Annotated in this window: 49 protein-coding genes and 1 tRNA gene (1 of these 50 running past the window's edge); 21 read left to right on the top strand and 29 right to left on the bottom strand. The window is 65.3% G+C overall.

All coding sequences use genetic code 11. The features are described from left to right. Positions 1 to 575 precede the first annotated feature (575 nt). Positions 576 to 2,543 (top strand): M23 family metallopeptidase, encoded by a 1,968-nt coding sequence (locus LRX75_RS16820; RefSeq protein ID WP_231815839.1) that lies wholly within the window; start codon positions 576 to 578, stop codon positions 2,541 to 2,543. Positions 2,544 to 2,590: 47 nt separating this feature from the next. On the opposite strand, the gene LRX75_RS16815 is transcribed toward LRX75_RS16820, so the two are convergent. From LRX75_RS16815 to LRX75_RS16770, 10 genes are all read right to left on the bottom strand, one after another. After that, the gene (locus LRX75_RS16815; RefSeq protein WP_231815838.1) at positions 2,591 to 3,658 is read right to left on the bottom strand and encodes a methylenetetrahydrofolate reductase; all 1,068 of its coding nucleotides are present in this window, start codon (positions 3,656 to 3,658) and stop codon (positions 2,591 to 2,593) included. Continuing rightward, positions 3,655 to 4,272, bottom strand: a complete 618-nt coding sequence (locus tag LRX75_RS16810; RefSeq protein ID WP_231815837.1) for a methylenetetrahydrofolate reductase C-terminal domain-containing protein — start codon at positions 4,270 to 4,272, stop codon at positions 3,655 to 3,657. Before LRX75_RS16810 ends, LRX75_RS16815 begins: the two co-directional genes overlap by 4 nt. Positions 4,273 to 4,421: 149 nt before the next feature. Continuing rightward, positions 4,422 to 5,201, bottom strand: coding sequence for a formyl transferase (locus tag LRX75_RS16805; protein ID WP_231815836.1), 780 nt, complete (start codon positions 5,199 to 5,201; stop codon positions 4,422 to 4,424). 170 nt (positions 5,202 to 5,371) lie between these two features. After that, complete coding sequence (gene clpB / locus LRX75_RS16800) at positions 5,372 to 7,978, bottom strand: ATP-dependent chaperone ClpB (RefSeq protein WP_231815835.1); 2,607 nt, start codon at positions 7,976 to 7,978, stop codon at positions 5,372 to 5,374. A 168-nt stretch (positions 7,979 to 8,146) separates the two neighbouring features. Next, complete coding sequence (locus LRX75_RS16795; protein ID WP_231815834.1) at positions 8,147 to 9,679, bottom strand: NUDIX hydrolase; 1,533 nt, start codon at positions 9,677 to 9,679, stop codon at positions 8,147 to 8,149. A 607-nt stretch (positions 9,680 to 10,286) separates the two neighbouring features. Next, a complete protein-coding gene (locus LRX75_RS16790; RefSeq protein WP_231815833.1) occupies positions 10,287 to 11,231 on the bottom strand; it encodes a DUF4167 domain-containing protein in 945 nt (314 codons plus the stop codon). Positions 11,232 to 11,639: 408 nt separating this feature from the next. After that, entirely contained in the window at positions 11,640 to 12,515 is an 876-nt protein-coding gene (gene prmC / locus LRX75_RS16785) for a peptide chain release factor N(5)-glutamine methyltransferase (protein WP_231815832.1), read from the bottom strand. A 3-nt stretch (positions 12,516 to 12,518) separates the two neighbouring features. Next, positions 12,519 to 13,601 carry a peptide chain release factor 1 gene (gene prfA, locus LRX75_RS16780; RefSeq protein ID WP_231815831.1) on the bottom strand — a complete coding sequence of 361 codons (1,083 nt, stop codon included), beginning with the start codon at positions 13,599 to 13,601 and terminating at the stop codon, positions 12,519 to 12,521. Between the two features lie 110 nt (positions 13,602 to 13,711). Then, positions 13,712 to 15,976: a phosphoenolpyruvate--protein phosphotransferase gene (ptsP, locus tag LRX75_RS16775; RefSeq protein WP_231815830.1), complete on the bottom strand. Its 2,265-nt coding sequence runs from the start codon at positions 15,974 to 15,976 to the stop codon at positions 13,712 to 13,714. 71 nt (positions 15,977 to 16,047) lie between these two features. Continuing rightward, positions 16,048 to 17,301 carry an aspartate kinase gene (locus tag LRX75_RS16770; protein WP_113150825.1) on the bottom strand — a complete coding sequence of 418 codons (1,254 nt, stop codon included), beginning with the start codon at positions 17,299 to 17,301 and terminating at the stop codon, positions 16,048 to 16,050. A 209-nt stretch (positions 17,302 to 17,510) separates the two neighbouring features. Between LRX75_RS16770 and ubiG the strand changes: the two genes are divergently transcribed. Then, on the top strand, positions 17,511 to 18,260 hold the full coding sequence (gene ubiG, locus LRX75_RS16765; protein WP_231815829.1) for a bifunctional 2-polyprenyl-6-hydroxyphenol methylase/3-demethylubiquinol 3-O-methyltransferase UbiG: 750 nt from the start codon (positions 17,511 to 17,513) through the stop codon (positions 18,258 to 18,260). A gap of 20 nt (positions 18,261 to 18,280) precedes the next feature. Here the strand turns inward: ubiG and LRX75_RS16760 are convergent, their stop codons facing one another. The 4 genes from LRX75_RS16760 to LRX75_RS16745 form a co-directional block, all read right to left on the bottom strand. Next, positions 18,281 to 18,709, bottom strand: coding sequence for a DUF1178 family protein (locus LRX75_RS16760; RefSeq protein ID WP_231815828.1), 429 nt, complete (start codon positions 18,707 to 18,709; stop codon positions 18,281 to 18,283). Then, entirely contained in the window at positions 18,706 to 19,569 is an 864-nt protein-coding gene (locus tag LRX75_RS16755; RefSeq protein WP_231815827.1) for a carbon-nitrogen hydrolase family protein, read from the bottom strand. The genes LRX75_RS16760 and LRX75_RS16755 overlap by 4 nt, the downstream gene beginning before the upstream one ends. Before the next feature lie 13 nt (positions 19,570 to 19,582). Next, entirely contained in the window at positions 19,583 to 19,840 is a 258-nt protein-coding gene (gene grxC / locus LRX75_RS16750) for a glutaredoxin 3 (RefSeq protein ID WP_231815826.1), read from the bottom strand. Positions 19,841 to 19,953: 113 nt separating this feature from the next. Further along, positions 19,954 to 20,820, bottom strand: a complete 867-nt coding sequence (locus LRX75_RS16745; RefSeq protein WP_231815825.1) for a ComF family protein — start codon at positions 20,818 to 20,820, stop codon at positions 19,954 to 19,956. A gap of 103 nt (positions 20,821 to 20,923) precedes the next feature. On the opposite strand from LRX75_RS16745, the gene LRX75_RS16740 reads away from it, so the two are divergent. Continuing rightward, positions 20,924 to 21,829 carry a class I SAM-dependent methyltransferase gene (locus LRX75_RS16740; RefSeq protein WP_231815824.1) on the top strand — a complete coding sequence of 302 codons (906 nt, stop codon included), beginning with the start codon at positions 20,924 to 20,926 and terminating at the stop codon, positions 21,827 to 21,829. 2 nt (positions 21,830 to 21,831) lie between these two features. Here LRX75_RS16740 and LRX75_RS16735 read toward each other — a convergent pair whose 3' ends face one another. The 6 genes from LRX75_RS16735 to LRX75_RS16710 all read right to left on the bottom strand — a co-directional run bounded on the left by LRX75_RS16735 (position 21,832) and on the right by LRX75_RS16710 (position 26,173). Continuing rightward, positions 21,832 to 21,999, bottom strand: coding sequence for a Flp family type IVb pilin (locus LRX75_RS16735; protein WP_231815823.1), 168 nt, complete (start codon positions 21,997 to 21,999; stop codon positions 21,832 to 21,834). A 28-nt stretch (positions 22,000 to 22,027) separates the two neighbouring features. Further along, positions 22,028 to 22,348 carry a hypothetical protein gene (locus LRX75_RS16730; protein WP_092935373.1) on the bottom strand — a complete coding sequence of 107 codons (321 nt, stop codon included), beginning with the start codon at positions 22,346 to 22,348 and terminating at the stop codon, positions 22,028 to 22,030. Between the two features lie 247 nt (positions 22,349 to 22,595). After that, positions 22,596 to 23,012 (bottom strand): 8-oxo-dGTP diphosphatase MutT, encoded by a 417-nt coding sequence (gene mutT / locus LRX75_RS16725; RefSeq protein ID WP_231815822.1) that lies wholly within the window; start codon positions 23,010 to 23,012, stop codon positions 22,596 to 22,598. 2 nt (positions 23,013 to 23,014) lie between these two features. Further along, positions 23,015 to 23,791, bottom strand: a complete 777-nt coding sequence (locus LRX75_RS16720) for a GNAT family N-acetyltransferase (RefSeq protein WP_231815821.1) — start codon at positions 23,789 to 23,791, stop codon at positions 23,015 to 23,017. A 42-nt stretch (positions 23,792 to 23,833) separates the two neighbouring features. Continuing rightward, positions 23,834 to 25,075, bottom strand: coding sequence for a bifunctional glutamate N-acetyltransferase/amino-acid acetyltransferase ArgJ (gene argJ / locus LRX75_RS16715; protein WP_231815820.1), 1,242 nt, complete (start codon positions 25,073 to 25,075; stop codon positions 23,834 to 23,836). 204 nt (positions 25,076 to 25,279) lie between these two features. Further along, a complete protein-coding gene (locus LRX75_RS16710) occupies positions 25,280 to 26,173 on the bottom strand; it encodes a peptidylprolyl isomerase (RefSeq protein WP_231815819.1) in 894 nt (297 codons plus the stop codon). A 270-nt stretch (positions 26,174 to 26,443) separates the two neighbouring features. Here LRX75_RS16710 and secA point away from each other — a divergent pair, with 270 nt between their 5' ends. The 5 genes from secA to LRX75_RS16685 all read left to right on the top strand — a co-directional run bounded on the left by secA (position 26,444) and on the right by LRX75_RS16685 (position 33,614). Continuing rightward, a complete protein-coding gene (gene secA / locus LRX75_RS16705; protein ID WP_231815818.1) occupies positions 26,444 to 29,164 on the top strand; it encodes a preprotein translocase subunit SecA in 2,721 nt (906 codons plus the stop codon). Positions 29,165 to 29,193: 29 nt separating this feature from the next. After that, positions 29,194 to 30,018: an AidB family quorum-quenching N-acyl homoserine lactonase gene (gene aidB / locus LRX75_RS16700; RefSeq protein ID WP_231815817.1), complete on the top strand. Its 825-nt coding sequence runs from the start codon at positions 29,194 to 29,196 to the stop codon at positions 30,016 to 30,018. Between the two features lie 95 nt (positions 30,019 to 30,113). Beyond that, entirely contained in the window at positions 30,114 to 30,755 is a 642-nt protein-coding gene (locus tag LRX75_RS16695) for a LysE family translocator (RefSeq protein ID WP_231815816.1), read from the top strand. 100 nt (positions 30,756 to 30,855) lie between these two features. Then, the gene (locus LRX75_RS16690; protein ID WP_231815815.1) at positions 30,856 to 32,337 is read left to right on the top strand and encodes a lipopolysaccharide biosynthesis protein; all 1,482 of its coding nucleotides are present in this window, start codon (positions 30,856 to 30,858) and stop codon (positions 32,335 to 32,337) included. Next, complete coding sequence (locus LRX75_RS16685) at positions 32,334 to 33,614, top strand: GNAT family N-acetyltransferase (RefSeq protein ID WP_231815814.1); 1,281 nt, start codon at positions 32,334 to 32,336, stop codon at positions 33,612 to 33,614. The genes LRX75_RS16690 and LRX75_RS16685 overlap by 4 nt, the downstream gene beginning before the upstream one ends. Before the next feature lie 31 nt (positions 33,615 to 33,645). Here LRX75_RS16685 and LRX75_RS16680 read toward each other — a convergent pair whose 3' ends face one another. The 4 genes from LRX75_RS16680 to LRX75_RS16665 form a co-directional block, all read right to left on the bottom strand. Further along, positions 33,646 to 35,331 (bottom strand): AMP-binding protein, encoded by a 1,686-nt coding sequence (locus LRX75_RS16680; RefSeq protein ID WP_231815813.1) that lies wholly within the window; start codon positions 35,329 to 35,331, stop codon positions 33,646 to 33,648. Positions 35,332 to 35,462: 131 nt separating this feature from the next. Then, a complete protein-coding gene (locus LRX75_RS16675; protein WP_231815812.1) occupies positions 35,463 to 35,696 on the bottom strand; it encodes a hypothetical protein in 234 nt (77 codons plus the stop codon). 483 nt (positions 35,697 to 36,179) lie between these two features. Continuing rightward, positions 36,180 to 36,332, bottom strand: a complete 153-nt coding sequence (locus LRX75_RS16670) for a hypothetical protein (RefSeq protein WP_162742996.1) — start codon at positions 36,330 to 36,332, stop codon at positions 36,180 to 36,182. Positions 36,333 to 36,556: 224 nt separating this feature from the next. Continuing rightward, a complete protein-coding gene (locus LRX75_RS16665; protein ID WP_113150808.1) occupies positions 36,557 to 36,745 on the bottom strand; it encodes a hypothetical protein in 189 nt (62 codons plus the stop codon). A 246-nt stretch (positions 36,746 to 36,991) separates the two neighbouring features. Between LRX75_RS16665 and LRX75_RS16660 the strand changes: the two genes are divergently transcribed. After that, a complete protein-coding gene (locus LRX75_RS16660) occupies positions 36,992 to 37,321 on the top strand; it encodes a hypothetical protein (RefSeq protein ID WP_113150807.1) in 330 nt (109 codons plus the stop codon). Between the two features lie 338 nt (positions 37,322 to 37,659). On the opposite strand, the gene LRX75_RS16655 is transcribed toward LRX75_RS16660, so the two are convergent. Continuing rightward, a tRNA-Leu gene (locus tag LRX75_RS16655) sits at positions 37,660 to 37,744 on the bottom strand. A gap of 268 nt (positions 37,745 to 38,012) precedes the next feature. On the opposite strand from LRX75_RS16655, the gene LRX75_RS16650 reads away from it, so the two are divergent. Both LRX75_RS16650 and LRX75_RS16645 read left to right on the top strand, forming a co-directional pair. Then, positions 38,013 to 38,624 (top strand): YqaA family protein, encoded by a 612-nt coding sequence (locus LRX75_RS16650; protein WP_231815811.1) that lies wholly within the window; start codon positions 38,013 to 38,015, stop codon positions 38,622 to 38,624. Between the two features lie 101 nt (positions 38,625 to 38,725). Continuing rightward, positions 38,726 to 39,232 (top strand): disulfide bond formation protein B, encoded by a 507-nt coding sequence (locus tag LRX75_RS16645; RefSeq protein WP_338110332.1) that lies wholly within the window; start codon positions 38,726 to 38,728, stop codon positions 39,230 to 39,232. Between the two features lie 71 nt (positions 39,233 to 39,303). Here the strand turns inward: LRX75_RS16645 and LRX75_RS16640 are convergent, their stop codons facing one another. Both LRX75_RS16640 and LRX75_RS16635 read right to left on the bottom strand, forming a co-directional pair. After that, positions 39,304 to 39,861 carry an HNH endonuclease gene (locus tag LRX75_RS16640; RefSeq protein ID WP_062474798.1) on the bottom strand — a complete coding sequence of 186 codons (558 nt, stop codon included), beginning with the start codon at positions 39,859 to 39,861 and terminating at the stop codon, positions 39,304 to 39,306. Positions 39,862 to 39,996: 135 nt separating this feature from the next. Beyond that, positions 39,997 to 40,641: a DNA-3-methyladenine glycosylase family protein gene (locus tag LRX75_RS16635; protein ID WP_231815810.1), complete on the bottom strand. Its 645-nt coding sequence runs from the start codon at positions 40,639 to 40,641 to the stop codon at positions 39,997 to 39,999. Positions 40,642 to 40,697: 56 nt separating this feature from the next. Between LRX75_RS16635 and gluQRS the strand changes: the two genes are divergently transcribed. Then, complete coding sequence (gene gluQRS / locus LRX75_RS16630) at positions 40,698 to 41,618, top strand: tRNA glutamyl-Q(34) synthetase GluQRS (protein ID WP_231815809.1); 921 nt, start codon at positions 40,698 to 40,700, stop codon at positions 41,616 to 41,618. Here gluQRS and LRX75_RS16625 read toward each other — a convergent pair. Then, positions 41,586 to 42,545, bottom strand: coding sequence for a YihY/virulence factor BrkB family protein (locus tag LRX75_RS16625; RefSeq protein ID WP_113150803.1), 960 nt, complete (start codon positions 42,543 to 42,545; stop codon positions 41,586 to 41,588). The two genes, gluQRS and LRX75_RS16625, sit on opposite strands and share 33 nt — an antisense overlap. Before the next feature lie 232 nt (positions 42,546 to 42,777). On the opposite strand from LRX75_RS16625, the gene LRX75_RS16620 reads away from it, so the two are divergent. The 8 genes from LRX75_RS16620 (at position 42,778) to LRX75_RS16585 (ending at position 49,984) form a co-directional block, all read left to right on the top strand. Further along, positions 42,778 to 43,626 (top strand): SDR family oxidoreductase, encoded by an 849-nt coding sequence (locus LRX75_RS16620; RefSeq protein ID WP_231815808.1) that lies wholly within the window; start codon positions 42,778 to 42,780, stop codon positions 43,624 to 43,626. A gap of 52 nt (positions 43,627 to 43,678) precedes the next feature. After that, the gene (locus tag LRX75_RS16615) at positions 43,679 to 43,876 is read left to right on the top strand and encodes a twin transmembrane helix small protein (RefSeq protein WP_092935449.1); all 198 of its coding nucleotides are present in this window, start codon (positions 43,679 to 43,681) and stop codon (positions 43,874 to 43,876) included. A gap of 1 nt (position 43,877) precedes the next feature. Then, the gene (locus LRX75_RS16610) at positions 43,878 to 44,456 is read left to right on the top strand and encodes a cob(I)yrinic acid a,c-diamide adenosyltransferase (protein ID WP_113150801.1); all 579 of its coding nucleotides are present in this window, start codon (positions 43,878 to 43,880) and stop codon (positions 44,454 to 44,456) included. Positions 44,457 to 44,501: 45 nt separating this feature from the next. Beyond that, complete coding sequence (locus tag LRX75_RS16605; protein WP_231815807.1) at positions 44,502 to 45,284, top strand: rhomboid family intramembrane serine protease; 783 nt, start codon at positions 44,502 to 44,504, stop codon at positions 45,282 to 45,284. Positions 45,285 to 45,635: 351 nt separating this feature from the next. After that, positions 45,636 to 46,385: an electron transfer flavoprotein subunit beta/FixA family protein gene (locus LRX75_RS16600; RefSeq protein WP_113150844.1), complete on the top strand. Its 750-nt coding sequence runs from the start codon at positions 45,636 to 45,638 to the stop codon at positions 46,383 to 46,385. Positions 46,386 to 46,545: 160 nt separating this feature from the next. Next, positions 46,546 to 47,475, top strand: a complete 930-nt coding sequence (locus tag LRX75_RS16595) for an electron transfer flavoprotein subunit alpha/FixB family protein (RefSeq protein WP_231815806.1) — start codon at positions 46,546 to 46,548, stop codon at positions 47,473 to 47,475. 173 nt (positions 47,476 to 47,648) lie between these two features. Next, complete coding sequence (locus LRX75_RS16590; protein ID WP_113150798.1) at positions 47,649 to 48,521, top strand: 3-hydroxybutyryl-CoA dehydrogenase; 873 nt, start codon at positions 47,649 to 47,651, stop codon at positions 48,519 to 48,521. 194 nt (positions 48,522 to 48,715) lie between these two features. After that, the gene (locus LRX75_RS16585) at positions 48,716 to 49,984 is read left to right on the top strand and encodes a sulfatase-like hydrolase/transferase (protein ID WP_231815805.1); all 1,269 of its coding nucleotides are present in this window, start codon (positions 48,716 to 48,718) and stop codon (positions 49,982 to 49,984) included. On the opposite strand, the gene tlpA is transcribed toward LRX75_RS16585, so the two are convergent. Next, positions 49,964 to 50,644, bottom strand: coding sequence for a thiol:disulfide interchange protein TlpA (gene tlpA / locus LRX75_RS16580; protein WP_231815804.1), 681 nt, complete (start codon positions 50,642 to 50,644; stop codon positions 49,964 to 49,966). The two genes, LRX75_RS16585 and tlpA, sit on opposite strands and share 21 nt — an antisense overlap. A 45-nt stretch (positions 50,645 to 50,689) precedes the next feature. Between tlpA and argH the strand changes: the two genes are divergently transcribed. Next, positions 50,690 to 51,740, top strand: the 5' portion of a protein-coding gene (argH, locus tag LRX75_RS16575) for an argininosuccinate lyase (protein WP_231815803.1). Its footprint extends 353 nt past the window's final position; the window shows 1,051 of its 1,404 coding nt (coding positions 1-1,051); its start codon is at positions 50,690 to 50,692; its stop codon lies off the right edge, out of view.

Here is a 51,740-nt window from a genome sequence, read left to right as displayed (position 1 = left end):
GAAGTCTATTCCATGAACCGTCAAAAGCCCGAAAGCTCTCTCAGATCCGCGCAACATCCGCCGCCCACGTTTCTCTTTCTCATCTTCAATTGTCAAAAAACCGACACAACCCATCAGGTCCGTCACAGCGCGAAATGATCAAAGCTTGAAGCCAAAATCACCGCAAAATCTTCCCCACAAGAGCCTCAAGCTATTTTGCCTGAGACCGCCAAGTCGCTACAAAGTCAAGAAACTTCAGAGCGAGTTCGTCGGTCGCCAGCAGCGCCGCCGCCCTCGTTGGTGTGCGGTTTATAGATCCGAGGGAGAGCGTTCGTCAACAGGGTTTTTGAAAAAAATGACAGTTTTCTGACAAAGCCTTGCACCACAGGGGCTGGAGCCCCCTCCCCTCCCCGCGCGCTGCAGGAAACCTGCCTCCGCGCATCCGCCGCCCTCAGTTTTACACAATCGCGGTGTCTCAGAGAGCACCGCGCACCGTGTCGGATTTGACTCGACCGCGCGAAAGATGCACATCTTCGCACAATATCCGCAGCCTATAAGAAGAACCGGCGCGCGCAACAGGGACCCGATCAGCTGGCATGATCACGGACAAATCCATGATACGGTCGCTGGGCAACGAGCCGCCCATCCTGGCGGATGGCCGCCGGGCACCCGATCGCCGCGAGATTTCGCTCCGCTGGCTCTCCGGAACATTCCTCACCGGCATCACATCCAGTCTCCTGATGGGTGTCGCCCTCTTTGCCGCGCTCGATGGCCGACAGCAGCTCGCGATCCCGGCGGAAGCCTATGCGGCGGTGGACCCCGCCTTGCGCGCCGGCCAGCCGGCAACGACCGCCAAGCGCGGTGGTCGCATCGTTTCGCCGGTGATCGTCGCCAAGCCCTCCGACCGGACGATCCTCGAAGTGTCCACGATGATCCACGACGGCGAAAAGGAAGTGGTGCGTCGCCAGCCTTTCGCGCATGTTAAGATGACGCTGGCCGCCAATCATCAGGCCTCGGAATCCTACCCCTCCTTCGATCCCCTCGCGATCTTCTCCAATGACGATGCCACCTCCGCCCCTCCCCCTGTGCGCACCGGCACCATCTACGGCTCCGACGTCGAGTCCGAGGTCGCGCTGAAGACGGTCGATTTCCCCCTCAAGGGATCGACACTGAAATTCGGGCCGTCCATGTCGCTCGACGAGGTGGAAGAGAACGTCCGCTCCAACGGCGCGGCCCTGACGGAAGGCAACACCCAGCTCGCATCGCTCTTCTATGTCGATCCGCGACGCTTCGCCTCCGATGCCTCCGAGCTCGACCTGATCCAGGGCCTCACCGCCCGGGTGGTCGAGGAGAACATGACGGTCACGCCGTTCGAGACGATCAACGACAGCAGTGCGGAATTTGCCGACGACGTCATTCCGGTCCGGCGTGACACGGATATGGCGAGCGTTCTGAGCGGCGCCGGATATTCCAAGGCGCAATCGGCCGATATCGCCGCCGTGTTCAAGACGGCGCTGAATTCGGATATCTTCCGGGAAGGCGATGTCGTGCGGATCGGCATCATCCAGAGAGGCGAGAACGAAGAAGCGCGGGTGATGCGGGCGAGCGTCTACGCCAAGGGCGGTGCGCATGTGCTGACCATGGCGCTGGACGACCACGGCACCTTCGTGCGTGGCGAGGAACCGCCGCAGCTTTCCGCCGTCTACACCGCTTTCGACGACAATGGCACGCCGACCATCTCGGCCGGGCGTGATCTGCCCCGAGTCTATGACGGGGTCTATCGGGCGGCGCTTTCCTACGGCATGAACCAGGGCATGGTCGCGCAGCTGATCAAGCTGCTCGCGAGCAATGTCGATTTCCAGGCGCAGCTGAAGCCGACCGATAGCCTGGAGGCCTTCTTCTCCGTTGCGGATGAAAGCGGTCGGGCGACGGATACGTCGGAACTGCTTTACGTCAACGCGAAGTTCGGCGACGCGCAGACCCGGTTCTATCGTTTTCAGGATCCGGATGACAATTCCGTCGATTACTACAACGAGATGGGCAAGAGCATCCGTCAGTTCCTCCTGCGCAATCCGGTGCCCAACGGCACGTTCCGCTCGGGCTTCGGCATGCGGCGCCATCCGATCCTCGGCTTCTCGCGCATGCACACAGGCGTGGACTGGGCCGCGCCGCGCGGCACGCCGATCATCGCGGCGGGCAATGGCGTCGTGGAGAAGGCCGGGTGGGATAGCGGCGGCTATGGCAACCAGACGCTCATTCGTCATGCCAACGGTTACGTCTCGTCCTATAACCACCAGAGCGCGATCGCCAAGAACGTCAAGCCCGGCGCACGCGTCGCGCAGGGTCAGGTCATCGGCTGGATCGGGACGACGGGCCTGTCGACGGGCCCGCACCTGCACTACGAACTGATCGTCAACGGCAACCGCGTCGATCCGCTGCGCATCCGCCTTCCCGGCGGCAAGTCGCTGGACGGGCCGGCGCTCGCCCAGTTCGAGGAAGAGCGGCAGCGCATCGACGAGCTGCTGGCCAAGGACAATGGCAGCGAAGTCGCCGCCACGCAGTAACAACGCGCGGCGATGATGCCGCGCTCTTCGATCCCGTCGGGACGCGTTCAGTGCGGCCGCTTCGCCGCCGTCTCCGCAAGGCTCTCCTGATCCTGCATCTCGCCGTCGCGGGCCGCATCGAGGCGCTCGGCAACGCCGGCATCCGCCGGGTCCTGCTCGCGCCGCCACGGTCTGCGGCCCTTCAGCACGCCGGAGTCATGAACGATTTCCGCGACATATTCTTCCTGCCGATAGGCCATCACGTGGATACCGGAGACGCCTTTGATCTCCTTCACCTCGTTGATGATATCGATGCAGATCTGCTTGCCTTCCTTCTTCTGGTCGGCAGCACCTTCCAGCCGGGCGATGATGGCATCGGGAATATGGACGCCCGGCACGTTGGAGCGGATCCAGCGGGCCGTGCGGGCCGACGCCATCGGGCCGACGCCGACGAGAATATGGCAGTGCTCGTGCAGGCCGAGATCGCGCACCTTGTCCATGTAGGCGCGGAACATGGGCACGTCGAAACAATACTGGCTCTGCACGAACTGGGCCCCTGCCTCGATCTTCTTGGCAAGCCGGTACGGACGGAAATCATAGGGCGGCGCGAAGGGATTGATGGCGGCGCCGAGAAAGACGCGCGGCGGAGCCGTTAGCTTGCGACCGGAGAGAAACTTGGCGTGATCCCGCATGATCCGCACCGTTTCGAGCAGCGACATGCAGTCGAGATCGAAGACGGGTTTCGCCCCCGGCTGGTCGCCGGCCTGCACGCCGTCGCCGGTCAGGCACAGAATGTTCGCCACGCCCATGGCGGCCGCACCCAGCACATCGCCCTGAATGGCGATCCGGTTCCGGTCGCGGCAGGAGATCTGCATGATCGGCGCATAACCCATGCGCGTCAGAAGCGCGCAGATGCCGACAGACGACATATGGCAATTGGCGCCCGACGCATCGACCGCGTTGATGCCATCCACCCAGCCCTCGAACACGGCGGCCCGGGCATAGACCTCTTCCGGATCGGCACTGTCGGGCGGGTTCAATTCGGCCGTCACAGCGAACTCGCCGCGGCGAAGCACCTGCTCCAGCCGTCCGCGCGAGGAATGTCCGGGCAGGAGGTCACTTGGGAGGCCGCTCATGTCGGACGTCCCGAGGCGACAGTCTCGCTATCCCGCGCCTGCGCCGCGGCGGCCGTCACCCGCAGCCAGGAGGAGGTCTCGCGCAACGACTGATTCACCGGCGGCTGCACGGCCAGGATCGCGTCGCCGTTTTCCATCTGGCGAGAACCTTCCCAGGCCTTGACCCAGACGCAGGGCATATCGGGTTCCACTTCGCAATGTCCGTTGGCGCGCACGCCGCCGCAGGGGCCGTTGCGCAATTGTTTCGGGCAGTTCATGGGGCAGGACATGCCGGTGGACGACAAAATGCATTGGCCGCACATGCGACAGTCGAAGAGCAGACCCTTCACCCCGCGCTCGACCGCGGTCACCGGCGCCTCGGCTCTAGCGTAGCCGATCGCCCGCCAGAGCGGATGCAGCGCCAGAAACACCGACGCGAAGCGGTGATAGACCCATTCCAGCAGTCGCGAATGCCGCACCGACCAGAGGCGGATCGCAAAACTGCGCTGCCCCCGTCGGTTAGGCGAGACGCTGGCGGGCGTATAGGCGCCGGTCGCGGCCTTGCGGCCGGCCTGCGCATTGCCCTTGTCGGGTTTGGGCGCAGGCGCGAGATCGGAGGCCGAAGGTTTCGTCATCTATATCCGCCTTGTGTCGGTCCCGCCGTGCCCATTGTCATCTACATTGCCGTGCCCATCATCCGGCAGAAGCTTGCGCGTCTTTTCGACCCGTCGCGCATCCTTGCACGACACGCCGGCATGGCGAAAGCGACGTGTGCCGATACGGCTTACCAGATGCCGCGCGACAGCCCGGTCCAGATCCATGTCCAGACGGGCGGGTGATACCATTGCTGCGACGGGCCCGCGACCGCCATCGGCCGAAGCGTGCCGGCCAGCGCATCCTCGACGGCCCGAACCGCGATATCGGTTGCTGCTGCCGTCTGCAGCAGCGGATAGGTGTGCATCGTATCGGCTGTGTCGGGCGTCATGCGCGTCTGATAGAGAATATCGCCGGTATCGACGCCGGCATCGACCAGATGCACCGTCGCACCGAAATTCTCCTCATCCCGGTTCACCCGCGCCCAGTAACCGCCCATCAGGCCGCGATATCGCGGATTGATGCCCGCATGGAAATTGATGACGGGGCAGGATATCGCCGACAGTGTCGTAGCCGACAGCATGCGGCACGACACGAGAAACACGACATCCGGCGAGAGCTCGGTCAAGGTGTGAAGCGCTTCCGGCGTATTGATCGACGGAATCGGCACCGTTCTGGCATCGGCATTCGGCGCATCCGAAACGCCATAGGCCGCGAGAATTTCCCGCGCACGACGTTTGGTGAAACGCTTGCCGAATTTGGAGGCGATCATGGTCGCGAGCTGCCCGAGCGCCATCGGCCATCCGAGCTTGCGGGCGCGCCGCCTGACGAAGATGCCCTTGGATTCCGCCGGCTCCATGAGAACCACGACCTCGGAAAAGTGATGGGCGAGCGCGTTGATCAGGATCTGCGGGTTGCGTCCGCCGGCCGTGACCACGACCACCCGACCCGCTCGCTTCATCTCCGCCATATCACGCCTCTGTTCGCCTCGCCGCATTTGTCACCCATCCGGCTTACCGGGCGATTAATACCAGGTGTCGGCATGAGAAACCTGTCAGCGACGCCTGGGTATAAGTCCCTGACACGAAAAAGCCTCCCCGGTTTCCCGGGGAGGCTGATATCTCGGATCGCGAGGGGCGATCAGGCCGCAACGCGGTCTTCGCCCGTACCGCGCAGTTTGAAGTTCAGCCGGTCGGACCCTTCCAGCACCGTGATCACGGAGCCGTCCGGAATGTCCCCGGACAGAATCTTCTCGGCGAGCGGATCCTGCACATAGCGCTGGATCGTCCGCTTCAGCGGGCGTGCGCCATAGACCGGATCGTAGCCGCGCTCCGCGAGCCAGTGCCGGGCGTCGCCGTCCAGTTCCAGCGTGATCTTGCGATCGGCCAGCAGCGTTTTCAGCCGCTCGAGCTGGATATCGACGATCGCGCCCATCTCGCCGCGCTTCAGGCGGTGGAACAGGATGATCTCGTCGACGCGGTTGAGGAACTCCGGCCGGAAGGCCGATCGCACCACGCCCATGACCTGCTCGCGCACGCTGTCGGTATCCTCGCCTTCGGCAAGACCCGTCAGGTATTCCGCACCGAGGTTCGATGTCATGATGATCATCGTGTTGCGGAAATCCACCGTCCGGCCCTGGCCGTCGGTCAGACGCCCGTCGTCCAGCACCTGCAGCAGCACGTTGAAGACGTCGGGATGCGCTTTCTCGATCTCGTCGAACAGCACGACCTGATAGGGCTTGCGCCGCACGGCTTCCGTCAGCGAACCGCCTTCCTCATAGCCGACATAGCCCGGAGGTGCACCGATCAGCCGGGCAACGGAGTGCTTCTCCATATATTCCGACATATCCATGCGCACGAGCGCCGTGTCGTCATCGAAGAGGAAGCGCGCGAGCGCCTTGGTCAGCTCCGTCTTGCCGACGCCGGTCGGCCCGAGGAAGATGAACGAGCCGATCGGCCGGTTCGGATCCTGCAGTCCGGCGCGCGAGCGGCGCACGGCACGCGACACGGCCTGAACCGCATCCCCCTGCCCCACGACCCACTTGGCCAGCTCGTCTTCCATGCGCAGCAGCTTGTCGCGTTCGCCTTCCAGCATCTTGTCGACCGGTATCCCGGTCCAGCGGGAAACGATGTGCGCGATATTGTCCGGCGTCACCACCTCCTGAACCATGGATGCGGCGGAGCCGTCCTGCGCCTCGGACTCCTGCAACGCCTTTTCGAGCTTCGGGATCTCGCCATAGGCAAGCTCGCCCGCCCGCTGGAACTCACCCTTGCGCTGGGCAATGGCCAGTTCGTTGCGGGCTTCGTCCAGCTGCCGCTTGAGATCGGCGGCGAGCCCGAGCTTCGACTTTTCCGACTGCCAGCGCGCGGTCAGCGCATCGGCCTGCTCTTCGAGCCCGGTCAGGTCCAGTTCCAGCTTCTCCAGCCGGTCCTTGGACGCGCGGTCGGTTTCCTTCTTCAGGGCCTCACGCTCGATCTTCAGCTGCATGATGCGGCGGTCGAGTTCGTCCAGTTCCTCCGGCTTGCTGTCCACCTGCATCCGCAGCCGCGATGCGGCCTCGTCCATTAGGTCGATGGCCTTGTCGGGCAGGAAACGGTCGGTGATGTAGCGGTTCGACAGGGTTGCAGCCGCGACGAGCGCCGCGTCCGAGATCCGCACCTTGTGGTGCTGCTCGTACTTTTCCTTCAGACCACGCAGGATCGAGATGGTGTCCTCGACATCCGGCTCGTTCACCATGACCGGCTGGAACCGGCGGGCAAGCGCCGCATCTTTTTCGACGTGTTTGCGGTACTCGTCCAGCGTGGTCGCGCCGACGCAGTGCAGCTCGCCGCGCGCCAGCGCCGGCTTCAGGAGGTTGGAGGCGTCCATCGCGCCGTCGGCCTTGCCGGCACCCACCAGCGTGTGCATCTCATCGATGAACAGGATGATCTCGCCGGCATCCGCCTGAACTTCCGAAAGAATGGCCTTCAGCCGCTCCTCGAACTCACCGCGGAATTTGGCACCGGCGATCAGTGCGCCCATGTCGAGCGCCATCAGCCGCTTGTCCTTCAGGCTCTCCGGCACATCGCCATTGACGATGCGCAAGGCAAGCCCTTCGGCAATGGCCGTCTTGCCCACGCCGGGTTCGCCGATCAGCACCGGATTGTTCTTCGTGCGGCGCGAAAGCACCTGGATCGTGCGGCGGATCTCGTCGTCGCGACCGATCACCGGATCGAGCTTGCCGTCGCGCGCATCCGCGGTCAGGTCGCGCGCATATTTCTTCAGCGCGTCGAAGCCGGCCTCGGCATTGGCGCCATCGGCGGTGCGGCCCTTGCGGATCTCGTTGATCGCCTGGTTCAGCCGGGCCGCGGTGACGCCAGCCTTCGAAAGGGTTTGTGCGGTCGAGGCCGATGTTTCCACAGCCAGCGCCAGCAACAGGCGCTCGACGGTGACGAAACTGTCGCCTGCCTTTTTCGCAGCCTCTTCGGCGGTCGTGAAAACCTTGGCGAGCGGCTGGGACAGCGCGATGCCGCCGTTTCCACCGGACACTTTCGGCAGCTTGGCAAGGGCCGCATCATTGGCGAGCTTGGCGTCCTTCGCCCGGCCGCCGGCGCGCTCGATCAGCGAGGCTGCCATGCCCTGATCGTCGTCGAGCAGCACTTTCAGCACATGCTCGGGCGTGAACTGGGGATGCCCCGCCGACAGCGCATAGGTCTGCGCCGATTGCAGGAAACCGCGCACGCGTTCCGAATATTTCTCGATATCCATCGTCTACCTCCTTGGAACCGGAACGCCCATGCGGCACGCCCCGGCGGTTGGGATCGGGCTCCCGAAATCGGCAAGCCCGGTATCGCGGAAGGGACGCTGCGGATCGCAGCATCTTCCCGCTTCGATAGGAGATATGGGAGGCGTTTTTGCCGAATTAAAGAGCAGACATCACGTCATGTCGCTTTGCTGCGAGATTGTTCCACCCTGATCGAACAGGTGCAAAAGCGCGGGATCGACGATCCAGCCTTCGAGCGGATCGGCATGCGGCGGAATGCCGAAACCGACCTCTCTCTGCCCGTAGGCCCAGCCTGCCTGAACCGCACACAGGAGCGCATCCAGCGCATCCCCGCTCGGATCTTCGGCCAGCGATCGCGGTGCCTCGATCCGCAAGCCGGACAGGGAATGATCGGACACGGGATCGCAGAGACGGTCGAACAGGTCGAGGCGCGCCGACAGATGCGCGGCCGTCTGCAGGCTGCGCGTGTCGTTCTTATAGGATCGCCGCCCGATCAGCCGCCGCGCCATGACGCCGGGATAGGCCTCCACCACCACGCGGCTCGGGTCGCCCGCCCGCAGAAGCGGCAGATGCACATCGGATTCGAGCAGCCGGCGCGCGCCCTCGTAAAACATCAGACCGACCGGAACGCCATGCAGCTTCTGCGGGCTGATGCCGCCTGTGCTCTTGTCGATGAACCGCTGGTGCTCCTTGTCGCCCGGCGCGCGCGGCAGACGGTACTGCGTCAAAGCCTCGTAGAACTGCGCACGCGTCAGCCCGGCGACGTGCCGGACGCTGCCTTCCCACGACGAAGGCCAGCCGATCGTCTCGATGAACCGGCGCGACTGCCCGAAAGGAAAGTCGAGCCCGGCAATCCACGGGCCCGACGAGGCCAGAAAACCGGTGAACCCATCGAAACTCGTCCAGCGATGCATTTCCACGAACCGCAACGTCCCGCCATCCAGTCGGCATTGCACGCAGGTGATCGGCTTTTGCCGTGAGGGAGCGGAGGTGAAATCCACACCAAAAACCCTCATCCCATCGCCACCCGGCAAGGTCTCCCGGTCTCCGAGCCTTGCAGGTCGGGAAAACGGCGGCACAGGCGATCCGCCGGAGCGAGACGTAGCATCACGTTCCGCCACCGGCTTCAACACAGGCAGCACGGTCATGGCCTGAAGGATCGCGGCAACATGCATCGACTGGCCAATCAGTCCGGTGCCCAAACCAGCAAGCACCGTTTCGATCGGCAGAAGCTCGACCGTCAGCCCATTCTCTTCCGGATCGAGCTGTTGCTCGGCCACGCGGACGACGTCGCGAGCGAGAAACGCATGCACGCGGTTCGTCTGCATCGAGGGATTGGGATAGAGCGAACTCAACCATTCCATCTGCTCGCAGCGATAGCCGGTCTCCTCCAAAAGCTCCCGCCGCGCCGCGGCCTCTGGATCGACATCGCTCGCCTCCATGCTGCCGGCTGGCGCTTCCAACAAAACCTTGCCCGCAGCATGCCGATACTGGCGGACCAGCACCATCTGCCTGTCCGGTGTGATCGCGACGACGACGACCCAGTCGGGATAGGTCAGCACATAATAAGGGTCGATGCGCAGCCCGGACGGTGTCTCGCAGGCATCCGCACGGACATCGATATGCCGATCGCGGATCAGAGACCGCGAATGCAGGATCTTCCAGGTCTCGTCATTCCCAGCCATGGCCGGTCCCCTCCCCTCACGATGAAGCGTGACCATATCCCCATTCGCGTCGCTGTGACGACGTTTCAGACAGCTTGCATCCTATTTGTAAGAATTGACAAACGCTTCGGAATACCCAACGTCGAAGGAGAGCCTTGACCCAAGGCAACCCGACGATCCCGGACCCCCTATCCATGCCACCCGCGCACCTGCCAGCCTCGTGCCGGTCCTTGCTCCCGGCTATTGCCTCGGCCCTCGTGCTTTTCAGTCTCGTCGCCAGCCAGGCATTCGCGGCCGGAAACACGCCGTGCAGCGGCAGGAAAGGCGGCATCGATTACTGTCAGGGAGAGCGCTTCATCTGCCGCGATGGCTCGATCAGCGCGAGCAAGGCTTCCTGCTCGGCAACTTATCGACCGCTCGGGCTCCTCGGGGCATCACCCCGATCAGCACCGGCGACAGACGCAACGACGTGCGACTGCCGCAGCGGCACAGTCTGCACCGGTCCACGCGGCGGCCGGTTCTGCCTCTCCGACAGCGGCGAAAAAAGCTATCTGCGGAAATAGAACGGCCCACGAAAAAAGGGCGACGTTGCCGCCGCCCTTTCCAATCGCACAGGTCTTGCGACCGGTTATTCCGATTCGGCCAGAGCCGGCGCTTCCGGCTGTTCGCCGGCGATACCCTCGTCCGCGGCACCTTCGGTACGGCGCGGGCGACGGGGACGTGGTGCAGCCCGGCGGCGCGGGGTGCGGCCGGCAGCGGCTTCCTCTTCGATGGCGACCTCGGCGGGCGTGCCTTCGATGTCCGGCTGAGGGCCCGTACCGTCGATGACGGTTTCCGGCTTTGCGGCAACGGGATGCTCGACGGCGACGGGCCGCTCGGCGCGGGGCTGACGCTCGGCGCGGGGTGCACGTTCGGCACGCTCCGGACGTTCGGCGCGCTCGGGCCGTTCAGCCCGCGGCTCCGTCCGCTCGGGCCGGTCCGCCTGCTCGTTGCGGTCCACGCGTTCCGTCCGCTCGGGGCGATCGGCCTGAACCGGACGCTCGTTGCGCTCGGCGCGGTCCTGACGGTCCGGCCGTTCGGTGCGCTCCGTCCGCTGCTGCGGCTGTGGCTGCTGCTGGCGGGGCTGTTCGCGGCGCGGTGTCGGCTGCTGCATCATGGCGGGCTGGTCGTCGTAGCCCTGGTCCTGATCGTCGTCCATCATGCCGTCACGGTCGTTGCCGTCGATGTCGCTGCCCTCGTAGGAGGGGCGATCGTCACGCTGGAAGCGCTCCTGCATCTGCGCCTGTGCGGCTGCGATGATGCGGTTGTAATGCTCGGCATGCTGAAGATAGTTTTCGGCGATGACCCGGTCGCCGGAGCTCTGCGCATCCCGCGCGAGCGTCGTGTACTTCTCGGCGATATGCTGCGCGGTGCCGCGGATCTTCACGTCGGGGCCGGAGCTGTCATAGGTCCGGGTGAGCGGGTTCTGCCCCTTCCGGTTATGATTGTTGTTACCGCCGCCGCCATTGTTATTGTTGTTGTTATTATTGTTGTTACGCCCACGGCCGCGCTTGTTCTGCTGTCCTGGCCTCATCCTATCGTCACCCGAAATCTCTTGATCATGATGGTTCATATGGCGTCCGGCCTCATGGCTCCGGCCATCGTGGTAAACACCCTCTCGCAGCTCCCGACATAAGGGGAGTCGGAACGAGAAGGCACGCCGCGACCCAGCAGCCTGAAAAGGCATCTCGCTGGTTGGCGTCAAATTAACAGGTACCCGCACCAGGCACTGTCGACCCAAGCTCTTGTGTCAGAAGAGCATTCCCTGCGGAGAGGTCTGACCGGAACGAATCCTGAAATCCTTGACCGTCTGCTCAGTGCGTGGCGGCAACCTATCCGGCTTCCCCGCCAATTCCAAGCCTTTTCTTTGCATCTGAGAAAAGAACATCGCTTTGCCGAGGCAGTAAACCGCCTGTTTTCAACAGGCTGGAAGGCCTGCGGTCTATGGCTTGCCAGCATCGGCACGGCGAAAGACGAGCACCCGGTCGTTTCCCCCAAGATCGCGCAGGAACGTCGTTCTCTCGAAACCTTCGCCCGTGAAGATCCGCGTCACGCTGTCCTTCTGGTCGAAGCCGATTTCCAGCCCGACCATGCCCTCATCTTCGAGGAAGGCGGCCGCGTGTGCCGCGATGATGCGATAGGCATCCAGCCCGTCCGTCCCGCCGTCGAGCGCGAGCATGGGATCGAAGAGCCGCACCTCCGGGTCCAGGCCGTCGATGACATCCGAGCGGATGTAGGGCGGGTTCGAAACGATGATATGGTAACGCCCGTCGATCGTCTCGAACCAGTCGCTCCGCACCGTCCGGAAACGCGCGGACAGGCCGTGCGCCTGCGCATTGGCGGCGGCGGTCGCCAGGGCATCCTCGGAAAGATCGACGCCGATGCCCGTGGCCCCGGCGACCTCGTTCAGAAGGGCCAGGCAGATCGCGCCGGTGCCCGTGCCGAGGTCGAGGATGCGGCACTGCCCGAGCCGCGCGACCGTCGCCCGCACATGCGGCAGCATGGCCTCGACCAGTGTTTCCGTGTCCGGCCGCGGCTCCAGCGTTTCCGGCGAGAGCGACAGGGACAGACCATAGAAATCCCGCACTCCGAGAATACGGTGCAGTGGCTCGCGGGCCAGCCGTCGCGCGATTCCGGCGCGGATGGCGGCCGCCCTGTCCGCCGCCACGAGGTCCGCGCCGCGGCTCATCAGCCCCGCCGGCGTCAGACCGAGGCATCCGCCGACGAGAATGCGCGCTTCCTGCGCCGGATCGTCGAAATCCGCCTGCCGGAGCGCTGCGCGCATCTCGGCCAGCAGGCTGTCGATCGTGTCGGTCACCGCCTAGCCCTGCTGCTCGCCGAGACGGGCGAGCTGGTCAGCCTGATAATCGGCCAGCAGCGCATCCACCACCTCGTCGATCTCGCCCATCATCATCCGGTCGATCTTGTAGAGCGTCAGGTTGATGCGGTGATCCGTCACCCGCCCTTGCGGAAAATTATAGGTGCGGATGCGTTCGGACCGGTCGCCGGACCCGACCTGGCTCTTGCGGGAGGCCGAGCGCTCGCTATCGGCCTTCTGCCGCTCCATGTCGTAGAGGCGCGAGCGCAGAACCTGCATGGCCTTCGCCCGGTTCTGGTGCTGGGATTTTTCCGAGCTCGTAACCACGATGCCGGATGGCATATGCGTGATGCGCACCGCGCTGTCCGTGGTGTTGACGTGCTGGCCGCCCGCACCGGATGAGCGCATCGTGTCGATCCGGATGTCCTCGGCGCGGATCTCGATATCGATATCCTCGGCCTCCGGCAGCACCGCGACGGTGGCGGCGGAGGTGTGGATCCGCCCCTGCGTCTCCGTGTCCGGCACGCGCTGCACGCGATGGACGCCCGATTCGAACTTCAGCTTGGAGAACACGCCGCGCCCGGTGACGGTCGCGATGATTTCCTTGAAGCCGCCGGCATCGCCATCGCTGGCGCTGAGCACCTCGACCTTCCAGCCCTTGTCGGCGGCGTATCGCTCGTACATGCGAAAGAGATCGCCGGCAAAAAGGGCGGCCTCCGAACCACCGGTTCCCGCGCGGATTTCGAGAATCGCGCTCTTCTCGTCGGCGGCATCCTTCGGCAGCAGCAGGATCTGCATCTCGCTCGCCAGCGTTTCCAGCCGCGCCTCGATCTCCGGCTTCTCCATCTCGGCCAGATCGCGCATCTCGCGGTCGGTCGCCTTGTCGGACAGCAGCGCCTCGATATCGGCAAGCTCCGCCACGGCCTTCTCGTACTGGCGGATCTTAGCGACGACCGGCTGCAGCTCGGAATATTCCGATGCAAGCTTCACATAGACATCGGCTGCCGGCCCCGCCGACATGCGCGCCTCGATTTCCCCGAACCGCCGCTCCAGCTCCCGCATTTTTTCGACAGGTAATGTGGCCAATGCTTACTCCAGGCCGCTGAGCGGCGAATGATCGAATGTCGGAAGGGAAAAAGACCCTCTCCGCCCGTCAGGACAGAGAGGGTCTTGTCTCGAACCCCAAAACCCCAGCCCTACAACGGAATGTCATTCTCCGCCGCAAAGGCCTTCAGCAGTTCGCGCGGCGTGCGCGTTCCCTTTGTGTCGTCCAGCAGGGCGTTCAGCTCCGGCGACAGCCGCGCCAGATCCGTCGACAGCAACATCGCCTTGACGGGCCCGACGGCCGTGGGCGACATCGACAGGGAGCGGAAGCCGATAGCGAGCAGTGCCAAAGCCGAGAGCGGCTTCGACGCCATCTCGCCGCAGAGCGTGACGGACGTGGTGTTGCGCTCGCCGGCGCGCACGATGTCGCGCAGCATCCGCAGGAACGGGCGGCTCAGCACGTCGAAGCGATCCGACACGCGCGAATTGCCGCGGTCCACCGCCATCGTGAACTGGAAGAGGTCGTTGGAACCGACCGAAACGAAATCGACCTCGCTCATCAGCTCGTCCAGCTGGTAGAGCAGCGCCGGGACTTCCAGCATCGCGCCGAACTGCAGCTTGCGCGGCAGCTGCTCGCCGACCTTCGACTGCCGCTGGATTTCCTTCTGCAGGAGCTCGCGCACCGCCTTCAGCTCGAAGACCTCCGTCACCATGGGCAGCATGATGCGCAGTTCCTGACCTGCCGAAGCCCGCAGCATGGCGCGCAACTGCGTGCGCAAGAGTCCCGGCCGGTCGAGCGACAGGCGGATCGCCCGCCAGCCGAGTGCGGGGTTTTCCTCTTCGGCCGCCCGGAAATAGGGCACCACCTTGTCGCCGCCGATATCGAGTGTGCGGAACGTCACCGGCTTGCCGGCCGCCTGCTTCAGCACGTTGCGGTAGAAGGCCTCCTGCTCCTCCATCCGCGGCATGGTCGAGGCGATCATGAACTGCAGCTCGGTGCGGAACAGGCCGATGCCCTCGGCGCCCGATTCGTCCAGCTGCGGCAGATCCACCATCAGGCCGGCATTCATCTGCAGCCGGATGCGGCTGCCGTCCCGGGTGATCGGCTCGACGCCGCGAAGCGCGCGGAACTGCTCCTGCCGCCGCGCGCGCAGACGCACCTTCTCCTCATAGGCCCGCTGCAGGTCGGCCATGGGGCGCAGATGCACCTTGGCGTCGTCGCCGTCGATGATCATCGCGTCGCCGTTCTCGGCCAGCGCCACGGCCCCCGCCGCCTGGCCGACGACCGGGATGCCCATGGCGCGGGCGACGATGACGACATGGCTCGTCACCGCGCCGTCTTCCAGCACCAGGCCCCGCACGTTCTCGCGCGGATAATCGAGCAGTTCGGCCGCCCCCATCGCCCGGGCAACGACGACGGCATCGACCGGGAAATCCTTGTCCGAGACGCGTGCGCCATAGCCCGTCAGCTGCCGCAGCAGCCGGTTGGCCAGATCGTCGAAATCGTGCATGCGTTCGCGCAGATACGGGTCCGTCAGGCGCATCATCCGCGCCTTGGTCTCGCTCTGCACCCGCTCGACGGCCGCTTCCGCCGTCAGGCCGTTGCGAATGGCCTCCTCGAGCTTGCGCACCCAGCCGCGGTCATGCGCAAACATCCGGTAGGCCTCGAGCACGGCGCGGTGCTCACCCTCCATGGACACGTCGCGCCGCGACAGCATGTCGTCGATCGAGATCCGCAGCGACCCCAGCGCTTCGCCGAGCCGCAACAGCTCCTTGTCCGTATCGTCGTTCAGCAGGTTGGTGACGACGATGCGCGGCTCGTGCAGCACGACATAGCCAAGACCCACGCCCTCGTTGAAGCCGGAGCCCTCGATGGTCACGGGACGCGACAGGTCGAGTTCGAGACCGGGGCGCGTGATCTTCTTGAGTTCGCCCGTCGCGACCATTTCGGCCAGCACCATGGCGGTGGTCTCGAGCGCTTCCACCTCGTCGTCGCGATAGGTGCGGCTCGCCTTGTTCTGCACGACGAGAACGCCGAGCGACCGCCCGGTGCGCAGGATCGGCACGCCGAGGAAGGAGTGATAGACCTCCTCGCCCGTTTCCGGCAGGTAGGTGAAGGCGGGGTGCGACTGGGCGTCGGACAGGTTGAGCGGCCGGGCGCTGGCGGCAATGGTCCCGACGAGGCCCTGCCCCATCTGCAGCTGGGCCAGGTGCACGGCGTCCTTGTTCAGACCTTCGGTGGCGTAGAGTTCGAGCACGCCATCGGAGCGCAGCACATAGACCGAGCAGACTTCCGCGACCATGTTCTGTGCGATCTGGCGCACGATCCGGTCAAGCCGCTCCTGCGGCTCCAGCGGCTCCGCCATCAGTTCGCGCAGCCGCTTGAGAAGAACGCGTGGACCGGACAGGTCTCTCATCGCGCAACGTCTCCCCGATCAAAGAGTGGAGGTGCAGGCACCCCGGGCCGGCAGCACTTCGGCCGCTTCGCTTAAGTCTTATCCAGCCCGTAGACGGAATGCAAAGTCCGAACGGCCAATTCGGCATATGCACCGTCGATCAGGATGGAAATCTTGATTTCCGAGGTCGTGATCGCCTTGATGTTGATGCCCTTTTCGGCCAGCGCCCGGAAAGCCGACGCCGCAACGCCCGCATGGCTGCGCATACCGATGCCGATCACCGACACCTTGGCGAGGCCCGATTCGTTCTGGATTGCGTCGAAGCCGACCTTGTCCTTCTCCGCGTCGAGCACGCGCAGCGCCTTGTCGACGTCGCCGGAGGGCACGGTGAAGGTCATGTCGGTCTTCGATCCGTCCTCGGAAATGTTCTGGACGATCATGTCGACATTGATGTGCGCTTCGGCGAGAGGCCCGAAGATCGCGGCGGAGACACCCGGGCGATCGGCCAGACGCCGCAGCGAAATTTGCGCCTCATCCTTGGCATAGGCGATGCCGGTTACGACTTCCTGTTCCACGATCTCTTCCTCATCACAAATCAGCGTTCCCGGCGGGTTCAAAAGGTCGCCCATGCCGGGCGCGTCGGGGTCTTCGAAACTGGAGCGCACGAAGGTGCGGACCTTGTGCACCATGGCAAGCTCGACCGACCGCACCTGCAGCACCTTGGCGCCGAGCGAGGCCATTTCGAGCATTTCCTCGAACGCGATCTTCTTCAGGCGACGCGCCTTCGGCACGATGCGCGGATCGGTCGTGTAGACGCCGTCCACGTCGGTGTAGATGTCGCAGCGATCCGCCTTGACGGCGGCCGCGATGGCGACGGCGCTCGTATCCGAGCCACCGCGGCCGAGCGTCGCGATGCGGTTGTCCGGACCGAGGCCCTGGAAACCGGCGATGACGGCGACCTGGCCCTCGCCGAAGCGGCGGATGAGGTCGGAGCCGTCGATATCCATGATTCGCGCCGCGCCATGGGCATTGTCGGTGCGGATCGGAATCTGCCAGCCCTGCCAGGAGCGGGCGTTGATGCCGATGTGCTGCAGCGCGATCGCAAGCAGCCCCGACGTCACCTGTTCGCCCGAGGCGACGACGGCGTCATATTCGCGGGCATCGTGCATGGGGGACGCATCGCGCGTCCAGCCGACGAGCTCGTTCGTCTTGCCCGACATGGCGGAGACGACGACGGCCACCTCGTGCCCGGCGTCCACCTCGCGTTTCACATGGCGGGCGACGACCCGGATGCGATCCATGTCCGCGACGGAGGTTCCGCCGAATTTCATCACGATGCGTGCCATCTGCCTCTACCGGTACCAGAGATTGCGCGCGCCGCGCGCCTGCCGAAGTTGGCGGTTCCATAGCGAAGTTGCCGGAAACGCGCAATGGCATAGGGTGGCTTCGACGCCACGCCGTCTATGCAGGGCGGGTCTTCCTGTCGCAGCCCTTGACAATGGGAGGGCCGCGGACGACTTCACGGATGACGCTTGAGTTTCCCGGAGACGACTTCATGACAGACGCGGCCCGCACGACCATCGACCAGTCCGAAGTCGATCGCTTTTCGGCGCTGGCCGCGGAGTGGTGGAACCCGCACGGCAAGTTCAAGCCGCTGCACAAGTTCAATCCGGTGCGCCTCGGCTATATCCGCAATCGTGCCGCGGAAACCTTCGGCCGCGATCCCAAGGCGCCACGTCCGCTTGAGGGCCTGCGCCTGCTCGATATCGGCTGCGGCGGCGGCCTACTCTCCGAGCCGATGGCGCGCATGGGTGCGGATGTCGTCGGGGCCGACGCCTCCGAGAAGAACATCCGCATTGCGCAGACGCATGCGGCCGGCAGCGGCGTGTCCGTCGATTACCGCGCCGTTACCGCCGAAGCTCTGGCGGAGGCCGGCGAGACCTTCGATATCGTGCTCAACATGGAGGTCGTGGAGCACGTCTCCGATGTCGAGTTCTTCCTGTCCACCTGCGCCTCCATGGTGCGCCCGGGCGGCATGATGGTCGTTGCCACGATCAACCGCACGATGAAGGCGGCAGCGCTCGCCATCTTCGCTGCCGAGAACGTCCTGCGCTGGTTGCCCCGCGGCACGCATCAATACGAAAAACTGGTCCGGCCGGAAGAAATCGAAAAGCCGCTCTCGGCCTCGGGATTGACGATCACGGAGCGCACGGGCGTCTTCTTCAGCCCGTTCACGAACCAGTGGAACCTGTCGCGCGACATGGACGTCAACTACATGATGATCGCCAAGCGCCCGCGTAGCTAGAATTCGGGCCGGCGGGGCCGTCAGTTGACCTCGTCGGGCAGGATCGGCAGCGGCGCGACCGCGATGCCCTCCTCGATCAGCGCCCGCGCCTCTTCCACCGTCGCACGGCCGATCAGCCCGCGGGCGTCGGCTTCGCCATAGTGGATCTTCCGGGCTTCCTCGGGAAACTTCTCGCCGACATCATCGGCATTGGCGCGAATGGTGGACACCATCTCGCGGATCTTGGAGATCGCCACCTGCTGCGCCTGATCCATCATCAGGCCACGCTGCTTGTCCTTGCGCCGCCCGGTCGAAAGCGCCGGCGCCATCAGCGCCCGGTCGACCGAGGCCGTGCCGCAGACCGGACAGGTCACCAGCCCGCATTCGGCTTGCGCCTCGAAGTCCACACTCGACCCGAACCAGCCCTCGAAGCCGTGGCCCTTGTCGCAGGTGAGTGCATAGCGGATCACGCGGCGACGCCCCCGGTCGTCGGGACGCTGTCGCCGATAGTCGCCACTGAGAAATCGCGTGCATTCTTCAGGTTCGGGATCTTGCCGCGCGCCGCGGCAACGGCGGCGATATCGATATCGGCCACGATGACGGCTTCGCCGCTCGGGCCGGCTTCGGCGAGGATACGACCCCAGGGATCGACGATCATCGAATGCCCGAAGGTCTCGCGTCCGTCCTCATGCACGCCGCCCTGCGCCGCCGCGATCAGGAAGAAGCCGTTCTCGATGGCGCGCGCCCGCAACAGGATTTCCCAATGCGCCTCGCCGGTCTGGCGGGTGAAGGCGGCGGGAACGGTCATGATCTGCGCGCCGGCCACCGCCTGCCGGCGGAAAAGCTCGGGAAACCGCACGTCGTAGCAGATCGAGAAGCCGAGCTGACCGAACGGCAGATCGACCACCCGCGCCGTCTCGCCCGGCGTGTAGGAGGCACTTTCGCGCCAGCTTTCGCCATTGTCGAGATCGACGTCGAACATATGGATCTTGTCGTAATGGCAGATCTTTTCGCCGTCCGGGCCGAACAGAAAACCGCGATTGGCAATCTTCCCGTCGGCAAGGCTGATGGCCGTCGAGCCGATATGCAGGTGGATGCCAAGCTCCGCGGCCAAGCCCCGTGCCGTGCGCACGATCACGTCCTCGTCTTCCCCGCGCAGGGCGGCACGCAGCGCCGCCCGGTCGCGCTGCAGCGCGCCGGTCATCTCCGGCGTCTGCACATAGGTGGCGCCCCGGGCCGCCGCATCGCGAACGAGCGCGGACAGGGCCGTCGCGTTCTTCTCGGGCGCGGTGCCGGAGCACATCTGGACGGCGGCGACGCGGAGGGTCATGGGGCCGGTATCCTCAGGCTGCCAGCATGGGGTCGAGCTTGCCGGCCTTGTCGAGCGCATGCAGATCGTCGCAGCCACCCACATGGGTGCCGTTGATGAAGATCTGCGGAAATGTCGAGCCGCCATTCGCCTTGGCGATCATCTCCTGACGGAGATCCGGCGAATAGGTCGCATCATGCTCCAAGAAGGAGACGCCCTTGCTGGACAGGAGCTTCTTGGCGGCGGCGCAATAGCCGCAGGCCTGACGGGTATAGAGTACGACGGAAGCCATGTACGACACCTGTTTTCGGAGCGTGTTTCCGCATCGGCACGGCGCCGGTGCGCTGCTAAGTCCGACACGTCCGGCAGGAAACCGTCATGGCCCTGCCGCCTGTCGTCCTCCGGTCATATAAGCACGGTCACGGCTCTTGCAAAGGTCAAAACCGTCACCTCGCGCGCGCCGGCCCGCTTCAGCGCCCGCGTCGCCGCGGCAACCGTGGCGCCCGTGGTATAGACGTCGTCGACGAGCACGATGTGCCGGCCGAAGACGAGCGAGCGGCCGGCCTCCGTCACCGTGAAGGCACCGCGCACATTGTCCTGCCGCTGCGTCGCGCCCAGCCCCACCTGCCGCGCCGTGCGCCGCTGGCGCACCAGCGCGGTTGCCAGCATCGGCCGGCCGGAGAGACGGGCGAGCGCCCGCGCCAGTTCGGCCGACTGGTTGAACCGCCGCGACCAGAGCCGGTACTTGTGCAGCGGCACCGGAACGATCGCATCCGCCGCCTCGACCACCCCTTCGCCGGCCCGCAGCATCCAGGCGGCCATCATCGGCGCAAGGTCGGTGCGGTCGGTATATTTCAGCGCATGCACGAGATCGCGCGCGATACCCGTATGGATCGCGACCGAGCGCAGACGCGTGAACGGCGGCGGATTGGCAATGGCGTCCGCCGAAAGAATGCCGCGCCCGAGATCGTGAGAGAAGGGCACGCCAAGCACCTCGCAGAACGGACGCTCGATCAGCCGGAGGCTTCCCCAGCAGGCAGGGCACACGGCGGCATGCCGCTGGACGAAGCGGCCGCAGCCACGACAGACCGGCGGATAGAGGAGATCGGCCGCGCCACGAGCCGCCGCGAGAAGCCGTGCGGCAAGGGAGGCGCGAAGAGCCCGGCCGCGGCCCGGCACCGGATCGACCGCATCGACATCGATGCCCGCCGGCACCCGACGCTCGGCGCCCATCCGGTGCGTCGTCTCGACAGGCTGCCACTCACCATCCATAGCTCCGATGCGTCCTTCCGCCCTCTCGACCGTTAGAAGATGGCGCCCACTCTTGCGCAGCCACGCGCCGGCGATGATAGTGGCCGAGAGTTAGGAGACTATCGTGGATATCGTATTTGACCAGCCTCTTGTGGAAGCCCGGCGCCTGCGGGCATTGAAGGCCGGCGATCAGAAGGCGCAATTCCTGCTCGACATCGTGGCGGAGGATCTCGCCGAAAGGCTCGCGGTGGTGGAGCGCCGTTTCGACACGGCGGTCGAGCTTCACGGCTACACGGGCATCGCCGCCCGCGCGCTGCTGGCGACCGGTAAGATCGGCAGGCTCACACGCATCGAGACGGACAGCGCGTTCGGCGGATCGGACGACGTTCTCGTCGCGCCTCTGGAAACCGTGCCGGTGGCGCCGGCCAGTGCCAATCTGGTCGTGTCCCCGCTCTCGCTCCACCTGACGAACGACACGCCCGGCGTGTTCATCCAGGTCCGGCGGGCACTGGCGCCGGACGGCCTGTTCCTCGCGGCCATACCCGGCAACGGCACGCTGCAGGAACTGCGGGAGGTGTTGCTGGCGGCCGAGAGCGAAATCACCGGCGGTGCCAGCCCGCGCGTCATTCCCTTCGCCGACGTCCGCGACATCGGCGCGCTGCTGCAGCGCGCGGGCTTTGCCCTGCCCGTAACGGATACGGAAACCTATACCGTCCGCTATGCCTCGCTGTTTGCGCTGATGAAGGATCTGCGGGCCATGGGCATGACCAACACGCTGGTCGCCCGCAGCCGCAAGCCACTCTCCCGCGCCGTCTTCCTGCGCGCTGCGGAGCTTTACGCCGAGCGATTCTCGGATCCGGACGGCCGCATCCGTGCGACGTTCTCGGTCATCTATCTCTCCGGCTGGGCACCGCATGAAAGCCAGCAGAAGCCCCTGGCGCCGGGCTCCGCAAAGATGCGGCTGGCGGATGCCTTGAAGGTGGAGGGGACATCCGGCGGCAACGCAAAGGGCAACGACGGACGTCGATAGCCTCACGGTTTCGCGAGGGCATCCTTGGCGGCGTTGAAGACATTCGTCAGCTGCTGCGTCATCGCGCCGAAACCGGCGATGATGGCGACGGCGATAATGCCGCCGATCAGACCGTATTCGATCGCGGTCGCACCGCTGCGGTCGGAGAAGAATCGCTGAAACAGAGACATCACAGGCGCACGCTCCAGACCGTTTTCCTCAGCATCCGCTCTTGCCGCCATCGCCATTGACGATGCAGACGGCGCCCGGCATTTCCTGCAGGACGCTGCGGCGCACGGTGTAGCGCTTGGTCGCCTTGTCGTCGGGAATGGAGCCGGTCGAGATGGTGTCGTAGTCGATCGGCGCGTTGGCGAGAACCTTGGTGGTGTTCTTGCTGGCCATCATCGGGGTGAGGATCAGCGTCAGCGCGATCACCGCGGTCCCAAACAGCAGCGCAAGATTGAGCACGCCTGTCCGCCGGTACTCGCCCTTCGTCAGGTCCTTGTCCTGAACCGTTCTCCAGAAATCATCGTCCACCATGGCCTGCCTCTTGCCTTTCCGACGCGGCGGAATGCTCCGTTCCATCCTCGATCGCCGCGCGCCGGTCCCGACCTCCAGAGGGAGGGCGCGACTCGGCATCACGTGCTGGCCATTGTGCCGGTTGGAGATAAACGTTCCATTAACGCACAGGCGGGACTGCCCCGAAAATGCCTTTCCTTCTCCGCATTTAGGCAGACATTGGAAAGGTTTTGCGGATAGGGCGGACGGCCTCGGGGACGGCAGGCGGCTACAGAAGATCCATGAGATAGGGAATGAGCGGTTCGTCGGCCGGCGGCATCGGATAGTCGCGCAGCGCCTTCGCCCGCACCCATTTCAGCGCCTGCCCCTCCCGCCCCTGCGGCACGCCCTCGTAACGGCGGCAGACGTAAAGCGGCATCAGCAGGTGAAAATCCGCATAGGCATGGCTGGCAAACGTCAGAGGTGCCAGGCAGGCGACCTTGGTGCGGATGCCGAGCTCCTCCTCCAGCTCCCGGATCAGCGTCTCCTCGGGCGTCTCGCCCGTCTCGACCTTGCCGCCGGGAAACTCCCAGAGACCCGCCATGGACTTGCCCTCCGGCCGCTGCGCGAGCAGGATGCGGCCGTCGCCGTCGATGAGGGCGCAGGCGGCAACGAGCAGCAGACGGCGGGGCTGGGTGGAATCCATGGTCATTCTCCCGCAGGCGTTCGATAGAGATAACGGTAGGCCTCGGTGAAGCCGAGCCCGCGATAGAGCGCCAGCGCCGGCACGTTTTCGGCCTCGACGGCAAGCCACGCCTTGCGCGCGCCTTTCAGCCGCGCCCAGCGCAGGCTGGCACCGACGATATCGCGCCCGATGCCCTCGCCGCGACGCTCGGGCCGGACGGCAACGAGCAGCAGTCCCGCAAGATCGTAATCCTGCACCGCCAGCGCGACCGCCGTCGGCCCCTCACCCACATCCTCGAACAGGAACAGCCCGCATTCCGCCCGGATCGCCTCGATCACGGCGGTCAGTGCGGCCCTGCTCTCCGGCGGGTCGCCGGCAATCGCCATGCGCGCGTCCACGAAGCGCGCGACGTCGCGCAACGGTACATGGCCGAGCTCGTCGCTCGCCGGATGCGGCGGGATGTCCGCTGTCATGACGATGGTTTCGGACAGGCGCGTCCAGCCCGTCGCATCGAGATGGGCAACGAGGCCGGGCGGTGTCAGCGGCGTCTGCCGCACGGTCGGCACCAGACCGGCGTCGCGAAACCGACGCGCGGCCCGCTCCAGCCGGCCCGCCATGTCGCTGCCGTCATGCGGGTCGAGCGGATTGATCGAGTTCAGCCGGCGCGAGCCGTGTCCGGGCGTCAGCCGCACCAGCCAGCTGCCGTCATACTGTGCGCTCGCCGCCGGCCAGGCCCGAAAGCCGATCGCCTCGAGCCGCCGCACCAGCGGCAGCCTCAATCGTGTGGTCTCATCCAGCATCGGCCTATCCGGTGGGGTCATCGCAGGAGCCCGATCGCGCGATCAGCTCCGGTAGTCGCCATTGATCTCGATATATTCCTTGGTCAGGTCGCAGGTATAGACCGTCGCCGTGCCGGATCCGAGCCCGATCTCGACCTTGATGGCGATGTCCTGCGCCTTCATGACGGCGGACGCGGCGGCTTCGGAATAGGCCGGGTCGCGCTCGCCGTTGACGGCGACGCGGATGTCGCCGAACCAGATGGCGAGCAGGTCGCGGTCGGCCTTCTCGCCGGCCTTGCCGACGGCCATGACCACGCGGCCCCAATTGGCATCCTCGCCCGCCACCGCCGTCTTGACGAGCGGCGAGTTGGCGATCGACAGGCCGATGCGCTTGGCGGCGGCGTCGCTTTCGGCGCCTTCGACCGTGACGGCCACCATCTTGCGTGCACCCTCGCCGTCCCGCACCACCTGCAGAGCAAGGTCGAACAGCACGGCATTCAGCGCTGCGCGGAACCCGTCAAGGGCGGCATCCGCGGCATCCTCGATGCGCGCCTGCCCGTCGGCAGCGGCGGCCCCCGTTGCAAACAGCATCAGCGTGTCCGACGTCGAGGTATCGCTATCCACCGTTACCGAATTGAACGACGGACCGACACCGTCCGACAGGAGCGCCTGCAACGCCTGCGGCGCGATGTCGGCATCGGTGACGACGAAGGACAGCATCGTCGCCATGTCGGGCGCGATCATGCCGGCACCCTTGGCGATGCCGTTGATGGTCACCGTGACGCCGCCGATCTCGGCCGAGCGGGTCGCGACCTTGGGATAGGTGTCCGTGGTCATGATGGCCTTGGCGGCCTCGAACCAGAAATCTTCCCGGCCCCGGTCCTTCATGTCGCCGAGCACGCCGGCGAACTTCGTGGCGTCCAGCGGCTCGCCGATGACGCCGGTGGAGGCGAGGAACACCTCGCCCGTCGAGCAGCCCACGGCCTCGGCCGCCGATTGTGCGGTCAGCGCCGTCGCGGCACGGCCCTTGACGCCGGTAAACGCATTGGCGTTGCCCGAGTTGACGACGACCGCGCGGGCGCCGCCGCCGGAAAGGTTCTGCCGGCAGAAATCGACGGCGGCCGACGGGCAGAGAGAGCGGGTGAACACGCCGGCGACGGAGGCCGGCGCGTCGAACACCATCATCAGCACGTCCGTCCGGTTCTTGTACTTGATGCCGGCTTCGGCCGTCGCCATGCGCACGCCGCGCACCGGCGGCATCTCGGCGAAGGTTTTCGGGGCAAGCGGGGAAACGGAACCGGACATGGAAGGACCTTCGCGGAGAGGGCTGACGGGAGGGTTGAACGGCGGAGAGGCCGGCGGGGCAAACGAAAATCCCGAAGGATCGCCTTCGGGATTTTCACTCATGATGGACGGTTGTCACAGCAGCGTGACAGACCGGTGCGCGGGAGCAAAGCAGCACCCGATCCTCTCACCGGGAGGATCGGACCGCTCGAACCCGCGTCCGGCTCAGTTCGCGCCTTCGACAGCGTCGCCTTCGGTGGCGCCGGCCTCGTCGGCCTTGTTGGCCTCGTCATAGGCCTTCTTGAGCGCGGGATCGCTGATCTCGACGCCGGCATCCTTCTTGGCATCGGCCAGAAGCGCCAGATACTTGTCGCGCATGACGAGCTGCTTGACCTGCGGCTCGACCTGGTCGAGCGGCGGCGGCGGCTGCAGGCGCTTGTCCTCGAGCAGGATCACGTGATAGCCGAACTGCGACTTGACCGGGGTCTTCGTGTACGCGCCCTTCTCCAGCGCGAAGGCGGCTTCGGAGAATTCCGGCACCATGCGCTCCTTGGTGAAGTAGCCGAGATCGCCGCCATCGTCCTTGTTCGGATCGGTGGACTTTTCCTTGGCGAGCGTGGCGAAATCCTTGCCGGCGTCGAGCTCCTTGATCACGGCCTTGGCTTCTTCCTCGGTCTTGACGAGGATGTGGCGGGCTTTCACCTCTTCCTGCGGCTTGATCGCGCCGATTTCCTTCTCGTAGCGCGCCTTGACCTCGTCGGCCGTGACGGCATCGACGACGTGCTTCTTGAAGTAGGCATTGTGCAGTTCGCGATCGGTCAGATAGGCGAGACGCTTCTTGAAGTCTTCGCTGTTCTGCACGCCTTCGGCTGCGGCGTCCTTGGCCAGCAGCTTCACATCCACGAGGCCCGAAAGGGCGGCGGCGCGCTTCTGTTCGTCGGGAAGCTGGGCCAGCTGCGGATCGAGGGAGGCGAGCGCCAGATCCAGCTCGGACTGGTGGATCTCGGCGGTCCCGACCTTGGCGACGACCGGATCGGCGGCATCCTGGGCAAACACCGGCCCATGGATCGCGATCACGGCGCCAAGCGCCACGGCAGCGAGCAATCTGGATTTGAACATTCCGTAAACCTTTCCCGATGGGGTACCGGATCCGCCCTTCGCGGCCGGCTTGCCGACCTCACAAACACCAGAATGTGGCCGTTGTGTAGCCTTGCAAAACCGGCATTTTCAGCGAAACGTCGGTCAGCAACTCCCGTTGACATCATTCAACCCCCCTCTTATCTGTCACGCAACCTCGCGTCCAGAACAAGATCCGGGCGTTTTGGCGCAGTTGACGGGAATTCAGACCCACGCGCGGAACGCCGACGTCACATGAAAGGACCATCTTCAATGGTCAGTCTCGGCGGCCTCGCCCGCAAACTCTTCGGGTCCTCCAACGATCGCCGCGTCAAGGGCTACAACACCCGCGTCGCCGCCATCACCGCGCTCGAGCCCGAAATGAAGGCGCTGAGCGACGAAGCCCTGGCGGCCAAGACCGTCGCATTCCGGGAGCAGCTTGCCGCCGGCAAGACGCTGGACGACCTGCTCGTGCCGGCCTTCGCCGTTGCCCGCGAGGCCGCCCGCCGCGTGCTCGGCCTGCGCCCCTTCGACGTGCAGCTGATCGGCGGCATGATCCTGCATGAGAAATCCATCGCCGAAATGAAGACCGGCGAAGGCAAGACGCTCGTCGCGACGCTGCCAGTCTATCTCAACGCGCTCGCCGGCAAGGGCGTGCACGTGGTCACCGTCAACGATTACCTCGCCAGCCGCGACTCGGCCACCATGGCCCGCATCTACGGCTTCCTCGGCCTGTCCACCGGCGTCATCGTCCATGGCCTGACCGACGACCAGCGCAAGGCGGCCTATGCCTGCGACATCACGTACGCGACCAACAACGAGCTCGGCTTCGACTATCTGCGCGACAACATGAAGTACGAGCGCGGACAGATGGTTCAGCGCGGCCACTTCTTCGCCATCGTCGACGAGGTGGACTCGATCCTGGTCGATGAAGCCCGCACGCCGCTGATCATTTCCGGCCCGCTCGACGATCGTTCCGAACTCTACACGACCATCGACGCCTTCATTCCGATGCTGGACGAGGCCGATTACGAAATCGACGAGAAGCAGCGTTCGGCCAACTTCTCCGAAGACGGCACCGAGAAGCTCGAAAACCTGCTGCGCGAGGCCGGGCTGCTCAAGGGCGAGACGCTCTACGACGTCGAGAACGTCGCGATCGTCCACCATGTCAACAACGCGCTGAAGGCCCACAAGCTGTTCCAGCGCGACAAGGACTACATCGTCCGCGGCGACGAGATCGTCATCATCGACGAGTTCACCGGCCGCATGATGCCGGGCCGCCGCTATTCCGAAGGCCAGCATCAGGCGCTGGAAGCTAAGGAAAAGGTGACGATCCAGCCCGAGAACCAGACGCTCGCCTCGATCACCTTCCAGAACTATTTCCGCATGTACGAGAAGCTCGGCGGCATGACCGGCACGGCCTCGACGGAAGCGGAGGAATTCGGCAATATCTACGGCCTCGAAGTCGTGGAAGTGCCCACCAACCTGCCGATCCAGCGGATCGACGACCATGACGAGGTCTACCGGACGACGGAAGAGAAGTTCAAGGCGATCGTCGAGGAAATCCGTCAGGCGAAGGAACGCGACCAGCCCGTTCTCGTCGGCACGACCTCGATCGAGAAGTCCGAGCTTCTGGCCGCCCTGCTCAAGCGCGAGGGCTTTACCGGCTTTCAGGTGCTGAACGCCCGTTATCACGAGCAGGAAGCCTATATCGTCTCCCAGGCCGGCGTTCCCGGCGCGGTGACGATCGCAACCAACATGGCGGGCCGCGGGACCGACATCCAGCTCGGCGGCAATCTCGACATGCGCATCGAAGCCGAACTGCACGACGTCGAGCCGGGCCCGGAGCGCGACCAGCGCGAGGCCGCCATCAAGGCCGAGGTGCAGGTGCTCAAGCAGAAGGCGCTTGCCGCCGGCGGTCTCTACGTTCTTGCGACCGAACGCCACGAAAGCCGCCGTATCGACAACCAGCTGCGCGGCCGCTCGGGCCGTCAGGGCGACCCCGGCCGTTCGAAGTTCTACCTGTCGCTGCAGGACGACCTGATGCGCATCTTCGGCTCCGAGCGCATGGACAGCATGCTGCAGAAGCTCGGCCTGAAGGAAGGCGAGGCGATCGTCCACCCCTGGATCAACAAGGCGCTGGAACGCGCCCAGAAGAAGGTCGAAGCCCGCAACTTCGACACGCGCAAGAACCTCCTGAAGTATGACGACGTGCTGAACGACCAGCGCAAGGTCATCTTCGAGCAGCGCATCGAGATGATGGACAGCGAGGACGTCTCGGAAACCGTGGCCGACATGCGCCATGAGGTCATCGAAGACATCGTCGCCAAGCGCATTCCCGAAAAAGCCTATGCCGAACAGTGGGATGTCGAGGGCTTGAACAACGACGTCCGCGAAACGCTCAACCTCGACCTGCCCATCGCCGCATGGGCCGCCGAGGAAGGCATCGACGAGAACGATATCCGCGAGCGCATTCTGGCGGCCGCCGATCAGGCCAATGCCGAGCGGGCCGAACGCTTCGGCCCGGAGATCATGCGCTATGTCGAGCGCTCGGTCGTGCTGCAGACGCTCGACCATCTCTGGCGCGAGCATATCGTCAATCTCGACCACCTGCGCTCCGTCATCGGCTTCCGCGGCTATGCCCAGCGCGATCCGCTGCAGGAATACAAGGGCGAGGCCTTCGAACTGTTCCAGGCGCTCCTGACCAACCTGCGTCAGGGCGTCACCGCACAGCTGATGCGCGTGGAGCTCGTACGCGACGCGGCACAGGCCCCGCAGCCCGAGCCGCCGGAGATGTTCGGCCACCACATCGACGCCCAGACGGGCGAGGACGAGTTCGCCGACGACCGCAACGTCGCGCTGGTCGCACCGGAGAACCGCGACCCGACCAACCCCGCCACCTGGGGCCGCGTCTCCCGCAACGAGGCCTGCCCCTGCGGCTCCGGCAAGAAGTACAAGCACTGCCACGGCGCCTTCGAAGCCACCGAGGCCTGAGACACGACACCGGAGCAGGGGTTCGCGGCATGAAGGACGAAGCCCTGCAGATCGGCCGCTACGAGATCTTCGTGTTCAATGACGGCCTCTTCGAAGCCAAGGCCGAGTATCTCCATCACCTCGACGGCCCCGCCGCCTGCGCGGCGGCGGTCGAAGGGTGGGGCAAGACCTCCACGATGCTGGACGTCAACGCATTCGCGCTTCGCGGCCCGGATGGCGACATGCTGATCGACACCGGCGCCGGCACGGCCTGGGGGTCGGGCTTCGGCCACGCCCGCGCTGCGATGGCGGCCAACGGGTTTACGCCCGAGAGCTTTACACGCATCCTGCTCACGCACATTCACGGCGACCATGCCTACGGTCTCCTGAACGATGACGGCACCGCCTATTTTCCCAATGCTGAGATCCTCGTGCCGCAGGTCGATCTGGCCTTCTTCGGCGATCCGGCCCTGCGCGAGACCGTGCCGGAAGCCCGCCGCGGCGGCTTCGTCGTCGCGGACACACTGCGACAGGCCTACGGCTCGAGAATCCGCAGCCTGTCGCCCGGCCCGATCCTCGAGGGCATCGAGGCCATTGCCCTCCCCGGGCATACGCCGGGCCAGATGGGCTACCGCCTGCAGGGCGGCGACCGCGATCTCCTGCTTCTCGCCGATGCGCTTCACATCGCCGAGCTGCAGCTTGCCGATCCAAGGCTCGGCCTCGTCTTCGATCTCGACCCGGCGCAGAGCGCGACCACGCGCCTGGCGACGCTGGAACAGGCCGCAGACCACGGATGGATCGTCGGCGGCGGCCATCTCCACGGCTTCGGCCGGATCGAACGTGCGCAGGCAGGCTTTCGGATGACGGGCCTCTAGCCCGGACACGTGCGGGGCACCGTTAGTCCCTGAAGCGAGCAGCTTGCGGCCCGTGTCCGCCTGCGGCATGATCGTCTTTTTCAAGGGCGCGTATCATGACATCGCTGGATCTCTTCCTTCCCTTTCTGGTCACCGCAGGCCTGTTCGCCTTCCTGCCCGGCCCGGCCATGCTTTATGTCGCCGCCCGGACCGTCGCGGCCAGCCGGCGCGCGGGCCTGATGGCGACGCTCGGGATCCATCTCGGCTGCTATGTCCACGTGATCGCTGCGGCTGCGGGCCTGTCGATGCTCTTCGAGGCCGTGCCGACGGCCTATCTGGCCGTGAAGCTCGCCGGCGCCGCCTATCTCGTCTATCTCGGTATCGTCCTCTTCCGCACCCCGCCACGCCGCGACGGCGACGTGAACGGCATGGCCGGCCCTGCCCAGAAATCCGCCCGCCGCGCCTTCGTGGAAAGCATGATGGTCGAGGTGTTGAACCCGAAGACGGCGATCTTCTTCCTCGCCTTCCTGCCGCAGTTCGTCGACCCCGCGGCGACCATCCCGGTCTGGGTCCAGTTCGCCGTGCTCGGCACCATCGTCAACATGATGTTTTCGCTGGCGGATATCGTCTGCGTCCTTCTTGCGGAAGCGGTTCTGGCGCGGCTGCGCACCTCGGGTCGGGCCGAGCGCCTGATGCAGAAGATCGGCGGCACGATCCTCGTCGGCCTCGGCCTCAACGTGGCGTTGAGCCGGGCGTAATCCCTGCCATTCGAGCGTCCGTCCCAACGGAATATTAACGCCGATGTCGCATCATCCCGGCTGGTCGTACTGCGTACAGGTCGGGTAGCGTTTCGTGTTCATGGCAGCGTGTCAAACGGCAGAACGAATTCTGCCGCCAGGTCTCAAAGACCGGCTCCTGCCGCATATGCGCCGGCTGGAGCCGCTTCTCACCAGCGATGACCCGAAGCACCTTGCCCAGCGCATGGCGCTCGTCGCTTTCGCCATCCGCGTGGTCAGCGCCGGCATCGCCTTCGTGTCGCAGATCATCATGGCCCGCATGATGGGCGAGTTCGAATACGGCATCTTCGTTTTCGTCTGGGTGCTGGTCGTGCTGTTCGGCAACCTCTCCTGCCTCGGCTTCCACACCGCCATCATCCGCTTCGTGCCGCAATATCACGCCGTCAACGCACTGGACGAAATCCGCGGCATGACGGCGACGGTGCGCATTTTCGCCCTTCTGTCGGCCACCGTGCTCGCGGTAGTCGGCATCGGCGGGCTGCTCGTCTTCGGAAATCTCGTCAACGGCTACTATCTCGTGCCGCTTTATCTCGGCATCTTTGCCCTGCCGATGATCGCGCTCGGCGACGTCATGGACGGCACCTCGCGGGCGCATAGCTGGGCAGTCTCGGCCCTCAGCCCCACCTACATCGTCCGGCCCGTGCTCATCCTCGCCTTCATGATCGGCGCCGTCCGGGCCGGCCAGCCGTCCACCGCGCAGACCGCGATGATCGCGGCCATGCTGGCCACCTATGTCACGAGCGTCGGGCAGTTCTTCATTCTCACCTGGCGCCTGCGCAAACGCTATCGCGCCGGCCCGCTGCGGCTCGAGTTCCGCACCTGGCTGCGCGTCGCCCTGCCGATCTTCCTCATCGAAGGCTTCGGCTTCATGCTGACGAACTCCGATGTCGTGCTGGTCGGCATCGCGCTCGATCCCGAAAGCGTCGCGATCTACTTTGCCGCCGCCAAGACGATGGCGCTCGTTCATTTCGTGATGTTCGCCGTCAAGGCCGCCGCCGCGCCGCGTTTCTCCGCGGCGATGGGGAAATCCGGCATGGGCAAGCCCGATCGGCAGCAGCTGTCGGCCATCGCCATCGAAAGCGCGAGATGGTGCTTCTGGCCGTCGCTCGTCGTCGGCGGCTGCGTTCTGGCAGCCGGCGGTTTCCTTCTCTCCCTCTTCGGGCCCGCCTTCCTCTCCGGCTACCCGCTGATGGCGATCCTCTTTGCGGGCATCATGGCCAAGGCGCTGATCGGCCCGGCGGAGGCGCTGCTGACCATGGGCGGCCAGCAGGCGCTCTGCGTCAAACTCTACGCCGCGGCCCTTGCCGCCAATCTCGTGCTCAACGTCACCCTCATCCCCGTCTTCGGGCTGACGGGCGCTGCCATGGCAACGGCCGGCGCCATGATGGTCGAGGCGACATTGCTGCACCTTGCCGTGCGCCACACCTTCGGCATCCGGCTCTTTGCCTTTGCCGCCCCGCAGTCCGACGCCGTGGAAGCCGCCCTTCCCGCTATGGACCAGAAGACGACACGAACGATGGATGCAAAGGCCAGCCGACCATGAGCGTCACGCCCCAGTTCCCGACCGACGCCAACAGTCGCCCCTCGCAGCTGCCCCGCCGCGGGCAGCTCGCCAGCGACCAGATCCCGGCCGACACGCTGGTGCGGACCGGGCGTCCGGGGCGCGAATTCTGCGTCTACCCTGCCCGCGCCGGCTACGACCTGCAGGAAGAACTCGACTTCCTCTCCAACCGCGCCATCGAGCCGAACGTCTTCTTTTCCGGTCGGTTCCTGGCCCCGGCCATGCCCCGGCTCGAGGATCGCGTGGTGCGGCTCGCCGTTATCCGCGACCGCAGCGAGACGCGCAGCCGCCTGCGGTTCCTGATGCCGTTTTCCGTGGAAAGGCCGGGCTTTGCCATCGGCTCGCCGATCATCCGCGCCTGGTCCAATCCCTTCGGTCCGCTCGGCACGCCGCTTCTGGATACGGAAGAGGCCGCGGAAACGCTCGACAACCTGTTCGATGCGCTGGCCAATCCCGATGCGGGCCTGCCGCAGATCCTGGTCCTGCCCGATATCCGCCTCAAGGGACCGCTGGCCCGTCTCGCCCGCGCCGTCGCCATCAGCCGCAACCTGCCGCTTACCGTCACCGACACGTTCAGCCGGCCCATCCTCGACAGCCTGCTCGATGGCGAAACCTATCTGCGCCGCGCGATCAGCCCCGCCCACCTGCGTGAGCTGCGCCGCCAGTGGACCCTCCTCTCGCGCCTCGGCACCGTCACCCATTCCGTGGCCCGCCAGCCCGAAGAGGTGCGCCTGCGCATGGAGGAATTCCTCGCGCTGGAAGCCTCCGGCTGGAAGGGTCGCCAGCGCACCGCGATCGTTATGGACCGCTACCGCGCGGCGTTCGCCCGCGAAGCGATCACCAATCTTGCCGAAGCCGACGCCGTGCGCATCCACACGATCGATCTCGACGGCGTCGCCATCGCCTCGATGGTGGTCTTCCTGATGGGCGGCGAGGCCTATACCTGGAAGACCGGCTACGACGAGACCTATGCCCGCTACTCCCCCGGCAAGCTGCTGCTCAGCGAGCTGACGGAGTGGCATCTCGACGATGCGAACATCCTGAAATCCGACAGCTGCGCCGTGCCCGATCATCCGGTCATGAGCCGGTTCTGGGAAGAGCGCGAGGAGATGGGAACGCTGGTCATCGGCTTGCGCGCCAACCGCGACCGCGACGTGCGCCAGGTCGCGACCCAGCTCCATCTCTACCGCAACACGCGCAACATGGCCCGCCTGCTGCGCGAGAAGATGCGCGCGCTGACGCCGAAAAGCTTCCGGTAGGAGGGACGAACGCGATTGTCCGCAGCGCCGTCTACGCCGCGCCCTCCTCCACGGCCGGAGCCGCCCCGGTCGACACCGCGCGGGCCTCGGCGTCCCGAAGCAGCCGCCGAATGATCTTGCCCGACGTCGTCAGCGGCAGCGCATCCACGAACGCCACCTCGCGCGGATATTCGTGCATCGACAGCCGCGTCTTCACCCAGTCGGACAGCGCGGCCGCCAGCGTGTCCGACGCCGTATATCCCTCGGCCAGCACGACATAGGCTTTCACGATTTCCGTGCGAACCGGATCCGGCTTGCCGATGACGGCTGCCATGCGAACGGCGGGATGGCCGACCAGGCAATCCTCGACCTCGCTCGGTCCGATCCGGAATCCCGACGAGGTGATGACATCGTCGTCGCGCCCGAAAAAGTGGATATAGCCGTCATCGTCCATCACGGCCTGGTCCCCGGTCGTCATCCAGTCGCCGATGAACTTCGCCTGCGTCGCCGCCGCATTTCCCCAATAGCCGAGAAACATCACCGGATCGGGCCGCTGTACGGCGACCTGCCCCACCCGGCCCCGCGGCAGAACCTGCCCGTCCTCGTCGATGATCTCGACCACATGGCCCGGCGCCGCCTTGCCCATCGACCCCGCCTTCCGAACGCCATAGGCGGCACTGGAGGAAATGACGATGTTGCACTCCGTCTGCCCGTAGAACTCCGCGATCTCGACGCCAAGCGCCTTGGACGCCTGCTCGAACGTCTCGCGTCCCAGCGCCTCTCCCGCGGCTCCCACGGTTCGAAGGTTGAAAGCGTAACGCGCCCTCGGGTTCTCCACCGCCTTCATCAACCGCAGGGCCGTCGGCGGAATGAAGGCGTTGCGTACCGTCATCTCCGACAGGATACGGAACGCCATATGCGGATCGAACTTCTGCGCGGGGGAGGACACGACGGGAACACCGAGCATGAGCGACGGCAGCAGCGCATTCAAGAGCCCGCCCGCCCAGGCCCAGTCGGCCGGTGTCCACATGCGATCGCCGGCCTGCGGCAGGCCGGCATGGTGAAACTGGAAGCCGGGGAGATGGCCGAGCAAGACGCGATGCCCGTGCAGCGCGCCCTTGGGCGGCCCGGTCGTGCCGGAGGTGTAGATCATCAGGGCCGGATCGTCCGGCCCGGTATCCGCCGCAACGAAGCCGCTGGCGTCAAAGGCCGCCAGCACATCGAACCCGATCGTGTCGTCTGCCCCCCTGTCCCCGTCCGCGCCCCCATCCGTGCAGACGACCAGCCGCAGATCCGGCAGCCGCGCCCTGATGTCGGCGAGCCGCGATGCTCCGGAGCGATCGGTGACCACGACGCAGGCGCCGGCATCCCGCAGCCTGTACTCCAGAGCCTCGACGCCGAAGAGCAGCGCCAGCGGCAGGGCGATGCCGCCCAGCTTGTAGATCGCCGCATGCGCGATCGCTGCCGCAAATCCCTGCGGCAGCAGAATGGCGATACGCTCTCCCGGGAGAACCCCGCGCGCCAGAAGCCCGGCGGCAACCGAGGAGGATCGCGCGGCAAAGGCACCATAGGTCAGCGCCTCGTGATCGCCGTCGGGGCTGAAGTGCTGCAGACAGACCCGCTCCGGCGCCCGGACCGCCCAGGCATCGCTGACGGCCACGCCGATGTTGAAACGATGCGGAATGTCCCAGGAAAAATCCCGGATCAGGGCTTCATAGGTGGACGACGTCGGGAGCATGAACCGCCTTGGAAGAGGATGCCGACAAGGTGGCAGCCGCCGACCCTATCACCGCCCCGGCCGGCAGATCAATCAAGAGCCGCCACGCCACGGCAAGCGTCGAGAAGGACGCCCGCGATCCCGGTCACGCCTCAACCGTAATGCGCCGTCTCCGTGCCGCTCAGGCCGTGAAGCGCATGGAAGAGCGCATCGGGTGTGCGGTAGCCGCGCTCGAACAGCGCGATGGCAGCGCTTGCGGCGCTGACGCCGGCCTGCGTCCGCAAACCGATCCGCCTTTCGGCACACCACGCAAAGACTGCGCTCGTCACGATATCGACCTCGCGTTCCGGGCCTTTTTCGGAACCCCGTTCCGGGGAAACTGTCATGGATGCCTGCGCCAAGGAAATGTCTCCCGATATGTAAGTGCGAGGTTCAGAATGACACGCCCTGTGCCTTTCCGGCAAACGCCCTGCATGAGCCCGGTTAAGAAGCTGCCGCAGATGTCTCGACATGGCACATGCCGGCCGGTGTCGCGGGCGACCATGCGGCACACCCGGCACCTTGAGAGAAAAAGTCATTGAAGATGAACGACTTGAAAGAAGCCCCGACGAGAACCGCAGTCGGCGCTGCAATCTTTACCAAGCCTTCAGGATTGCCGTGCGATTGTCTGGCCACGCGCGGTTTGTAGAGCGTCCGCGCGCCTCTTCCCCCCGATTGCGACCCATCGCGGCGATGCACGAGACGTGGCATCTCCCGCTGTCGCGCACCCGCAAAGCGAGCGGCACCCGATCATGGCCGGCGGCCCGAGCGACGCGGCATCGCATGATGGGAAAATCCGACCGACGATCCCGAAACCGCGGCCGGGACCTTCATTCCTCGGCGTCGAGATCCAGAAACTCCGGCGCCTTGACCTGGCGAACGATGACCTCGTAGTCGCCCATATCGACGCCGTCGATCACGACATCCTCGACCGTGATCGTCATGATGCTGAACTCGCCGGTTTCCATGTGAACGCCGGCCACGTGTTCCGCGAGCCGGTTGGCACTCTCCTCCACAGGATCCGGCAACAATTGGCGAGGTATGAAATCCGGCGTCTGCATCATCACTCCAGGACCCGCGTGCTCGGCATCGTCGGCGCAACCTAGCGCATACCGGCACATCGCGATATCGCGCAGTTGCCGAACGCGCGCCCATCGCCAAAACGTGATCTCGCCTCCACAGGCAACGCCACAGCACCTCGCCCCGCTTAAACCAACGCGCTCCGCCGCCGCGACCGGTCGTCCCGGTTCAGGACATCCGCGATATCGCGCGCATCCTCCCGCTCGAGCCCGCTCAAATCCCGCCCATCCGACGCCGCCGGCAACCCGGTCACCTCATCGACCACCGTCCACCCCCCGCCCCGCTCCTGCCGCACCCCATACCGCACCTCGCTCATCCCGGCCTCCTGTTGTGTCGGATAAAGGTGAGACCGCGCACGGGAAGTTCAAGGGCCGGGAAGAGGCTGCAGACATTGACCCAGAGCGTTGGCCAAGGGCGACGTTCAAGTGGTGTGGTTCCTTTTTCCGTGCTTGTCTGTCGTCGCCGCAGCACGCCCGCAACCCCACTCCCTATCTGAACCGTCAGTTCACACCCCATTCATCCGCCGAGGCTCATGGTAAGTTACAACTTAGGAAGGATGACTATGACGAAGATGACACACATGCTCGGCGCCGCCGCGGTTGCGGTGGTCTTGGGCCTGACGAGCTTCACCACGGCGTCTGCCGCGCCCGTCGTGCCGGCACCTGTTCAACTGACCTCGGATGCGCAACTGGCGCAGTATCGCGACCGTGATGAGCGTCCGCGCTGGAAGAAGCGTTACGAGCGCAGGCACGATCGTCGCGTCGAGCGCCATGAAAGCCGCCGGGGCTACTGGCGGGGACATCGTGGCTATCGCGAGGCCCGCCGCGGCTACCGTCGCCACAGCGATGGCTACTACTACGCACCGGAAGTCTTCCGCTTGATCATCCGATAAGACGATACAATGCCGTCGCTCTTCCGGGAGCGACGGCATTTCCGTGTCTGCAGCCGCTATAAGCCGGATGCCAGTCGTCCCGCACGCAGCGGACCATAACGACAACGTTGCGGGAAACTGTTCCGTCAGCGAATAGGGCGGGAGAGTTGGGTGCCGGGCGCACCAGCCAAGCACTCCGCCTTACGAAATTTACACCAGAAAGGCCGACCGCAAAACGTATGGGAATCAAGGCGTCGAAGCTTGTTGCAAAACACGTCGAGATTGAGATTCCCCGAACGTGAAGTCCTGCGCGAAGAAAATCTCTAAAAATCAATGAATTTCAATGACATAGAATTTTGTGGTGCCCCATGCCGGAGTCGAACCAGCACTCCTTTCGGAACTCGATTTTGAGTCGAGCGCGTCTACCAATTCCGCCAATGGGGCACGGAGAGGCAGGATCGGGATTTATACGGGTGGGGCGGACTTGGTCAACCGAGATTCCGCAGCCGGGGAGGCAATTGCGCGAGCGGATGATCCGGGAGGGTCGCCGGCAGGCGGCCGGATGGGCGGGAGGACGGTGCGCAGCCGCCTTGGCGCGCCGGGGTGATTTACAGGCGCCGTATTCCTGCATAGAAGCTGATGAATGCCACGTCCGGGGCTGCGCCCCGCTTGCCCCCGAAGCCCGTCGCCACACCTGATCGAGGAATTGCCGATGCTCCGCAGCCTTTACGACTGGACCATGTCGCTTGCCGCGCGCAAGTCGGCGGAGGTCTGGCTTGCCGTCATCGCCTTTGTGGAAAGCTCGGTCTTCCTCGTGCCGGCCGACGTCCTGTTTCTGCCCATGGCCCTGGCACGGCCGGAGCGCGCCTGGCGCTATGCGGCGATCGCCACCGTCGCCTCCGTGCTGGGCGGCATTGCCGGCTGGTATCTCGGCCATTACGCCTTCGAGACGCTGGCGCGCCCGGTTCTGGAATTCTACGGCAAGCTCGAAGCGTTCGAAACGATGCGTGCCTCGTTCAGCAACGAGATGCTGGTGCTGCTGCTGGTCACCTCCGGCCTTGCGCATCTGCCGCCGATCAAGGTCGTCACGATTCTCTCCGGCGTCGCCGGCATCCATCTCGGCCTGTTCATCGTCTGCGCCATCATCGCGCGCGGAGCGCGCTTTTTCCTGCTCGCCTGGCTGCTGCGCCGCTATGGCGAGGAGATCCGCCATTTTATCGAGAAGCGTCTCGGTCTGATCTCGGCGATTGCCGCCGCCGCGCTGATCGCCCTCTTCATCGCCTACCGCTTCTTCCTCCACAATCCCGAGATCGTCACGCCCTGACACGCGCAGCCGCGGCCGCAAAACAGATGTCGATCCTCGACCATATGCTGTAAGGGCTTCGTGACCCACACAGCGAACCCGCCTCCCGGAGCCCGTAGACCGTGACCGCCATCCAACGCTCGCCTGCCCTGTCCGCCGCCGTCCTCGTCACGCTCGGCATGATCGTGACGGTGGGAACCGCGCTCGGCTTCGAACATCTCGGCGGCTACATCCCCTGCGCGCTCTGCCTGATGCAGCGCGAGCCCTATTATTACGGCATCCCCGTCGGCCTGCTCGCCATCATCAGCGCCGCCTTCCCCATGCCAGCCTGGCTGCCGCGTCTGCTGCTGGCGGTCGTGGCGATCATGATGCTGGTCGGTGCCGGTATCGGCATCTACCATGCGGGCGTCGAGTGGCATTTCTGGGCGGGGCCCGCCAATTGCTCGACCACCGCGCAGGGCGTCTCACCCAATGTCGGCGATCTCCTGGGCGATCTCGACAGCAAGCACGGCCCGTCCTGCACGGATGCAGCGCTCCGCGTGCTCGGCCTGTCCTTTGCCGGCTGGAACGTGCTGGCGAGCCTCGTGCTTGCGGCCATCGCCGTGCGCGGCGCCGTCAAGGCGCGGTAACGCGAAACGGGCGCCCGTTCAGGCGCCCGCAAAATCCCGTCCGCCATCGGCGGTTCACGAAAACTCAGGCCTCAAGGCTGCAGTTCGACATCCCAGTAAAGATAGTCCATCCAGCTTTCATGCAGAAAATTTGGCGGAAACAGCCGGCCGTTGTTGTGCAGGTCCTGCACCGTCGGGTGGTAGGGTTTCTGGTGCGGGAACATGCCGGCATTGCGCGGCATCTTGCCGCCCTTGCGCAGATTGCAGGGCGAGCACGCGGCCACCACGTTCTCCCACGTCGTCTGGCCGCCATGGCAGCGCGGAATGACATGGTCGAAGGTCAGGTCGTCGGGCGAGCCGCAATACTGACATTCGAAACGGTCCCGCAGAAAGACGTTGAAGCGCGTGAAGGCCGGATGGCGCGACGGCTGGACATAGCTCTTCAGGCACACGACGCTCGGAAGCTTCATTGAAAAGCTGGGCGAGGACACCTGATGTTCGTATTCCGCGAGAATAACGACACGGTCAAGGAAGACCGCCTTGATCGCGTCCTGCCAGGACCAGAGCGACAAGGGGTAATAACTAAGAGGCCGGTAGTCCGCGTTCAACACGAGCGCAGGCAAGGCCTGAGGTGAGACTGCAATCGTCAAGTCCAGTGACTCCTGATCGATTCGGCATCTGCACTTCTATATTAGGCTCGTTACGTCAGGATTGTGAAGCCGAAAGGAAATCGGCAACAAAAGATTCATTTCAGATGGTTACGCGCCACGCGGCACGACCCTGCCTCAGGCGAGAACGGGTGCGGCATCGCGGCGCATGCAGCGGGCGTAATAGGCCCAGAACAGACGTGCCGCGACACTGCGCCAGGGGCTCCAGGCAAGGCTGATCGTATCCAGCGCCCGCGCAGACGGACGCGCCTCCAGGCGGAACGCGTGCGCAACGGCGCTCTGCAGCGCGACGTCGCCGACCGGAAACACATCCGGGTGACCGGCGCAGAAGACCAGATAGACCTCCGCCGTCCAGCGGCCGATGCCCGGCAGCGCACCGAGCGCGGCGATGGCAGCATCCGGCTCCAGATCGCAGATTCCGTCGAGATCCAGCACTCCGGCCTCCACGGCAAGAGCCGCGGCCCGCAGCGCCTTGATCTTCGCCCCCGACAGGCCGGTGGCGCGGCCATCCGCCTCGTCGAGCGCAAGGAAAGCGCCAGCCTCCACCGTGCCGAGCCGCAAGGTCATCCGGTTCCAGATCGCCGCCGCACTCGCCTTGGAGATCATCTGCGAGACGATGATTGCGGCCAGCCCGGAAAAGCCGGGTTCGGACCGCCGCAGTGGCACCGCTCCGGCAGCGGCGATGATGGGCACAAGGCGGGGATCGCGCGTCCCCAGGGCCGCAAGACCGCAGGAGACATCGTGGTCGCTCGAAATTCGCATCGTGAGGGTCCTCCCGCCGTCTTGGCCCGGCGGCCCATTGATGGCAGAAGACGTTCATGCCGAACAGCCTGTTCACGCCCCCGGTCTATCGCTTCGCGCCGAGCCCCAACGGCGCACTGCACCTCGGCCATGCCCTCTCGGCCCTGCTGAACGCACGGTTCGCACGGGAGACCGGCGGCCGGCTTCTGCTGCGGCTGGAAGATATCGACCGCGCGCGCTGCCGGCCGGAGTTCGAGCGGGCCATCGTCGAGGATCTCGCCTGGCTCGGCCTCACCTTCGAGGCGCCCGTGCGGCGCCAGTCCGATCATTTCGCCGACTACGAGACGGCCCTCGACCATCTGAAGGCCCGCGGCCTCGTCTATCCCGCCTTCCTCACGCGCGGCGAGATCCGCGCGCATGTCGCAGCCATCGAGGCCGGCGGCGGCACGTGGCCGCGCGATCCGGACGGTGCCCCGCTCTATCCCGGCCCCGAGCGGACGTGGGACACACGGCGAAGAGAGGATGCCGTTGCCGCGGCAGAGGCGACCGGACGGCCCTATGCCTGGCGTCTGGACATGGAGGCGGCACGCCGTGCCATCGACGGGCCGCTCACCTGGCAGGAAACCGGAACCCGCCCGACAAGCGGCACGGACGATCCGGAAGGCTTGGCGGGCACGATCGCGGCGCGGCCCGAAGCCTGGGGCGATGTCATCCTGTCGCGGCCGGATGCACCCTCCAGCTACCATCTGTCGGTGACGGTGGACGATGCGGTGCAGGGCGTCACCCATGTCGTGCGGGGGCAGGACCTCTTCCATGCGACCGCGGTACACCGCCTGCTCCAGACACTGCTCGACATGCCCGCGCCGGTCTATCACCACCACCGCCTTGTGCGTGGGCCGGATGGACGGAAGCTGTCGAAGAGCCAGCGCGATACGGGGCTGGCCGCACTCCGGGAAAGCGGTCTCTCAGCGGCGCAGGTCCGCGCGCTTGTTCTCTGACTCCGCCGCCGCGCCCTCTTCGGGAAGGGCGATGTCGCGCGTGGCCGCGGCTTCGACCGCCGGCATGCCGCGAAAATGGCGGATGACCATGCGCTTGACCTTGTACTTCATGATCGCGGCATTGATTTCCGCGCCGATGATGAAGATGGCCCCGACCATGTAAAGGAACACGAGCACGATCATGATCGAGGCCAGACCGGCATAGGTCGAGACATAGTTGGCGAAGGTCGAGAGGTAGGAGGCGAAACCGAAGGCGCCGATCGTCCAGGCGATGAGCGTGATGAGGATGCCGGGCAGGACGTCCATGATCTTGCGCCGGCCGTCGGGCAGCCAGAGATGCGAGACGATCAGCCCGCAGGTGAGGATCAGAAGCGCGAGCGCCAGACCCCAGTTGTCGACCATGGACAGGATCTCGTCCAGCCAGGGCAGCCAGCGGTCGGCATAGCGAAGCGCGAGCGGCACCGCGACGAGCAGCAGGCTGACGAAGGCGAGAATGACGACACCCGCCAGCACGAAGCCGAGACTGGCGATGCGCGTCACGTACCAGGGCCGGCTTTCCGCCACGCGATAAGCGCGGTTGAGCGAAATGCGCAGCGCCTCGACGCCATTGGAGGCGAAATAGGCCGCAGCCAGCACCGAAACGGTGAGCAACCCGCCGCGCGGCGTCGTCAGCACCTGCACGATCTCGTCGGCGATCGGCTTTGCGATCGACGGCGGCCAGGTGTCGAAGATCAGATGCACGGCCGTGGTGGCGAACTGGTCGGCGCCCAGAAAGCTGCCGAGCGCGGTGCCGAAGATCAGGAACGGGAAGATCGCGAGCAGCGACGACAGCGCGACATGGCTGGCCATCGCCCAGCCGTCGTCGTCGCTGAAATGCCACAGCGCATCGAATGTGACCTTCCAGGCCATACGCAGGAACAACGGCATCCGGTCTCCGCTCTCAAGGGCACGCCGCCCCGTCCTCCGGGATACGCAACGCGCCGCGATTTGGTTTCATGCACGTTCATCGATGTCGTCGCCGGCGTGGCGATCCGCCACGCGGCGCAAGCCCAACTGCCGCAAGATTGTCACCTGCCTGCGAATATGGGAAACCAGCGCTCCAAGTCCACCTGCCCATGTCCATATACCCATGCGCAAAGCCCGAAGCGACCGAGAGCCCATGACAGACAGCCCCCATCGGGACCGGCCCGCCATCATCGTCACGGGATGCTCCTCCGGCATCGGCGCCTATGCGGCAAGGGCGCTCGCCCGCGATGGCTGGCGCGTCTTCGCCACCGTCCGCCGGGAGGAAGACCGTGTCGGCCTCGAAGCCGAGGGCATCGAGACCTTCCTCATGGACTACACCCGCACGGAGACGATCGCGGCCATGGTCGAGGCGGTTCTGGCGCGCACCGGCGGTCGGCTGGATGCGCTGTTCAACAACGGTGCCTACGGGCAGGCCGGCGCGGTCGAGGATCTGCCGACGGAGGCGTTGCGCCTGCAGCTCGAGACCAACGTCATCGGCTGGCACGACCTTACACGCCGCGTCATCCCGGTCATGCGGGCGCAGGGCCACGGCCGTATCGTGCAATGCTCCTCCATTCTCGGCATCGTGCCCTACCGGTGGCGCGGCGCCTACAATGCGTCGAAGTTCGCCATCGAGGGCCTGTCGCTCACCCTGCGCATGGAGCTTGCCGGCACCGGCATCGCGGTCAGCCTGATCGAGCCCGGCCCGATCGAGTCGCGCTTCACGGCCAATGCCGTTACGCATATCCGCCGCCATATCGATCTCGAAGGCTCGGTGCACCGCGATGAATATGTCCGGCAGATGCGCCGGCTGACCGGCGAAGGCGGCCCGTCCCGGGGCAAGCTCGGGCCGGAGGCGGTTTATGCCGTTCTTGTGAAAGCCTTGACGGCAAAACGCCCGCGGCCGCACTATATTGTGACTCAACCGGCCAAACAGGGCGCACGGTTGAAGAAACTTCTTCCGGCGGGCCTGTTCTATCGCATTATCGGGCGCCTCGGCTGAGCGGCCGGATCCTCTCTGGTGGGACGGCAAGCGGCCGTCAGAAAGACTGCGCATGAGTTCCTTCCTTACCGGCCTCACTCTGCTCGTGATGGGCCTCGTCGTCATCGTGCTGATCCGTGGCCTGATCACCATGGCCAAGGGCGGCAGCGGCAACGCTTCCAACAAGCTGATGCAGGCCCGCGTCCTGCTCCAGGCGGTCGCCATCGGCCTGATCATGCTCACCCTCTGGATTACCGGGGGAGGACGCTGACATGGTCAAGCTCAACAAGATCTACACCCGCACCGGTGACGACGGTACGACAGGCCTTGCCGCCGGACCGCGCCGCCTGAAGAACGATCTGAGGGTCGAATGCTACGGCACGATCGACGAGGCGAATGCCGCGATCGGCATGGCGCGCCTGACGACATCGAGCGAGCCGGAGGTCGACGCGATGCTGAAGCGCATCCAGAACGATCTCTTCGATCTCGGAGCGGATCTCTCGACGCCGGATACGGGCGAGACGCTGCCCTACGAGCCGCTGCGCATCGTCGCCGGTCAGGTCGCGCGGCTGGAAGGCGAGATCGACCGTCTGAATGCCGATCTCGAGCCGCTGCGCTCCTTCGTGCTGAACGGCGGAACGCCGGCTGCAGCCCACTTGCACCTCGCACGCACCATCGCGCGCCGGGCCGAACGCGCCATGGTCGCTCTCTCCCACACCGACGGGGAGACGGTCAGCCCGGCGGCGCTCGAATATGTCAACCGCCTCTCCGACTTCCTCTTCGTGGCAGCCCGCTGGCTGAACGATCGCGGCCGCGGCGACGTGCTCTGGGTGCCCGGTCTCACAAGGTGAGGCCCGGGCTTACGCGGTAAGGCCGCCTGCGCCGGAGGAGACACCATGTTCATACCGCTTCACGATCGCAACAACCTGAAGCACATCCGTCTGCAGGTCGTGACGATCGGGCTGATCCTTGCGAACGTGGTGATCTTCTTCCTCACAGGGCCTCTGTTCGTGGAGGCCTCCACCGTCAATGCCGATCTTCTCGGCTTCGGCTACATCCCCGCGCTGATCTTCGGCGATGCGACGCTGGCACCCGGCATCGCCGTCGTGCCGGAGGCCGCAACTCATATCACCTATGCCTTTCTGCATGCCGATCTCTACCACCTCGGCACCAACATGCTCTTCCTCTGGGTGTTCGGCGACAATGTGGAAGACGCGCTGGGGCACGTCCGCTTCCTGATCTTCTACCTTGCCTGCGCGGCGGCCGGCGCCGTCGTTCATGGTCTGGTCGTGCCCTATTCGCAGGCGCCGCTGATCGGCGCATCCGGCGCCGTTTCCGGCGTGGTCGCGGCCTATTTTCTTCTGCACCCGCGCGTCCGCGTCTGGGTGCTCGTCCTCTTCCGCATCCCCCTGCCCTTGCCCGCCTTCATCCCGCTCGCCCTCTGGATCGCCCAGCAGTTCTACATGCTCGCGGTCGATCCCTCGGCCGACGTCTCCTGGGGCGCCCATGTCGGCGGCATCATCGCCGGCCTGCTGCTGGTCCTCGTCATGCGCCGCAAGGGCGTTCCCCTCTTCGACCGGGTCGTCGTCGTGCCCAAGGCCGTGCGCCTCGTGGACGCGCCGCCGCGCGACCTCCCGCCGCCGCAGGCTGGAGCGGGCCCCTGGGGCACGCGACCGTGAAGCAGGGCGCCGGACATCTCCACCAGAATTTTCGCACGAACTATTGACGTGCACGTAAAGGTCAGTAATTTACGCATCGGGACCGGGAGCACGTTCAGGCAAGATTGCAATTGTGGTGAAAACGCGTATCGATGTCGCCAATCGACTGACGGGGCGGCGTGGGAATATGCGATCTCACGATGCACGCGCCTGAAAAGCTTGCGGATTTGAGATCGGCGCCGAGAGGCGCCACACGGGAACCAGACGTGCTGACATACGCGACCCGGTATCAGCACGTCGAAGGCTCGCCGGGGCATCCGGCCCGGCCTCACTGCTGAGATGAACTGCCGAGATTCGATGAAGGAAGGCTCCATGAAAATTCTTGTCACCGTGAAGCGCGTCGTTGACTACAACGTCAAGATCCGCGTCAAGCCGGACGGTTCCGGCGTCGAGCTTGCCAATGTGAAGATGTCGATGAACCCCTTCGACGAAATCTCCGTGGAAGAAGCGCTGCGGCTGAAGGAAGCCGGCAAGGCGACGGAAGTGGTCGTCGTCTCGATCGGCCCGGCCAAGGCCGAGGAAACGCTGCGCACTGGGCTTGCCATGGGCGCGGACCGCGCGATCCTCGTCGAGACCGATGCGGCCGTGGAGCCGCTGGCGGTCGCCAAGATCCTCAAGGGCGTGGTCGAAGCCGAACAGCCTTCGCTCGTCATCGTGGGCAAGCAGGCGATCGACGACGACTCGAACCAGACGGGCCAGATGCTGTCCGCGCTGCTCGGCTGGAGCCAGGGCACCTTCGCCTCCAAGGTCGAGCTCGGCGCCGACACGGCAACCGTGACCCGCGAAGTGGATGGCGGCCTGCAGACGATCGACATCAAGCTTCCTGCCGTCGTCACGACGGATCTGCGCCTCAACGAGCCGCGCTACGCTTCCCTGCCCAACATCATGAAGGCGAAGAAGAAGCCGCTCGACAAGAAGACGCCGGCCGATTTCGGCGTCGACACCACGCCGCGCCTGACCGTTCTGAAGACGGAAGAGCCCGCCGGCCGCAAGGCAGGCATCAAGGTGGCCTCGGTCGCCGAACTGGTCGACAAGCTGAAGAACGAAGCCGGCGTGCTCTAAGGCCCGATCGGGAAGGTCCGCCGCCGGCCCGCAGCGTCCAGCGCGGCACCCTTCCCGTCAAATGCCCTTGCACGCGATGTGCTGCCGGATACCCCGTCGAGGCCGACGGCTGGATGCCGCGCAGCGAAGACAGATTGAGACTTTGAGGAGAACACACGACATGGCCATTCTTCTTCTGGCGGATCATGACGGTCAGACCGTTTCCGACGCCACTGCCCGTACCATCAGTGCCGCAACCGCAATCGGCGGCGATATTCACGTTCTGGTCGCCGGCGTCGGCGCGGATGCCGCAGCAGCAAGCGCTGCTGCACTCTCCGGCGTGGCCAAGGTCCTGCTCGCCAACGATGCGGGCCTGGCCAACAACCTCGCCGAGCCGCTCGCAGCCCTGCTGGTATCGCTCGCCGGCAGCTACGACGTGCTGATCGCGCCGGCCACCTCGGTCGGCAAGAACGTCATGCCGCGCGTCGCCGCCCTGCTCGACGTCGCCCAGATCTCCGAAATCACCGAGGTCGTCTCGGCCGACACGTTCAAGCGGCCGATCTATGCCGGCAACGCCATCCAGACCGTGCAGTCGGGCGATGCCAGGAAGGTCATCACCGTACGCACCTCGACCTTCTCGCCGGCCGCGGCCGGCGGTTCGGCACCGGTCGAGACCGTCTCTGCAGCAGCCGATCCGGGTCTCTCCACCTTCGTGGGCGATGCCCTCTCCTCGTCCGACCGTCCGGAACTCACCTCGGCGAAGATCATCGTCTCCGGCGGCCGTGCGCTCGGCTCGGCGGAAAAATTTCAGGAAGTCATCCTGCCGCTCGCCGACAAGCTCGGCGCCGCCGTCGGCGCAAGCCGTGCCGCGGTCGATGCAGGATACGCCCCGAACGACTGGCAGGTCGGCCAGACCGGCAAGGTCGTCGCACCGCAGCTCTACATCGCCTGCGGCATCTCCGGCGCCATCCAGCACCTCGCCGGCATGAAGGACTCGAAGGTCATCGTCGCCATCAACAAGGATGAGGAAGCCCCGATCTTCCAGGTCGCCGATTACGGCCTCGTCGGCGACATCTTCACCGTCCTGCCGGAACTCGAAAAGGCTCTGTAAGCCGGACACACCGAGAATTGAACGGCCGCGTCCCCACGATGCGGCCGTTTTGCATTCGAAGACACGCAAACAGCGACGGAAAGCACTGGCAAAAATGGCGGCCAGCCGGTATCACTTTGACGCAGGCCTTCAGTGGTCCTGAACGTCGGCTGCGATTGGGGAACATCGGCTTGATGATCAAGAATGTCGGAATCGTCGGTGCGGGACAAATGGGCTGCGGCATTGCGCAGGTCGCCGCGATGGCAGGGTACAAGGTGCACCTCTACGACATCGCACCCGACCGTATCGAGGCCGGCCTCGCCACGATCAACGGCAATATGGCCCGCCAGGTTTCCTCCGGAAAACTGACCGAGGACGAGCGCAAGAAGGCGCTGACGCTGATCAAGGGCTCCGCCGACCTGACGGATCTTTCGCCGGCCGACCTCGTCATCGAGGCCGCCACCGAAGACGAAGCCATCAAGCGCAAGATCTACGTCGCCGTCTGTCCGGTGCTCAAGCCGGACGCCATTCTCGCCACCAACACCTCCTCCCTCTCGATCACCCGTCTTGCCTCCGCCACGGATCGCCCCGAGCGTTTCATGGGCATCCACTTCATGAACCCGGTCCCGGTGATGAAGCTCGTGGAACTGGTGCGCGGCATTGCAACCGAGGAGGGCACCTTCGCCTCGGCCCGTCAGTTCGTCACCGCCCTCGACAAGACCATCACGGTTGCGGAGGACTTCCCGGCCTTCATCGTCAACCGCATTCTCCTGCCGATGATCAACGAGGCAATCTACACGCTCTACGAAGGCGTCGGCACCGTCGATGCCATCGACACCGCCATGAAGCTCGGCGCCAATCACCCCATGGGCCCGCTGCAACTGGCGGACTTCATCGGCCTCGACACCTGCCTGTCGATCATGCAGGTCCTTCACGACGGCCTCGCCGACAGCAAGTACCGCCCCTGCCCGCTCCTGGTGAAATATGTCGAGGCCGGCTGGCTCGGCCGGAAGTCCGGTCGCGGCTTCTACGACTATCGGGGGGAAACCCCGGTGCCCACGCGATAAACCACTCCGCGTTGTATTGACGATTACGCATATTGAATGCAATCGTGAGTTCGCCTTCTTCGAAGTGCGGAGCTCTCATGATTGCGCAAACGACAGAACCTGATCGGACTTTCGGACTCCGGTCCTCTCGTCATGCAACGGCGCGGCTTGTCGGCACCCTCGTCGTCCTCCCCAATCTCGTCTTCCTGGCGGCCATGCCCTTTTACGTGGCCATCCGTACGATCTCGCCATTCCTCTACGTGCTCGCCGGAACCGCCGCCTACTTCCTTCCGGGATGGGCGGCCTATCCCGTCTTCGGGTTGGCCGCGCTGCTCGATACCGCCCTCGTCGCCATGGTGGCCTTCCATCTGCCGGTGGGCGATGCTCTCGACACGCTCGGCTTTCTCGCCACCATCGATGTCGCGGCCTCCGCCTTCTATGTCGCGCTCATCCTGACGATGGTCGGCATGGCGCTTCTCACGGCGTGGCTGTTCAACAGGTTTCGCGCCGACGTCACGCTCGCCTCGCCCACGGCCGTAGCCTTTGCCGCGCTCGCCGTGGTCGGCCTCGATGTCGTCGTCAATCAGCCCTTCATGGACGCGCCACCGGCGTTCGACAGCGCCGTCCTGCAGAACGACCTGACGGCGGAGACGATCGCGGCATCCGGCCACAACCTGCTCTTCGTCGTGGTCGAGGGCCTTGGCGCCTTTGCCGACCCGCAGGACCGGGCGCTTCTCAGCCAGATCCTGCAGAAGGAAACGCTCGGCGGCCGCTATCAGCTGACCAGCGGCACGACACGCTATTCCGGCTCCACCACCGGCGCCGCCGCGCGGGAGCTGTGCGGCCACTGGGGCAGCTGGCGCGATTTTCTGGGCGACCAGCCTATCGACTGCCTGCCGCGTCGCCTGAGCGAAAAAGGCCTGAGCACGCACGCCTTCCACGGCTATTCGCGCGAGATGTTCCTGCGCTATCACTGGTATCCGCAGATCGGCTTCCAGCACAGCACCTTCATGGAGGACATGGCGGCCGAGATCCCGAGCCCCACGCCGTCGCGCTGCGGCACGGTCTTCAAGGGGCTCTGCGACACCGAAATCGCCGGCGTGCTGGATTCGGCACTGAAGGCCGATCCGGACCGGCAGAAATTCGTCTACTTCCTGACGCTGAACACGCATATCCCGTATGAGCCCTCCGCGAGCGACCGGCTCGGCTGCGCCACCATGGCGCCGGCCATCGGCAACCGCACGGTGTGCGAGCTGACGAACCTGTGGAGCGACCTCTTCCGCTCGCTGGCAGCCGTAGCGCGCGATCCCGATCTGCCGCCGACCGACATCCTCATCGTCGGCGATCACCAGACCCCGCTCTGGGAACGCGCCGCCCGCCGCCATTTCAAGCCCGGTCTCGTGGATTGGTACCTGCTGCGCAGCACATCGCCGGGCCTGGCGGCGGCAGGAACCGGAACGACCTCAGGAGCCGGCGCCCGCTGACGCGGCAGCGCGCACCAGTGCGCGCCCCTCTTCGCCATCCCAGGCCGCCGGCCCGTTCATGGCGGAAAGCAGGCACCCCTTGTCATCGAGCAGCACGGTCACCGGCAGGCCGAAGGCCAGCCCCTCCTTCTTCAGGCCGTTGAAGACGCCCATGGAGGCGTCCCGATAGGGTTTCAGCGCCGTGACACCGGTCTCCGAGAGAAACGCCCTCGGCTTTTCGTCGCTGCCGGTGTCGATATTGACGGCCACGACCTCGAAACGGTCGCTTCCCTCGGCTTTCTCCAGCCTGTCCAGCGCCGGCATTTCCTCGCGGCAGGGCACGCACCACGTGGCCCAGAGATTGAGCAGCACCGTGCGCCCCTTGAAATCGGCCAGCGTCAGGTCCTTGCCCGCCCCGTCCTTGAACGCGAGGCCTTCGAGGAGCCGGGGCCGGTCGGCGGGTGCCATGGCGGCGACCTGCCCCTTCATCAGCGGCGTCAGACCGGCGATCTTGGGCGCTGCCGCGGCGCACGGACCGGCATCACCTTGGGAAGCGACCTCCGGAGCATTGCCAGACCCGCTTTGCCTGACGTATACCGCAGCCGCACCGGCGATCAGGCCCAGAAGGGCCGCAAGCGCCACGAGCCGCAGGGCGGAGCGGGGTTTCCCCGAGTCTGTCATGTCGGTTTTCAAGACTTGTACCTTTTTGAGGAACGGATATCTGCGATGGCCGACGGCGCTTCCGAGACGAAAACCTCCAACCAGATGTGGGGCGGTCGTTTCGCGTCCGGACCCGATGCCATCATGGAGGAGATAAACGCCTCCATCGGCTTCGACAAGAAGCTCTATGCCCAGGATATCCGCGGCTCCAAGGTTCATGCCGAAATGCTGGCGCATCAGGGCATCATTTCGGTCGCCGACAAGGACGCCATTCTCGGGGGCCTCGACACGATCCTGTCGGAGATCGAAGCCGGGACCTTCGAATTTTCCCGCCGCCTCGAAGACATCCACATGAACGTCGAATCGCGGCTCGCAACGCTGATCGGCCCTGCGGCCGGCCGGCTGCACACGGCGCGCTCGCGCAACGATCAGGTCGCGCTCGACTTCCGCCTCTGGGTGAAGGAAGAGCTGCAGAAGGTCGAGACCGCGCTGACCCGCCTCATCGCCGCCTTCCTCGATCGCGCCGAGGAACATGCCGATACGGTCATGCCCGGCTTCACGCACTTGCAGACGGCGCAGCCGGTGACCTTCGGCCATCACTGCATGGCCTATGTCGAAATGTTCGGCCGGGACCGCGCCCGCGTGCGCCACGCCATCGAGCATATGGACGAAAGCCCGATCGGCGCCGCGGCGCTGGCCGGCACCGGCTTTCCGATCGACCGCCACATGACGGCGAAGGCACTCGGCTTCTCCGGCCCGACACGCAATTCCATCGACACCGTCTCCGACCGCGATTTCGCGCTGGAGTTCCTGTCGATCGCCGCCATCTCCGCCACCCACCTGTCGCGCCTGGCTGAAGAGATCGTCATCTGGTCGACGCCGCAGTTCGGCTTCGTCCGCTTGTCGGATGCCTTTTCCACCGGCTCCTCCATCATGCCGCAGAAGAAGAACCCGGATGCCGCCGAACTGGTGCGCGCCAAGACCGGCCGCATCAACGGCTCGCTGATCGCCCTTCTCACCATCATGAAGGGCCTGCCGCTCGCCTATTCCAAGGACATGCAGGAAGACAAGGAACAGGTCTTCGACAGCGCCGAAAGCCTGGAGCTGGGCCTCGCCG

This window comes from Rhizobium quercicola, assembly GCF_021168455.1.
In the GTDB taxonomy this organism is placed as follows: Bacteria; Pseudomonadota; Alphaproteobacteria; order Rhizobiales; family Rhizobiaceae; genus Ferranicluibacter; species Ferranicluibacter quercicola.
This window is presented reverse-complemented; position numbering and strand designations above follow the sequence as displayed.

Excerpts from the sequence above, each read along its gene's own strand:
- LRX75_RS16820 (WP_231815839.1), top strand. The coding sequence starts at position 576 with ATGATCACGGACAAATCCATGATACGGTCGCTGGGCAACGAGCCGCCC.
- LRX75_RS16815 (WP_231815838.1), bottom strand. The coding sequence starts at position 3,658 with ATGAGCGGCCTCCCAAGTGACCTCCTGCCCGGACATTCCTCGCGCGGA.
- LRX75_RS16810 (WP_231815837.1), bottom strand. The coding sequence starts at position 4,272 with ATGACGAAACCTTCGGCCTCCGATCTCGCGCCTGCGCCCAAACCCGAC.
- LRX75_RS16805 (WP_231815836.1), bottom strand. The coding sequence starts at position 5,201 with ATGGCGGAGATGAAGCGAGCGGGTCGGGTGGTCGTGGTCACGGCCGGC.
- clpB (WP_231815835.1), bottom strand. The coding sequence starts at position 7,978 with ATGGATATCGAGAAATATTCGGAACGCGTGCGCGGTTTCCTGCAATCG.
- LRX75_RS16795 (WP_231815834.1), bottom strand. The coding sequence starts at position 9,679 with ATGGCTGGGAATGACGAGACCTGGAAGATCCTGCATTCGCGGTCTCTG.
- LRX75_RS16790 (WP_231815833.1), bottom strand. The coding sequence starts at position 11,231 with ATGAGGCCAGGACAGCAGAACAAGCGCGGCCGTGGGCGTAACAACAAT.
- ptsP (WP_231815830.1), bottom strand. The coding sequence starts at position 15,976 with ATGAGAGACCTGTCCGGTCCACGCGTTCTTCTCAAGCGGCTGCGCGAA.
- LRX75_RS16770 (WP_113150825.1), bottom strand. The coding sequence starts at position 17,301 with ATGGCACGCATCGTGATGAAATTCGGCGGAACCTCCGTCGCGGACATG.
- ubiG (WP_231815829.1), top strand. The coding sequence starts at position 17,511 with ATGACAGACGCGGCCCGCACGACCATCGACCAGTCCGAAGTCGATCGC.
- LRX75_RS16755 (WP_231815827.1), bottom strand. The coding sequence starts at position 19,569 with ATGACCCTCCGCGTCGCCGCCGTCCAGATGTGCTCCGGCACCGCGCCC.
- grxC (WP_231815826.1), bottom strand. The coding sequence starts at position 19,840 with ATGGCTTCCGTCGTACTCTATACCCGTCAGGCCTGCGGCTATTGCGCC.
- LRX75_RS16745 (WP_231815825.1), bottom strand. The coding sequence starts at position 20,820 with ATGGATGGTGAGTGGCAGCCTGTCGAGACGACGCACCGGATGGGCGCC.
- LRX75_RS16735 (WP_231815823.1), bottom strand. The coding sequence starts at position 21,999 with ATGTCTCTGTTTCAGCGATTCTTCTCCGACCGCAGCGGTGCGACCGCG.
- LRX75_RS16730 (WP_092935373.1), bottom strand. The coding sequence starts at position 22,348 with ATGGTGGACGATGATTTCTGGAGAACGGTTCAGGACAAGGACCTGACG.
- mutT (WP_231815822.1), bottom strand. The coding sequence starts at position 23,012 with ATGGATTCCACCCAGCCCCGCCGTCTGCTGCTCGTTGCCGCCTGCGCC.
- LRX75_RS16720 (WP_231815821.1), bottom strand. The coding sequence starts at position 23,791 with ATGCTGGATGAGACCACACGATTGAGGCTGCCGCTGGTGCGGCGGCTC.
- argJ (WP_231815820.1), bottom strand. The coding sequence starts at position 25,075 with ATGTCCGGTTCCGTTTCCCCGCTTGCCCCGAAAACCTTCGCCGAGATG.
- LRX75_RS16710 (WP_231815819.1), bottom strand. The coding sequence starts at position 26,173 with ATGTTCAAATCCAGATTGCTCGCTGCCGTGGCGCTTGGCGCCGTGATC.
- secA (WP_231815818.1), top strand. The coding sequence starts at position 26,444 with ATGGTCAGTCTCGGCGGCCTCGCCCGCAAACTCTTCGGGTCCTCCAAC.
- aidB (WP_231815817.1), top strand. The coding sequence starts at position 29,194 with ATGAAGGACGAAGCCCTGCAGATCGGCCGCTACGAGATCTTCGTGTTC.
- LRX75_RS16695 (WP_231815816.1), top strand. The coding sequence starts at position 30,114 with ATGACATCGCTGGATCTCTTCCTTCCCTTTCTGGTCACCGCAGGCCTG.
- LRX75_RS16690 (WP_231815815.1), top strand. The coding sequence starts at position 30,856 with ATGGCAGCGTGTCAAACGGCAGAACGAATTCTGCCGCCAGGTCTCAAA.
- LRX75_RS16685 (WP_231815814.1), top strand. The coding sequence starts at position 32,334 with ATGAGCGTCACGCCCCAGTTCCCGACCGACGCCAACAGTCGCCCCTCG.
- LRX75_RS16680 (WP_231815813.1), bottom strand. The coding sequence starts at position 35,331 with ATGCTCCCGACGTCGTCCACCTATGAAGCCCTGATCCGGGATTTTTCC.
- LRX75_RS16675 (WP_231815812.1), bottom strand. The coding sequence starts at position 35,696 with ATGACAGTTTCCCCGGAACGGGGTTCCGAAAAAGGCCCGGAACGCGAG.
- LRX75_RS16665 (WP_113150808.1), bottom strand. The coding sequence starts at position 36,745 with ATGAGCGAGGTGCGGTATGGGGTGCGGCAGGAGCGGGGCGGGGGGTGG.
- LRX75_RS16660 (WP_113150807.1), top strand. The coding sequence starts at position 36,992 with ATGACGAAGATGACACACATGCTCGGCGCCGCCGCGGTTGCGGTGGTC.
- LRX75_RS16650 (WP_231815811.1), top strand. The coding sequence starts at position 38,013 with ATGCTCCGCAGCCTTTACGACTGGACCATGTCGCTTGCCGCGCGCAAG.
- LRX75_RS16635 (WP_231815810.1), bottom strand. The coding sequence starts at position 40,641 with ATGCGAATTTCGAGCGACCACGATGTCTCCTGCGGTCTTGCGGCCCTG.
- gluQRS (WP_231815809.1), top strand. The coding sequence starts at position 40,698 with ATGCCGAACAGCCTGTTCACGCCCCCGGTCTATCGCTTCGCGCCGAGC.
- LRX75_RS16625 (WP_113150803.1), bottom strand. The coding sequence starts at position 42,545 with ATGCCGTTGTTCCTGCGTATGGCCTGGAAGGTCACATTCGATGCGCTG.
- LRX75_RS16620 (WP_231815808.1), top strand. The coding sequence starts at position 42,778 with ATGACAGACAGCCCCCATCGGGACCGGCCCGCCATCATCGTCACGGGA.
- LRX75_RS16615 (WP_092935449.1), top strand. The coding sequence starts at position 43,679 with ATGAGTTCCTTCCTTACCGGCCTCACTCTGCTCGTGATGGGCCTCGTC.
- LRX75_RS16610 (WP_113150801.1), top strand. The coding sequence starts at position 43,878 with ATGGTCAAGCTCAACAAGATCTACACCCGCACCGGTGACGACGGTACG.
- LRX75_RS16605 (WP_231815807.1), top strand. The coding sequence starts at position 44,502 with ATGTTCATACCGCTTCACGATCGCAACAACCTGAAGCACATCCGTCTG.
- LRX75_RS16600 (WP_113150844.1), top strand. The coding sequence starts at position 45,636 with ATGAAAATTCTTGTCACCGTGAAGCGCGTCGTTGACTACAACGTCAAG.
- LRX75_RS16595 (WP_231815806.1), top strand. The coding sequence starts at position 46,546 with ATGGCCATTCTTCTTCTGGCGGATCATGACGGTCAGACCGTTTCCGAC.
- LRX75_RS16590 (WP_113150798.1), top strand. The coding sequence starts at position 47,649 with ATGATCAAGAATGTCGGAATCGTCGGTGCGGGACAAATGGGCTGCGGC.
- LRX75_RS16585 (WP_231815805.1), top strand. The coding sequence starts at position 48,716 with ATGCCCTTTTACGTGGCCATCCGTACGATCTCGCCATTCCTCTACGTG.
- tlpA (WP_231815804.1), bottom strand. The coding sequence starts at position 50,644 with ATGACAGACTCGGGGAAACCCCGCTCCGCCCTGCGGCTCGTGGCGCTT.